42 protein-coding genes and 1 pseudogene (1 of these 43 running past the window's edge) are annotated in these 57,671 nt (G+C 42.9%); 35 read left to right on the top strand and 8 right to left on the bottom strand.

Going from position 1 to position 57,671, the window contains the following annotated elements:
- The 13 genes from LBQ60_20245 to LBQ60_20185 all read left to right on the top strand — a co-directional run.
- Positions 1–1,419, top strand: partial view of a glycoside hydrolase family 3 C-terminal domain-containing protein gene (locus tag LBQ60_20245; GenBank protein ID MDR2040257.1) — the 3' end only. It extends 1,440 nt beyond the left edge of the window; the window shows 1,419 of its 2,859 coding nt (coding positions 1,441–2,859); its start codon lies beyond the left edge, outside the window; its stop codon occupies positions 1,417–1,419.
- Between the two features lie 265 nt (positions 1,420–1,684).
- On the top strand, positions 1,685–3,106 hold the full coding sequence (locus tag LBQ60_20240) for a Gfo/Idh/MocA family oxidoreductase (GenBank protein MDR2040256.1): 1,422 nt from the start codon (positions 1,685–1,687) through the stop codon (positions 3,104–3,106).
- Positions 3,107–3,217: 111 nt separating this feature from the next.
- Positions 3,218–4,069 (top strand): sugar phosphate isomerase/epimerase, encoded by an 852-nt coding sequence (locus LBQ60_20235; GenBank protein ID MDR2040255.1) that lies wholly within the window; start codon positions 3,218–3,220, stop codon positions 4,067–4,069.
- A gap of 10 nt (positions 4,070–4,079) precedes the next feature.
- Positions 4,080–6,911: a poly(beta-D-mannuronate) C5 epimerase gene (locus tag LBQ60_20230; protein MDR2040254.1), complete on the top strand. Its 2,832-nt coding sequence runs from the start codon at positions 4,080–4,082 to the stop codon at positions 6,909–6,911.
- A 679-nt stretch (positions 6,912–7,590) separates the two neighbouring features.
- Positions 7,591–8,805, top strand: a complete 1,215-nt coding sequence (locus LBQ60_20225; protein ID MDR2040253.1) for a hypothetical protein — start codon at positions 7,591–7,593, stop codon at positions 8,803–8,805.
- 422 nt (positions 8,806–9,227) lie between these two features.
- Positions 9,228–10,700, top strand: a complete 1,473-nt coding sequence (locus LBQ60_20220; GenBank protein MDR2040252.1) for a GDSL-type esterase/lipase family protein — start codon at positions 9,228–9,230, stop codon at positions 10,698–10,700.
- Positions 10,701–10,720: 20 nt separating this feature from the next.
- Positions 10,721–14,059 carry a glycoside hydrolase N-terminal domain-containing protein gene (locus LBQ60_20215; protein MDR2040251.1) on the top strand — a complete coding sequence of 1,113 codons (3,339 nt, stop codon included), beginning with the start codon at positions 10,721–10,723 and terminating at the stop codon, positions 14,057–14,059.
- A 5-nt stretch (positions 14,060–14,064) separates the two neighbouring features.
- Positions 14,065–15,489: a beta-glycosidase gene (locus tag LBQ60_20210; protein ID MDR2040250.1), complete on the top strand. Its 1,425-nt coding sequence runs from the start codon at positions 14,065–14,067 to the stop codon at positions 15,487–15,489.
- Between the two features lie 63 nt (positions 15,490–15,552).
- On the top strand, positions 15,553–18,060 hold the full coding sequence (locus LBQ60_20205; protein ID MDR2040249.1) for a glycoside hydrolase family 3 C-terminal domain-containing protein: 2,508 nt from the start codon (positions 15,553–15,555) through the stop codon (positions 18,058–18,060).
- A gap of 144 nt (positions 18,061–18,204) precedes the next feature.
- Positions 18,205–19,455, top strand: coding sequence for a xylosidase (locus tag LBQ60_20200; protein MDR2040248.1), 1,251 nt, complete (start codon positions 18,205–18,207; stop codon positions 19,453–19,455).
- Positions 19,456–19,626: 171 nt separating this feature from the next.
- Positions 19,627–21,351, top strand: coding sequence for a family 43 glycosylhydrolase (locus LBQ60_20195; protein ID MDR2040247.1), 1,725 nt, complete (start codon positions 19,627–19,629; stop codon positions 21,349–21,351).
- Positions 21,352–21,461: 110 nt separating this feature from the next.
- Positions 21,462–23,651: a glycoside hydrolase family 92 protein gene (locus LBQ60_20190; protein MDR2040246.1), complete on the top strand. Its 2,190-nt coding sequence runs from the start codon at positions 21,462–21,464 to the stop codon at positions 23,649–23,651.
- A gap of 583 nt (positions 23,652–24,234) precedes the next feature.
- Complete coding sequence (locus LBQ60_20185; GenBank protein MDR2040245.1) at positions 24,235–27,414, top strand: glycoside hydrolase family 2; 3,180 nt, start codon at positions 24,235–24,237, stop codon at positions 27,412–27,414.
- Positions 27,415–27,572: 158 nt separating this feature from the next.
- Here LBQ60_20185 and LBQ60_20180 read toward each other — a convergent pair whose 3' ends face one another.
- The gene (locus LBQ60_20180; protein ID MDR2040244.1) at positions 27,573–27,920 is read right to left on the bottom strand and encodes a transposase; all 348 of its coding nucleotides are present in this window, start codon (positions 27,918–27,920) and stop codon (positions 27,573–27,575) included.
- Between the two features lie 500 nt (positions 27,921–28,420).
- Here LBQ60_20180 and LBQ60_20175 point away from each other — a divergent pair, with 500 nt between their 5' ends.
- The 10 genes and pseudogenes from LBQ60_20175 to LBQ60_20130 all read left to right on the top strand — a co-directional run bounded on the left by LBQ60_20175 (position 28,421) and on the right by LBQ60_20130 (position 40,852).
- Positions 28,421–28,720, top strand: a complete 300-nt coding sequence (locus LBQ60_20175; GenBank protein ID MDR2040243.1) for a hypothetical protein — start codon at positions 28,421–28,423, stop codon at positions 28,718–28,720.
- A 198-nt stretch (positions 28,721–28,918) separates the two neighbouring features.
- A complete protein-coding gene (locus LBQ60_20170) occupies positions 28,919–29,440 on the top strand; it encodes an OmpH family outer membrane protein (protein MDR2040242.1) in 522 nt (173 codons plus the stop codon).
- Between the two features lie 141 nt (positions 29,441–29,581).
- Positions 29,582–31,339, top strand: a complete 1,758-nt coding sequence (locus LBQ60_20165; GenBank protein MDR2040241.1) for an erythromycin esterase family protein — start codon at positions 29,582–29,584, stop codon at positions 31,337–31,339.
- 107 nt (positions 31,340–31,446) lie between these two features.
- Positions 31,447–33,315, top strand: a complete 1,869-nt coding sequence (locus LBQ60_20160; GenBank protein MDR2040240.1) for a beta-glucuronidase — start codon at positions 31,447–31,449, stop codon at positions 33,313–33,315.
- Between the two features lie 121 nt (positions 33,316–33,436).
- Positions 33,437–35,644: pseudogene (locus tag LBQ60_20155) on the top strand (hypothetical protein).
- Positions 35,645–35,764: 120 nt separating this feature from the next.
- The gene (locus LBQ60_20150; GenBank protein MDR2040239.1) at positions 35,765–36,727 is read left to right on the top strand and encodes a family 43 glycosylhydrolase; all 963 of its coding nucleotides are present in this window, start codon (positions 35,765–35,767) and stop codon (positions 36,725–36,727) included.
- Positions 36,728–36,736: 9 nt separating this feature from the next.
- Positions 36,737–38,251: a glycoside hydrolase family 43 protein gene (locus tag LBQ60_20145; GenBank protein ID MDR2040238.1), complete on the top strand. Its 1,515-nt coding sequence runs from the start codon at positions 36,737–36,739 to the stop codon at positions 38,249–38,251.
- Between the two features lie 121 nt (positions 38,252–38,372).
- Positions 38,373–39,356 (top strand): glycoside hydrolase family 43 protein, encoded by a 984-nt coding sequence (locus tag LBQ60_20140; protein MDR2040237.1) that lies wholly within the window; start codon positions 38,373–38,375, stop codon positions 39,354–39,356.
- Positions 39,357–39,500: 144 nt separating this feature from the next.
- Entirely contained in the window at positions 39,501–40,160 is a 660-nt protein-coding gene (locus tag LBQ60_20135) for a hypothetical protein (GenBank protein ID MDR2040236.1), read from the top strand.
- Positions 40,161–40,180: 20 nt separating this feature from the next.
- Positions 40,181–40,852, top strand: a complete 672-nt coding sequence (locus tag LBQ60_20130) for a hypothetical protein (GenBank protein ID MDR2040235.1) — start codon at positions 40,181–40,183, stop codon at positions 40,850–40,852.
- A 56-nt stretch (positions 40,853–40,908) separates the two neighbouring features.
- Here the strand turns inward: LBQ60_20130 and LBQ60_20125 are convergent, their stop codons facing one another.
- Positions 40,909–41,943, bottom strand: coding sequence for a winged helix-turn-helix domain-containing protein (locus LBQ60_20125; GenBank protein ID MDR2040234.1), 1,035 nt, complete (start codon positions 41,941–41,943; stop codon positions 40,909–40,911).
- A 252-nt stretch (positions 41,944–42,195) separates the two neighbouring features.
- Between LBQ60_20125 and LBQ60_20120 the strand changes: the two genes are divergently transcribed.
- The 8 genes from LBQ60_20120 (at position 42,196) to LBQ60_20085 (ending at position 49,820) form a co-directional block, all read left to right on the top strand.
- Entirely contained in the window at positions 42,196–42,597 is a 402-nt protein-coding gene (locus LBQ60_20120; GenBank protein MDR2040233.1) for a DUF1573 domain-containing protein, read from the top strand.
- 21 nt (positions 42,598–42,618) lie between these two features.
- The gene (locus LBQ60_20115; GenBank protein ID MDR2040232.1) at positions 42,619–43,851 is read left to right on the top strand and encodes a DoxX family protein; all 1,233 of its coding nucleotides are present in this window, start codon (positions 42,619–42,621) and stop codon (positions 43,849–43,851) included.
- Positions 43,852–43,993: 142 nt separating this feature from the next.
- Positions 43,994–45,061 carry a DUF1573 domain-containing protein gene (locus LBQ60_20110; GenBank protein MDR2040231.1) on the top strand — a complete coding sequence of 356 codons (1,068 nt, stop codon included), beginning with the start codon at positions 43,994–43,996 and terminating at the stop codon, positions 45,059–45,061.
- A gap of 643 nt (positions 45,062–45,704) precedes the next feature.
- Complete coding sequence (locus LBQ60_20105; protein MDR2040230.1) at positions 45,705–46,508, top strand: class I SAM-dependent methyltransferase; 804 nt, start codon at positions 45,705–45,707, stop codon at positions 46,506–46,508.
- 56 nt (positions 46,509–46,564) lie between these two features.
- Positions 46,565–46,990 (top strand): hypothetical protein, encoded by a 426-nt coding sequence (locus LBQ60_20100; protein MDR2040229.1) that lies wholly within the window; start codon positions 46,565–46,567, stop codon positions 46,988–46,990.
- Positions 46,991–46,998: 8 nt separating this feature from the next.
- Positions 46,999–47,469, top strand: a complete 471-nt coding sequence (locus tag LBQ60_20095) for a DinB family protein (protein MDR2040228.1) — start codon at positions 46,999–47,001, stop codon at positions 47,467–47,469.
- 256 nt (positions 47,470–47,725) lie between these two features.
- Positions 47,726–48,520 carry a helix-turn-helix domain-containing protein gene (locus tag LBQ60_20090; GenBank protein ID MDR2040227.1) on the top strand — a complete coding sequence of 265 codons (795 nt, stop codon included), beginning with the start codon at positions 47,726–47,728 and terminating at the stop codon, positions 48,518–48,520.
- An 85-nt stretch (positions 48,521–48,605) separates the two neighbouring features.
- The gene (locus tag LBQ60_20085) at positions 48,606–49,820 is read left to right on the top strand and encodes a M28 family peptidase (GenBank protein MDR2040226.1); all 1,215 of its coding nucleotides are present in this window, start codon (positions 48,606–48,608) and stop codon (positions 49,818–49,820) included.
- A gap of 155 nt (positions 49,821–49,975) precedes the next feature.
- Here the strand turns inward: LBQ60_20085 and LBQ60_20080 are convergent, their stop codons facing one another.
- Positions 49,976–50,692 (bottom strand): alpha/beta hydrolase, encoded by a 717-nt coding sequence (locus tag LBQ60_20080; GenBank protein MDR2040225.1) that lies wholly within the window; start codon positions 50,690–50,692, stop codon positions 49,976–49,978.
- 162 nt (positions 50,693–50,854) lie between these two features.
- Between LBQ60_20080 and LBQ60_20075 the strand changes: the two genes are divergently transcribed.
- On the top strand, positions 50,855–51,739 hold the full coding sequence (locus LBQ60_20075) for a dihydrofolate reductase (GenBank protein ID MDR2040224.1): 885 nt from the start codon (positions 50,855–50,857) through the stop codon (positions 51,737–51,739).
- On the opposite strand, the gene LBQ60_20070 is transcribed toward LBQ60_20075, so the two are convergent.
- The gene (locus LBQ60_20070) at positions 51,722–52,510 is read right to left on the bottom strand and encodes a DUF108 domain-containing protein (GenBank protein MDR2040223.1); all 789 of its coding nucleotides are present in this window, start codon (positions 52,508–52,510) and stop codon (positions 51,722–51,724) included. The genes LBQ60_20075 and LBQ60_20070 overlap by 18 nt on opposite strands.
- Before the next feature lie 317 nt (positions 52,511–52,827).
- Here LBQ60_20070 and LBQ60_20065 point away from each other — a divergent pair, with 317 nt between their 5' ends.
- From LBQ60_20065 to LBQ60_20055, 3 genes are all read left to right on the top strand, one after another.
- Positions 52,828–53,049 carry a hypothetical protein gene (locus LBQ60_20065; GenBank protein ID MDR2040222.1) on the top strand — a complete coding sequence of 74 codons (222 nt, stop codon included), beginning with the start codon at positions 52,828–52,830 and terminating at the stop codon, positions 53,047–53,049.
- Positions 53,050–53,189: 140 nt separating this feature from the next.
- Complete coding sequence (locus LBQ60_20060; GenBank protein ID MDR2040221.1) at positions 53,190–53,828, top strand: GyrI-like domain-containing protein; 639 nt, start codon at positions 53,190–53,192, stop codon at positions 53,826–53,828.
- A 264-nt stretch (positions 53,829–54,092) separates the two neighbouring features.
- On the top strand, positions 54,093–54,923 hold the full coding sequence (locus LBQ60_20055; protein MDR2040220.1) for a methyltransferase domain-containing protein: 831 nt from the start codon (positions 54,093–54,095) through the stop codon (positions 54,921–54,923).
- Between the two features lie 255 nt (positions 54,924–55,178).
- On the opposite strand, the gene LBQ60_20050 is transcribed toward LBQ60_20055, so the two are convergent.
- The 4 genes from LBQ60_20050 to LBQ60_20035 form a co-directional block, all read right to left on the bottom strand.
- Positions 55,179–55,589: a hypothetical protein gene (locus LBQ60_20050; protein MDR2040219.1), complete on the bottom strand. Its 411-nt coding sequence runs from the start codon at positions 55,587–55,589 to the stop codon at positions 55,179–55,181.
- A 294-nt stretch (positions 55,590–55,883) separates the two neighbouring features.
- Entirely contained in the window at positions 55,884–56,585 is a 702-nt protein-coding gene (locus LBQ60_20045; protein ID MDR2040218.1) for an LrgB family protein, read from the bottom strand.
- A complete protein-coding gene (locus LBQ60_20040) occupies positions 56,572–56,928 on the bottom strand; it encodes a CidA/LrgA family protein (GenBank protein MDR2040217.1) in 357 nt (118 codons plus the stop codon). Before LBQ60_20040 ends, LBQ60_20045 begins: the two co-directional genes overlap by 14 nt.
- Positions 56,929–57,055: 127 nt before the next feature.
- The coding region (locus LBQ60_20035) for an alpha-L-fucosidase (GenBank protein MDR2040216.1) at positions 57,056–57,671 on the bottom strand (616 nt) is incomplete at its 5' end.

Raw genomic sequence — 57,671 nt, 5'->3', positions numbered from 1 at the left:
GGCTGGCAATCCCCCGAACACAGGGAAGTAGCCCGCAGGGTAGCCCGGGAATCCATTGTTTTGCTGGAAAATAAAGAACAGGTTCTTCCTTTGTCCAGATCTTTGAAAACAATAGCAGTAATAGGCCCGGGTGCGGATGATCTCCAACCGGGAGACTATACGCCAAAACTTCAGGAAGGCCAGTTAAAATCGGTATTGACCGGGATAAAAGGAGCCGTTTCGCCTCAAACGAAAGTGATTTATGAAAAAGGTTGTGAATTTACCGGTGAAGAGAATCTCAACCTTGAAGGAGCAAAGAAAGCTGCTCTTCAATCGGATATAGTTGTAATGGTTTTAGGCGATTGCAGTGCAAGCGAAACAAAAAAGGGAATTGTGCGGACTTCAGGCGAAAACCATGATTATGCGACACTGATACTTCCGGGAAACCAGCAAAAATTACTGGAAACTATCTGTGCAACCGGGAAACCGGTAATATTGATTCTACAGGCCGGACGCCCTTTCAATATTTCTTATGCAGCAGAACATTGCCAAGCGATCCTGGTAAACTGGCTGCCCGGGCAGGAAGGTGGATTTGCGACGGCTGACGTCCTTTTCGGCGACTATAATCCTGCCGGACGCCTGCCCATGACTTTTCCGCGCCATGTAGGACAATTGCCGCATTATTACAATTTCAAAACATCAGGCCGCAGGTACGAATATTCGGATATGGAATTTTATCCGCTTTATCCGTTCGGCTACGGGTTAAGCTATACCCATTTCAATTATTCCGATCTCAAAACCGATATACATTCCGACGGCAGTGTCGCTGTCCGGGTTAAAGTTTCTAATACGGGGAACCGTGAAGGAGATGAAGTGGTACAGCTTTATGTTACCGACATGTATGCCAGCGTAAAAACACGCGTTATGGAACTGAAAGATTTTGAAAGAGTTTCCCTGGCGCCCGGCGAAACAAAAGAAGTGACGTTTAAACTGCTGCCGTATCAGCTTTCGTTATTGAACGACAAGATGGACCGTGTGGTTGAACCGGGTGAATTTAAGATCATGGTTGGCGGGAAAAGTCCTTCGTACAAAGCCGGCGACAGGATAAAAGACAGCGTCGGCTTTTTGAAAACGTCCGATGGCGTTAGCGCGACGATAAATTATACCGCAGTTTTTGCAGCCGATTTTGATATTACCTGTTCGGGAATGGAGGAAAACCTGATCAATAAAACGAAGAGCGTATCCGTTATTGTAAAAAATAAAGGCAATATGACCGATACGGGTAAGGTTTACATGTATGAGGATGGCGTCTGTTCGGAGGAACAGCACCATTTTGAACTTGATCCGGGCGCCGAAAAAACGATTCGTTTTGAATTGGGAGAAAAATCAAAGCATATTATTTTCACCACAAAATATAAAAGCCTGATAGTAAGCAATTAATATCAACACATCCATTGATAGTGATGAGGTGTTTATTGTCAGTAAAAAATGCATCATACATGACAAAAATTGCAAGGGTGTAAGTCGATATAATGATTTTTGGGTCATGTGCTAAGAAAAAATAACAAGAGGTTAATCATTTTAGTAATACTAAGTAATATAAAACAATTAATGTCATATTTTCTGAATGTAATCCACTTGATCAATGTGACTTAAGAAAACAATAAATAGCACTGAGTGCTTAAAAATAAAAATAGAACAAAAAATGACAGCAAAAGAAAACAACTCCCGGAGAACATTCCTTAAGCAAGCGGCGGTGCTTTCGGTCCTACCGTTTATACCAGCATTAGGGAAAGAAACAACGATAAAACTGGCATCACCTAACGAGCGTGTGAATCTTGCCTGTTGTGGTATAGGAAACAGAGGAGCCGAAATCATCCGGGACCTGTACAGGACAGGGTTATGTAACATTGTTGCCTTATGCGATGTAGATATGGGAGCGCCCCATACGGTCAAAATATTAGAAGAATTTCCCAATGCGCGGCGTTTTCAGGATTTCAGGGAAATGTTCGATAAAATGGGGAACGAGATCGACGCTGTTACAGCCGGCGTTCCGGATCATGCGCATTTCCCCATTGCCATTACCGCCATGCACCTCGGCAAACACATATATTCCGAAAAACCTTTGGCCCGTACATTCTATGAAAATGAACTCCTGATCAAAGCCGCTAAAAAATATAAAAAAGTAGCGACACAAATGGGCAACCAGGGACATTCGGATGCCAATTATTTTCAATTTAAAGCATGGGTGGAAGCGGGCATTATTAAAGATGTAACTGCCATTACCGCCCACATGAATGGGGGCCGCCGCTGGCACGGATGGGATGTTAATATGAAAGGCTTTCCGAAAGGGGAACCGGTTCCTTCAACGCTCGATTGGGATAAATGGATCAGCATGGCACAGTATCATGATTACAATCACGATTATATCAACGGACAATGGCGTTGCTGGTTTGATTACGGATTGGGAGCTTTGGGCGATTGGGGGGCACATATCATGGATACGGCACATCAGTTTCTCGATCTGGGATTACCTTACGAAATAAATCCCATAAAACTTGAAGGCCATAATCCTTTCTTTTTTCCGATGGCTTCTACTATTTTATTTAAATTTCCGAAAAGGGGAAAAATGCCGCCTTGCGAAATAACATGGTATGACGGAGTGAAGAACTTACCACCCATCCCCGCAGGATACGGCGTGTCCGGGCTGGATCCCAACATTCCGCCGCCAAGTACCGGTTCGCTGAAAGCCGAACTCAATCCGGGTAAGATCATCTACAGCAAAACACTGACCTTCAAAGGCGGATCGCACGGAAGCACCCTTTCGATCATTCCAGAAGACGTAGCCAAAGAAATGAAGTCGAAACTTCCGGAAGTACCCAAAAGCCCGTCCAATCATTACAAGAACTTCCTGTTAGCCTGTAAGGGAGAGGAAAAAACGCGGTCACCCTTCGAAATATCGGGCCCCTTGAGCCAGGTATTTTCCTTAGGTGTTCTTGCGCAAAAGTTGAATATAAAATTAGAATTCGACAGGAAGAAAAAGAAAATCACCAATAGCAAATTGGCCAACGATCTGCTGGCAGGGCCTCCGCCACGGAAGGGATGGGAACAGTATTACAAAATGTAAACAGGGTAAATAATAAGCACCCAGTGCTATTTATTATTTTCTTAAATCGCATTGATCAAGTTAATTACGTTCAGAAAGTGTAACATTAATTGTTTTATATTACTTAATAAAATGAATACGCGAAGAGATTTTTTGAGAAAGGCGGGAGCAGGATTACTGGCTGCCGGAACAACCCCGGCTTTGTTTGCAGGGGATATGGCTAAAACGGCGGAATCTTCCTCCTCGAAAGAAGATGCGTTCAAATTATCCATTGCAGGATTTAGTTTTGTCCATTTCAAAATAGACGAAGCGCTTGATATGATGAAACGGATGGATGTACATTATTTGTGTATTAAAGATTTTCATCTTCCTTTCAATAGTACTGACGAGCAAATTGCAGATTTTCATGTCAAACTGAAAAGCAAAGGAGTGACGGGCTATGGGGTCGGTCCCATTTATATGAACAACGAAGGAGATGTGGACAAGGGTTTTGCCTATGCCAAAAGAGTGGGAGTAAAAGTGATCGTAGGAGTTCCCAAACATGAAATATTGCCTTACATCGATAAAAAGGTCAAAGAATACGATTTCAATTATGCAATTCATATTCATGGACCGGATATAGAATTATATCCACATGCAAAAGATGTGATGGAGCATGTAAAAGACCTTGATCCGCGTATCGGAATCTGTTTGGACATAGGCCATGACGCCCGTGCAGGATTCGATCCGGTCAAGGATTTAAAATTGTATCATAAAAGGGTATTCGATATCCACATTAAGGATGTTACCGCCGCAAGTAAAAAAGGCGGAACCTGTGAAATGGGCCGCGGCATCATTGATATACCCGCATTTGTCCGCACGTTGCGGAAAGTGAAATACACCGGCGCCTGTAGCCTTGAATTCGAAAAGGATATGAAAGACCCTCTTGCCGGTTTGTCCGAATCAATAGGTTACTTCAGGGGAGTAGCAGATGCAACCAGATAAAACAGGCGTAATGAAAAGAACCAGGTTCAAAAACGGGATCATACCGAAAGGCAAAATGATGGTCATTATTGCCGTATTTTTCGCGGGCATCGTTCATGCACAACAGTCGCCCCAACAAAGTATAAAAACCATTTATCCTACAAAAGATTGGGTAATATCTGACTTTGTAGTGACCGACTTCGGTGCAAAAGCACAGCCGGATTTTGACAACAGGGTAGCTTTTCAGGCGGCTATTGATGCTGCACACAGCAATGGCGGCGGCGTAGTGTATATTCCGGCAGGTAATTATGAGTTCCGTAGTGCACAAACCGGTACGAGAAATGTTAGAGTACGCAAGGGAAGCGAACAATCTCAGAAAGAGTTTAATTACCAATATGTCCTGCGGCTCCCGCCGGGCGTACAGCTCCGCGGAGACTGGGCAGACCCTGAATTAAACAATGGGAAAGTTCTCGGAACCATTCTTGAGGTGCGCGTGGGGAAAAATGCACCCGGTTATAACGCATCTGTTGAAAGCTGGTGGAACGACTCACAGGCCGGTAATGCACTCCGTACTACTTATACCAGCATCGCCGACAGGTTCATAGAAATGAGGGAAGGAACCGGCGTGACGAACCTGTCCGTATGGTACCCAGAACAGGATATCAACGACATTAAGCCATATCCGTGGACATTATTTCAAACAAGCGGCGATTGTGCGACTGTTGAAAACGTAACCTTTGTAAACGCTTACAACGGTTTCTATTCCGCGCCGAGCGAGTTGCATTATGTGTTGAATAGCTACATGACCGCTCTCAATACCGGAATCGAAGTTCATGTGTGTACCGACATCGGACGTATTGAGAATGTCAAAATAGACCCGAAATACTGGGCAAACTCAGGACTACCGGGTTCACCTTCGCTTGCAAAGGTTACGGAATATACGAGAGCGAACGGCACCGGATTCAATATGCACCGCTCTGATTGGGAATATGTGTCTTATTTGTATGTTACCGGTTATAAGACGGGTATGTGGATCGGCAGGGAACCCGGTTATGCTGATACTCCGAACGCGCAGTTATACGAAATTCATATAAAAAACTGCGGAAACGGTCTTTATGTTCAGGACGTTAACCCCTATGGATTGCTGATATCCAATTCTACATTCGGGACAGATAAAGAGGGGAACGCCGTATATTTCTATAACGATTTCAGAACCTCCGTACAATTTAACGGCGTGGATTTCACCGGGCCTGTAGTCAGCGACGGCAGTGACGGAGTGGTGTCCTTTGAAAGTTGTACATTTGACAAATACCGTGAATACGCGCTTAGAATAAACAAAGGTAACGTATTGCTCACGCAATGCGATTTTAAACAACCGGCCAATCATGTGATCCTTGGTATAGATATGAAAACGCTCAAATCGGTAAACTCCGGTTATAACCGCAAATTGGAAGTCAAAAATAATAGCAGGTCCGCCAAAATCGAGATGAATAGTGGCAATGAATACGCATTTGAGCCGATTCCTAAAAATATAAAAACAGATATTAGCAAACACCCGAGGCCGGTGTCAAACAAAGTGATAAAAGCCGACCTGCCGAGAGTTACAGGCTTTAACAATGATAGCCCGGCAAAGGATATATCGGCTGATTTGCAGGCGGCACTTAACGCCGTTAAGACTGCCGGCGGCGGCACGCTGTATCTACCTGCCGGAAGGTATTTGGTGAACAGTCCTGTAAAAGTCCCTTCGGGAGTTGAATTGAGAGGGACATGGGACGTACAGCACCATACAAAAAATGGCGGGACAGCTATATTTACAACTTATACCGGCGGCGCTGCGGGAGAAAAAGGGCCTTCGCTCATACAGCTTGATGCAGGTGCGGGTATCAGGGGAATAACCATTGTGCAAACCAATTTAACAACTGACGGCGCCAGTGTCAGTGATCCCAGAATAACTCCGTTTCTGATCCAGGGGCAAGGTAAAAACGTTTATGTGGTGAACACGACCGTAGCATTGGGTGATAAAGGAATAGACCTTGCCTCATACAATACGGGCGGTCACTATGTCGATTACTTTGCCGGCGTACTCGTAAGAGCAGGAATTTGGGTCGGCGGCGGCGCTGAAGGCGGATTTATCCGGAACATGCAGTTCAATCCGCATTACGGTTCAAGGCTACCGCAAGGCGGCCAGGGATATCCCAGAGCATCCATGACACGTTTTGTACAATCAAATTGTAGCGCGCTCAAATTCGCAGATGTTAAAAACCAAACGATTTTCAACAATTTCGTTTACGGTTCGATATATGGTATTCATTTCCTAAAAGATGCGATAACCGGCAAAAATCCGGGTGAAATGACGGTGATAGGCCACGGTTCGGACGGATGTACGTTTTCTCTATTTGTAGAAGACGCTGACAAGAATACCAAAATAGTTGCCATCAATTCTGAGTTGGTGAATACACAAATTACATCACAGCCTGTCCGCTCGTATATTCTCATGGGCGATAAAGTGAAAACGGATAAAGTTCATCCTGACGCCCAATTGATACTGTACAACAGTGCATTCTGGGGAAGTCCTGTTATTGGAGCCATCATCAATAATGGCACCGTGCGTATCCAGCAGGGAAACTATACGCGTAGCGGCGCTCCCGGTATAGATAACAGGGGCGGGAAAGTGCATGTTTATACGACATTTTTTGCGCAACGAATGACAGGCGAGGCGGCAGGGGACAACGTATATGCAAAATTGCACGAAACGGGTGTTTCAACAGAACTCACCAATAATTATTATGTTTCAGGGCTTAGGAAAAGCAAAGCCGGAACAGGTCGTATTTTTGGTTCTGATATTGTTTTAGGGACGGATTGATATTCTTTGCTTTTTACCATCATAGCGTACTGTCTGAAATAGATGGAAAACCCAATGGCCGTGCATGTTCCATCTGCATAGGTAAATTATAATATTACAATCCCGGTGGAACTTCCGGAAGACGGGTCAGAATGAGTTATTCAAAGAATAATTAAAAATATGATTGCCTAATAAAATGTTTAAAAAATGGGAAATTGAGCTCGGCGAAGTCTCCGGACTTCGTTGCGTTCAGAAAGTTCCTGCTTTTAGCTTCGGCGTGGCGAAACGGCCAGCTGATAAGGGATTTTCAAAAATAAATTACCAAAGTTTCGCCGTCAGGCGATTTATATCAATAGAAAATGGTGTGAGAAAGAATACTCCCCATTAGGAGATTTATGAATGTATCTCCTTAAAAGAGATACGGTTTTCATGTTCGCATCTTTCTATTGATATTCAAGTCTTACGGACTTGCTGGTATATGTAGCCTTAATACTTTATTGTTGAATTTCACTAAATGGGCATAATATCCGATAATCGGATAAAAAATATTTTCACCCTTAACTTTTAATCACATGAACCCCTCATGAGCAATAATAGCTCGCCAAAGTTGATGAATATCAGGCATGAGGGGCCCATATGTCCATTAAAAACAATTTATATACATATGAAAATCAATCGGTTTTTATCAAGTCTTATTTTTTTGAGTTGCATTGCTTATATGTCCAGTCCGGCTTTTGCTGCCGAAAGACTGATGGCAGGAACAGCAAAAATTAATATTACACCGCTTCAGCCGAAATATCCTGTTCATGATTCCCTATATGCGAGGAGCCTGATACTGGAATCCGGTGGGGTACGGATCGCATTTATAGGATTGGATTTGGGCGGATACACCAATGTCCCTTTAGCCGAATCATTGAAAAAGCAGTTCAACCTAAAAGAAGTGTATTTTTCTCCACAACATACCCATTCAGCAGAAGTCGCGCCGAAAGAGCAGCTCGAAAAACAGATTGTTTCCGTAATGGAAAAAGCCTCAAAAAAGATGTTTGAAACGAAAATATCAGGCGGTCATCGTTATTTTCCCCAATTGAGCTTTAACCGGTTAATTCTTCGTGAAGACGGGCGTGCAAGGGAATCATGGCTGGGCGACGATCATTACCGGGCAGTCAATCCCGAGCGTATTCCCCACGGACCAGTTGATCCCGCGATAGGAGTGATCCGGTTAGACGATATGAACGGAAATCCTAAAGCGCTGATCATGAATTATGCATGCCACCCCGATGTGGCATGGAATAACTTTGAAATTTCGGCTGATTATGTAGGTTATGCGACCAGGTATACCGAAGAAGCTTTTAATAATACGGTTAATTGTTTGTTTGTTCAGGGAGGTGGGGGCAATCAGGCGCCGCTGTTCAAAGATGGAGGCAGGAAAGCGCCTGATGATCCCCGCCCTTCCAATTATGATTTGATCGACCGTATGGGAAAACTTCTCTCCATTGAGGCTGTGAAGTTAGCAAAGGAATTATACCCGAATCCGCATGATGTACCGGATATAAAAGTAAAGGCTGATTCTTTATTTTTTACGGGGCGTTATGATAAGAACCTTCATTATAATGTTCACTTCTCGGTAATATCCATTAATGACCGGTTTGTGATCGCAACAGTTCCCGGTGAGCCATTTATTAAATTCCAGATCGACTGGAAAAGAGAGTTCGAACCTTACGGAAAAATACCTTTCCTGTTCGGATATACGTGGAACGGAGGTAAATGGCCGATATACCTTCCCGATATCCGTTCGGCGGCTTATGGCGGTTTTGGCGCCGACCACGGTCCGAACCTGATAGAAATAGGCGCCGGGGAAAAAATCATGATCAGGCAATTGGAAAATTATTACCGTATGATGGGAGTATTTAAATAAAAACGGATATTCGCCGGCCTTGCCAATAAAAAGCATACGGCAGGCGTTCCGGAAAATCACGTGTGAAAATTTATTTCCACAGCAAAAAAAATATTTTCACATTGTAATTTTAACCAGCGTTCTGACCTTAAATAGAAAAGCTGGAAGTGAATGTAGCGTTGGTCGGGTGTAAACAGGTAATTACCGCTCAACGCAAGGGTAAGTTCAACGAAGTTAAAGGATGTAAACCGGTATAATGAATTTTCGTCATGTACTAAGGCTAAAAGAAAAAATGATAATTATTCTTAAAAATTGCTAAATTGTCGTGATTAACACTTCTATTAATCATTTTGTTAAGCGGGTATTCGTTTCTTTGTTAGAAGAAATACCTTTAATCTGGCAAATATCTGGAACATTACATTTTTAATGTCAATCAACTTCAAATGAATACAACTTATAGAACAACAAGCATTAAAGCATTTTTTATCCTGATAACATTATTGTCCGGATGGTGTTTCCAAAACAATTTTGCGCAGGAAAATATCATCCGGGTCACCTGCGTAGGAGCCAGCATTACCCAAGGCGCCCGTATCAAAGATCCTGTGAAAAATTCTTATCCCGGACAATTACAATCATTGCTGGGAGCCGGTTATCAGGTATCCAATTACGGAATAGGCGGATCAACCATGCTTAGGAAAGGGAATCTGCCATACTGGAATACCGATGCTTATAAAAAAGCTTTAAACAGTAATCCCGATATTGTTTTCATAGACCTGGGCGGAAACGATGCCAAAGCCGTTAATCGTCCATATTACAACGATCTGGAACAGGATTGCCGGGATATGATCCGTTCTTTTAAAGAATTACCGTCCCGTCCCCGGGTAATTGTATTGCTCCCCACCGCTTTTTTTGTAACCGACAAAGATGGTATATATGATCCGGTAAGTGTCAACGACGTGGCGCCGCGTCTGGCAAAAGCAGCTTACGAGGAAAACGTGGAAGTGTTGGATATGCATCCTTTATTAATTGATAAACCGGAGTTGATACCCGATAAAATCCATCCTGAGGAAGAAGGTTCTGCTATTATTGCCCGGCGGCTCGCCCTTCAGGTTACTCTCCCTGCGGACGATTCTTTTGATATTTTCGAAGCGTTGGACAAGCAGGGAATAGAATATAAGGTAAGCAATTTCCGCGGTTACCGGTGTGCGGTATTTTCCCGCGAAGGACGTGAGTGTAAAGTGGTAAAGCCCCAAAAAGCTCGAAAAGATCATCCGTGGATATGGCGGATGCGTTTCTGGGCGCATGAACCACAAACCGACATCGCCCTGTTGGAAAGAGGTTATCACCTGGTGTATTGCGATCAGGCGGAACGTCTGGGAAATAAGCAGAACATTAAAGAATGGAACGATTTCTATAAACTACTGCACGAAGGAGGGTTGAGTCAAAAAGTGGTATTGGAAGGAATGAGCCGTGGCGGCGTTTACGCATTCAACTGGGCAGCCGCCAATCCGGATAAAGTAGCGGCAGTTTACGTGGACAATCCGCTTTTGGATATGAAAGCCATGTATTTCGGTCCTGATGGTAAGGAAAAACCCGAAAATGAAATCACGAAAGGAATAGAAAAGAATTACCATATCGACCGGAAAAAGATAAAGAAATTCAAGGAAAGTCCTATAGATAAGATCAATGCCATTGTGAAGGGTAAATACCCGATACTTATCATTTGCGCCGGGCTGGACGAAGCGGCCGTCAATTCACAAAATACCTTTCCTTTTGAAAAAAAGATCAGGAAAAAAGGAGGAGATATTACCGTCATTGTAAAAGAAGGATTCAAGCATCATCCGCACAGCTTTCCCAATCCGCAGATTATTGTTGATTTTATTGAGAAAGCAACAAAAGTCAATATTAAAAAATAAACTATAAAAACCACTAAACAATGAAAATACGTTATCTGTTATCACTGATTCTTTTTACGGGAATCGCTTTTTTTCAACTTCATGCGCAGAACAATCCCTTTGTAAGGGATATTTTTACAGCCGACCCCTCGGCCCATGTCTGGGAAGACGGACGCCTTTATGTTTACCCGTCGCATGATATTGATCCTCCGCGCGGATGCGACCTGATGGACAAATATCACGTCTATTCCACCGACGATATGGTGAATTGGACAGATCACGGCGAAATACTCTCTGCCAGTCAGGTTCCCTGGGGCAGACCCGAAGGCGGCTTTATGTGGGCGCCCGACTGTGCCTATAAAAACGGCACTTATTATTTCTATTTTCCTCATCCCAGCGGAACGGAGTGGAACAAAACATGGAAAGTGGGCATAGCGACAAGCAAGAAACCTGCCGCAGACTTTACCGTACAGGGTTATCTGGAATTGGGTAATGATAATTTCGCTATGATCGACCCTTGCGTATTTACAGATGACGACGGGCAGGCCTACTTCTATTACGGAGGTGGTAGCAGATGCGCCGGAGCCAAACTAAAAGACAATATGACGGAACTTGCCGAACCGTTAAAATTTATGGAAGGGCTGGAAGATTTCCACGAAGCGGCATGGGTATTTAAGCGAAATGGGGTGTATTACCTTGCTTATGCCGATAATGCGCGGGGACATAATCAGATGCGGTATGCCATGAGTGACAATCCGTTAGGTCCCTGGAAATCCCAGGGTGTTTATCTGGATAAGGTTACTTCCGACACAAGCCACGGCTCTGTTGTCGAGTACAACGGACAGTGGTATCAGTTTTACCACAATTGCGACCTTTCGGGACGGGGCAACCTGCGTTCCATCTGTTTTGACAAACTGTATTTCAACCCCGACGGAACCATTCAAAAAGTAGTTCAGACAACGGGATTAGGCGCAAGCGAACGGAAAATACCGATTGACGCCAAATGGACAGACCGCGCCGAATTTTTCGGAAAAGGAGCAAAACCGGAAAACACAAAAAATGTTCTCTGGTACCGCGAATCCGCCAAGGTATGGGAAGAAGCGCTCCCACTGGGTAACGGACATTTAGGCGCAATGGTTTTCGGAGGCGTGGCCGACGAACGTATCCAGCTCAACGAAAACACCTTATGGGACGGTTATCCCCTGGATCCCAACAATCCCGAAGGACGTAAGGCGTTGCCCGAAGTACAGCGGCTGTTGTTCGAAGACAAAAATAACGAAGCCGTTAAACTGGCCGAATCAACGATGATGGGCAATCCAAAAAGAGTAAGATCATACCAGTCATTAGGCGAGTTATGGTTTGACACGCCCGAACTTACCGCTTATGATTACGTGAGGACGCTTGATCTGTCTACCGCCGTTTCCACCGTAAAATATACTTCGGACGGCGTAAATTATACCCGCGAATATTTTGCTTCGGCTCCCGATAATGCAATCATTGTCCGCATCACAGCCGACAAAGCGAACAAGATCAACCTTTCACTGGCTTTGAAAAGAGCACAGGATGCGAAATGTGAAAAAATAGGCAATGACGGTTTGCTGTTGAGCGGCCGGATAAATGTAAAAGATAAGAATGACCAGCCGCGCGGTGTAAGTTTTGCCGCCCAGGTGAAAGCAGTAGCCGATGGCGGAACCACCGAAGTCGTCGAAAATACGGGTCACGAACAATTACTGAAGGTGAAAAATGCAACCACCCTCACGCTGTACATCACCGGAGCAACCAACTATCCGGGTATGGAAAATCTGGCAAAAGGCATCACCACCTTCTCGGAAGACCCCAAAAAGAAATGTGCCGAAACCCTGGCAAAAGTTGTGGGAAAATCATTCAACCAAATCAAATCCGGGCATATTGCCGACCATCAGCAATACTTCAACCGTGTGGATATGGATCTGGGCAGGCTTTCGCCCGACATTGAATCGTTGCCCACAAACGAACGCCTGGATCTGGCGCGCAAAACGGGGCAACCCGACCTGGGCCTGGTGTCGAATTATTTCCAGTTTGGCCGTTATCTGCTGATCGGTTCTTCCCGTCCCGGCGGAATGCCCGCAAACTTGCAAGGCCTCTGGGTGTGGCAGATGAATGCACCCTGGAACGCAGATTTCCATACCAACATCAACTTTCAGATGAATTACTGGCCTTCCGACCTGACCAACCTATCGGAAATGCACACCCCGCTTTTTGATTTAACGGATATGCTGATAAAACCGGGCGAAAAAAGCGCGGAAACAATTTACGGGGCACGCGGATGGGTGGTACACCACCTGACCGACGCATGGGGATTTACCGCTCCTGCCGACGGTCCGCAAGGAATATGGCCTGTAGGAGCAGCATGGCTGGTACAGCATCCGTGGGATCATTACTGTTATACAGGCGATAAGGATTTTCTTGCCAAACGCGCATGGCCTGTAATGAAAGGTGCTGCACGTTTCATTATGGATTTCCTGGTGGAAGCTCCTGCCGGAACAGCTTATGCAGGTAAATTGGTGACCAATCCGTCCTATTCACCCGAAAATGCATTTGTACTTCCCGGTGGCGGACATTCCGTTTTCACCTACGGAGCCACTATGGATCTGGAAATCATTCACAACCTGTTGACAAATTGTATTGATGCCGCCAATATATTGAAGATAGACGCCGATTTCAGGAAAGAATGCGAAGCAACACTGAAACGGATTCCCGCTATCAGGATAAGCGAAACCACGGGACGCATTCTCGAATGGGCCGAAGATTACAAGGAAGTAGACCCGCACCACCGGCACACATCGCATCTGTTCGGCCTGCATCCCGGCAACCAGATTACCGTAGTAGGAACGCCCGAACTGGCCGAAGCAGCCCGCAAAACGCTGACCGCACGCGGAGACGATGGAACCGGTTGGGGCCTGGCGTGGAAGATCAATATGTGGAACCGTTTGCATGATGGCGACCATGCATTTAAGTTATTGTCCGTTCTGTTGGCCAACAAAACTTATCCCAACCTTTTTGATGCTCATCCGCCTTTCCAGATCGACGGTAACTTCGGAGCCACCGCGGCTATTGCCGAAATGATCGTTCAAAGCCACCTGAAAAAGAAAAACGGTAGCTTCGATATTCATCTGTTACCGTCCCTGCCATCGGCGATGGCAAAAACAGGTTCCGTAAAAGGCCTGAAAGCCAGAGGAGGATTTGTTATCGACATGGTCTGGGAAAAAGGTAAGCTGACCGAAGCGAAGATTTATTCCGAACTGGGCGGAGAATTGAATCTCCGTACCGGCGATATGCAGAAAACCTATAAAATGAAGAAAGGGGAAACCATCACAGTGAATGCAAAACTGGCTAAATAAAAGTTATGAGAACAATTTTATTTTCTTTATGTATCGCTTTTGTATGCGTTTCCTGCAAAAAACAGAAAATTATTGACTGGGTGATGTCTACTCCCGATAATTCCTGGGTTCATCAGGAAAGTCAGCATATAAAAACAGAAAAAGGAGGTGCATCCATTAGTGCGGAAGTACATCTGGCAAACCCAGAACAAACCATCGATGGTTTCGGCGCTTGTTTTAACGAATTGGGTTGGACTTCATTAAGTGCGTTGTCTGAAAAAGACAGGGATGATATTCTGAAAGAATTATTCTATCCCGGAAAGGGGACAAATTTTACGATTTGCAGGATGCCTGTCGGAGCAAATGATTTTTCACGGAACTGGTATTCGTACAACGAGACTGAAGGTGATTTTGAAATGAAAAATTTCTCTATTGCTAATGATTTCGAAACTTTAATACCTTTTATCCGGTTGGCGAAAAATTATAACCCTTCGTTAACTATATGGGCGTCTCCGTGGTCTCCGCCTGCATGGATGAAATATAACAAGCATTATGCTTGCAATGTTTCCGGAAACGAGAAATTTCCGAATGGATTGCTTCCTTCCCAGATGGGAAAAGAAGGGACGAACATGTTTATTCAGGATGAAAAATATTTTGAAGCATACGCACTTTATTTCGCGAAATTTATTGAGGCATATAGAAATGAAGGGATTCATATTTCGATGGTAATGCCGCAAAATGAGTTTAATTCCTGTCAGGTATTTCCGAGTTGCACATGGACGGCTTCCGGAATAAATACGTTTGTTGGCGAATATCTTGGCCCTCATATGGCGAAGATTGGAACAGAGGTAATGTTCGGCACCATGGAAAGGCCCAACACGCTATTGGTCGATACGCTATTGCTGGATGAAAAAAGCAGTAAATACATTAAAGGCGTAGGTTTCCAATGGGCAGGAAAAGGCGCTGTCGGTAAAATACATACAGATTATCCTTTGCTGAAAATATACCAGACAGAACAGGAATGTGGAGATGGGAGAAATGATTGGGAATATTGTTGTTATGCATGGGAATTGATGAAACATTATCTTTCGAACGGTACGAATGTATATTGCTATTGGAATATTTCATTAGAAAAAGGAGGAGTAAGCCGATGGGGATGGAGCCAGAATTCATTAATTACCGTGGATGTACAGTCAAAAACCTATAAGTACAATTATGAGTATTACCTGATGAAACATTTCAGTCATTATGTGCTTCCGGGCGCGCAACGTTTATCTGTCACCGGCGAATTTAACGATATGCTGGCATTCAGGAATGTCGATGGCAGTTTGGTTCTGGTTATTCGGAACAAAAACAATAGCGTGGTTTCCCCCAGCATAAAAATCGGTGAAGATATTTATAGCCTGACACTGAAGCCACAATCTTTCCATACATTGGTTATTAGAAAATAAAATGCATAAAAAACAGAATTAAAAATGAAAAGAATTGTTTTCGCTCTTTTGCTTGTCTTCGGAATGTTTCCCGCCGGTGCGCAGGATAACATGCTTTTTAGGAATGAAAAAGCGCCTGTCCACGACCGTATCATGGATTTACTGTCCCGTTTGACAATCGAGGAAAAAATAAGTTTGCTCCGGGCAACTTCTCCCGGAATTGAACGGCTGGATATCCCCAAGTATTATCACGGCAACGAAGCGCTCCACGGCGTTGTACGTCCCGGCCGCTTCACGGTTTTTCCCCAGGCGATAGGCCTTGCCAGCATGTGGAACCCGGATTTGCATCACAAAGTGGCTACGGCCATTTCGGACGAAGCCCGCGCCCGCTGGAATTACCTTGAGTATGGACGGTTGCAAACCGCGCGTTTTACCGATCTGCTCACTTTCTGGTCGCCCACCGTAAATATGTCGAGAGACCCACGCTGGGGACGCACGCCCGAAACCTACGGCGAAGACCCGTATCTGGCCGGCGTGCTGGGAACCGCTTTCGTGCGAGGTTTGCAGGGCAACGACAGCCGTTACCTGAAAATCGTTTCCACACCCAAACATTTTGCCGCAAACAATGAGGAACACAACCGTTTTGTGTGCAATCCGCAAATATCCGAACGGCAGTTGCGTGAATATTACCTGCCGGCTTTCGAGATGTGCGTGAAGGAAGGTAAAGCGGCTTCTATTATGTCGGCTTACAATGCTATCAACGATGTTCCCTGTACCGCCAATCCATGGTTGCTGACCAAAGTGCTTCGCCACGACTGGGGTTTCAACGGCTACGTGGTATCCGATTGCGGCGGGCCGAGCCTGCTGGTTTCGGCAATGAAATATGTGAAGACGAAGGAAGCAGCCGCCACCTTATCCATCAAAGCCGGCCTCGACCTGGAATGCGGCGACGATGTGTATATTACCCCTCTACTCAATGCCTACAAGCAATATATGGTGTCGCAGGCCGAAATCGATACGGCGGCATACCGCGTGTTACGTGCCCGCATGTTGCTTGGTTTTTTCGATAACCCGACATCCAATCCGTACAGTAAAATTCCCGTCAGCGTTATCGGTTCGGAAAAACATAAAGAACTGGCGTTGGAATCCGCCCGCCAGAGTATCGTGTTGTTGAAGAACAGCAAGAATACGCTTCCCGTTAATACGAAGAAGGTGAAATCCATTGCTGTGGTCGGGATCAATGCGGCCAACTCGGAGTTTGGTGATTACAGCGGAACGCCCGCCAACGAACCGGTATCCATCTTACAGGGTATCCGCAACCGCGTGGGCAAGGACGTGAAGATTGTTCATGCGCCTTGGAAATCGGCCAAAGACGGCATGGAGCTGATTCAGGGCGGCAATTTTCCGGAAGGGCTGAAAACCGAGTATTTCGACAATATGGAACTGAAAGGTGACCCGAAAGTACGCACGGAGGAATGGATCAATTTCGAACCGGCCAATCAGGCCCCCGACCCGTTCCTGCCCGAATCACCTTTGTCTGTCCGCTGGACGGGTAAATTGCGGCCGTCCGTTTCCGGGAATTACACGTTCAGTTTCAGCAATGACGACGGTTGCCGGTTGAGCATCGACGGGAAGACATTGATTGACTCTTGGCGCCGCGGCGGACTGACGATGGATACTGCCAATATTTATCTCGAAGCCGGTAAGGATTATAACCTGAAAGCTGAATATTTCGACAACCGCGATTATGCTTTAGCCCGTTTGCAATGGCGCGTTCCGGAAACAGCCAAGAAAGACCGCATCGATCTGTACGGAGCAGCCGGAAAAGCGGCGCGCGAATGCGATATGGTGGTGGCCGTTCTCGGCATCAACAAAACCATTGAAAGGGAAGGCAAAGATCGTTCCGACATCTTCCTGCCCGAAGACCAGCGCGAATTTATCGAAGAATTGTACAAGGTCAATCCGAATATCGTGGTGGTGCTTGTTGCAGGAAGTTCACTTGCCGTTAACTGGATGCAGGATAACATACCCGCCATCGTGAATGCCTGGTATCCGGGCGAGCAGGGAGGAACTGCCGTAGCGGAAGTGTTGTTCGGCGATTACAACCCCGGCGGAAGATTACCCCTGACATATTATAGCTCATTGGACGAACTGCCTCCGTTTGACGATTATGACATCACAAAAGGGCGCACATACCAGTATTTCACCAGCAAGCCGCTGTATCCTTTCGGCTACGGGTTGAGTTATACAACCTTCAATTACGCCAAACCCGAAATAAAAGACCTCGGTGATGAACTGCTCATTTCTTTCAATGTAAAAAACTCGGGAAAACACAACGGCGACGAAGTTTCACAGGTGTACGTAAAATTGCCGGATGTGGGCGTAGTAACGCCCAACAAGGAACTGAAAGGTTTCGTACGGAATACCATCCGCAGAGGAGAGAACAAAAAGGTAGAAATAAAAATCAAAAAGAGCCTGTTGCGTTATTGGGACGAAACGAAAAACGATTTCGTTACGCCCAAAGGAACCTACCGGTTTATGATTGGTTCTTCCTCGGAAGATATCCGGCTAAACAGTGAGTTTGTACTTTAGTAAGTAATATAAAACAATCAATGTCAATTCCTGGGCTCCGGACAGCAAGCGTTTTGCTTTTGTCAGGTATCAATTGAATGAATAATTTTTGACTCCGGTTATTCATGAAAAGACAAATATTCAATAATCAATAAACAATAATCAATGAAACAGTGTATTCCGGTATTTATCCTGTTATCCGTTTTATCGTTATCGGTTAACGCACAAAACAAACATTCAAAAACGACAAAATACCCTTCTTATAAAGGATTGGCAATGGCCGGCTACCAGGGATGGTTCCGTGCGCCAGAAAACGGGGTGATGCATCCCGATCCGGAAAAAATTCACATTGATATGTGGCCGGACGTCAGGGAATACGAAAAAACCTACCCGACCGGCCTGAAACATGCCGATGGTAGCACAGCCCGCTTTTTCAGTTCGACCGATAAGAGCACTGTTGACCTTCATTTCAAATGGATGAAGGAATACGGCGTTGACGGTGTTTTTATGCAGCGATTTTTCGGGGCGGCCCGGCGAGGCGAAGCAAGGAATGTCGTACTGAAAAACGCTATGGAAGCAGCCTCCAAATACGAACGCGCCATTGGCGTGATGTATGACCTTTCCGGGTTGAGAATCGGACAGGATTGTTCGAGCCTGATCGAAGACTGGAAATATTTGGTGGATTCTTTACGGGTAACCAACCAGCGGGGAACACAAACTTACGTATTCTTCAACGGGAAACCGCTCGTAGCCATCTGGGGAATCGGATTTCCTGACCGTCCTTATAATACACGTGACATTGGCATTGAGCGTTTCATCGATTTCCTGCAGAACGATCCTGTATACGGTGGATGCAGCGTCATGCTCGGCGTGCCTACCTGCTGGCGTGAACTGAAGCACGACTGCCTGCCAGATCCTTACCTGCATGACGTGATCCGTAAAGCCGATATCGTTCTCCCCTGGATGGTACAACGGTTTACTCCGCTGCTCCATTACGAAATGAACCGCCTCCGCGACCATATCCTAGCCGACATCAAATGGTGCAAGGAAAACGGCGTAAGCTACGTTCCTTGTGTAACGCCCGGATTCAGCTGGTACAACCTGAGTAAAGGCCCTGGTTTCGAGGAAGCGATGCCTCTCGGTTCTATCCCGCGCCAGGGTGGCCGCTTCTATTGGAATCAGATCACTACGGCCATCAATGCCGGTGCCGAAATGATCTACATAGCCATGTTCGACGAAGTGAATGAAGGAACGGCTATTTTCAAAGTATCGGACAACCCGCCCGTAGGCGAACACTTTAAAATGCTCGGCCTCGACGGCGAACCAACCGACCATTACCTGTTCCTTACCGGCGAAGCATCGAAAATGTTGCGCCGCGAAAAACCGTTGTCTTTTAAAATGCCCGAAAGAAAATAGGATATTTAACTCCAATTGATTCTTTTCAGGAACCTTCTGTATTTTAAGTAATATAAAATAATTAATGTCATATTTGCTGAACGTAATCCATTTGATCAATGCAACTTAAGAAAACAATAAATAGCACTAAGTGCTTAAAGAGGGTTTTTGAAAAGAAAAAATAATCAAACCATGAAATCAATCTGTCATTTTGCCATTATCCTTCTCGTATCGGTTAGTTGTTCGGTTTCCGAAGTGGAGCAGAAAAACGGCCATATCATTGCCAACCCGATGAACCTGAATTATCGTTTTCAGTTTGACGATCCTTCAAGAAGGGAAGCCGCCGATCCTGTTCTGGAATATTTCAAAGGTAAATACTACCTTTTTGCCTCAAAATCGGGAGGTTACTGGAGTTCTCCCAATCTTACGGAATGGACGTATATTCCCTGTAAAACGATTACGACCATAGAACATTACGCTCCAACCATCATGGTGATGGATGACGCAATGTATTTCATGAGTTCTTCAGAACCTAAAATATTCAAAAACGCCAATCCCGATACGGACGATTGGGAAGATATCGACTCGAAATTCCGGTTCCAGATCAAAGGATCCGTTGATCCCGCTTTCTTCAAAGATGATGACGGGCGGGTTTACATGTATTGGGGATGTTCCGATAAAGATCCCATCATAGGGGTCGAAGTCGATCCAAAAGATAAGTTTAAGGCGGTGGGTGAAGCGAAAATATTGATCGAACACCATTCGGACAAATACGGGTGGGAAGCGCCGGGTCATCATAACGAAAAAAACAAGGACGGATATAACGAAGGCCCCTGCATCATCAAGTATAAAGGGAAATATTATTTGCAGTATGCCGCTCCGGGTACGGAGTTCCGCATATATGGCGACGGGATGTACGTTTCCGACAAACCGCTCGGCCCCTACACCTACGAGGAGAACAGTCCGTTTTCGTTCAAACCCGGAGGATTCATCGGTGGAGCGGGGCATGGACATACATTCAAGGATAAATACGGTAATTACTGGCACGTTGCTACCATGTGTATTTCCGTCAGGCATATGTTCGAGAGGCGTTTAGGCTTGTTCCCCGTATATTTTTCGGATGATAGCTGCATGTATGCCCATACGGTTTTTACTGATTATCCTTTCCATGTTCCACAGGAAAAAACAGATTTCGAAAACCATGATTTTTCTGCAGGATGGAACCTTCTTTCCTATAAGAAACCAGTAACCGCATCCTCATCGTTATCTATGCATGAACCGGAAAAAGCGAATGATGAGCAAGTGGAAACATGGTGGGCGTCCCAGAGCGGGAAAAAAGGCGAATGGTGGCAGGTCGACCTGGGCGAAACGATGAACGTCAATGCACTGCAAATCAATTTTTCCGACGAGGGATTCAATATAAAAGCCCCGGATTCTTATTTTGCATACCAGTATCTTGTCGAATATTCTGCCGATGGTAATAAATGGAAGCTTTTGGCGGATAAATCAAAAAACGAAAAAGATATGCCCCATGAATTAATCGTGTTTGATACGGAGCTAAAAGCGCGGTATCTCCGCATCACCAATATGAAGGACATGGACGGGAAATTTTCATTGTCGGGGTTCCGGGTCTTCGGGAAAGGCAACGGTAATCCGCCCGGCATCGTTTCGGATATTGATATTATCAGGCGCGATGACCGGAGAAGAATATCTTTCAACTGGAAAAAACAGGACGACGCCACAGGGTATATTATCCGCTGGGGCGTGAAAAAGGACAAATTGAAAAATACGGCAATGGTTTTCGGAAACCAGTATGAAGGAGGCTTCTTCAACCGTGATTCCCGGTATTATTTTTCCATTGACGCTTTTAATGAAAACGGCGTTACCGAAGGAAAAGAAATTTTTGAAAAACTTTAAAATCACTCTATAAATCAATTCTCATGAAATATCCCGCATTTAGTATCTTTAAAAATAGTATGACGTTATTTACCGGACATATTTTTCTGTTTGTTACCGTCATTACATCGATGGTTCTTGTTTCCTGTTCTTCAGGTGGAACAAACCGGGAAAAATCCCCGGTTGATTATGTCAATCCCTACATGGGGAACATCAGCCACCTGTTGGTTCCTACGTTTCCCACCATCCACATGCCGCACAGCATGCTGCGCGTGTATCCCGAACGGCGCGACTTTACCGGCGATGTATTGGATGGCCTTCCGATCGTGGTTACAAGCCATCGCGGAAGTTCAGCATTCAACCTTTCTCCGTTTTACGGAAGCAAAAAGGAGATGAGACCCGTTATAAGATACAGTTACGATAACGAAAAAATTACCCCGTATTCATACTCGGTATATCTTGACGAAGAGAATATTTCCGTTGATTACGGTCTCTCGCATCAGTCTGCCGTGTACGAAATAAATTTTGACAAAAATGAAGATGTGAAAATAGCCCTGAATTCAAGGCGTGGCGAACTCTCATGGGATGGCGTGGCTTTATCGGGTTTCCAGATAGTGGAGAATAATACCAGAGTTTATGTGTACCTGCTACCCGAACAGGCTCCGCAAAGCGTTTCGGTACTGGATGGAGGAAAACTCACCGATGGCGCTTCGGCAAACGGGCGTAATGCCTGCCTTATAATGAACTATCCCGCAAACACAAAAAAACTGACGTTGCGTTACGGCATTTCGTTCATTGACGCAACCCAGGCGCGTAAAAATATGGAACGCGAGGTCACCGGCAAAAGTCTTGCGGAAATACAAAAAACAGGACGGGACACATGGAACAAAGAACTGGGTAAAATTCAGGTATCCGGAGGCGTGGAAGAAGACCTGGTAGTTTTCTACACTTCACTTTATCGCTGTTACGAACGCCCTGTGTGTATTTCGGAAGATGGCCGCTATTACAGCGCTTTCGATGGAAAGGTACATGAAGATAACGGCCGGCCTTTTTATAACGATGACTGGATCTGGGACTCGTACCGCGCGCATCATCCTTTGCGTACGCTTATCGACAAGGAAAGGGAAGAAGATATCATCAACTCCCTTGTGCTGATGGCCGAACAGATGGAGCATTTCTGGATGCCTACCTTTCCTGAGATCACGGGCGACAGCCGCCGCATGAATTCCAACCATGGCGTGGCATCCGTTCTGGATGCCCACCGTAAGGGATTGAACAGGTTCGACCTGAAACAGGCTTACCTGGCATGTAAGGGGGCCATCATGGAGAAAACACTGGCGCCGTGGTCGGGAAAACCAGCCGGAAAACTCGATGATTTCTATAAGGAACACGGATATATTCCGGCGCTCAGGGAAGGCGAAGAAGAAACCATCCCCGAAGTAAATGGTTTTGAACGCCGTCAACCCGTAGCAGTTACCCTGGGCACCGCCTACGACCAGTGGTGCCTGGCACAGTTAGCCAAAGACCTGGGATTGACCGAAGATTATGAATATTTCATGAAATGTTCATTCAACTACCGTAATCTTTTTCACCCCGAAACGAAATTTTTCCACCCGAAAGATAGCAAAGGAGAGTTCATACAACCGTTTGATTACCGCTATTCCGGCGGTATAGGCGCTCGCGGTTATTACGGCGAGAATAACGGATGGGTTTACCGCTGGGATGTACAACATAATATTCCCGACCTGATCAGCCTGATGGGTGGCGAGAGCGAGTTCACCAAAAACCTGGACATCATGTTCAGGGAACCTTTAGGGATGGGGAAATACTCCTTCTATGCACAAATACCCGACCATACGGGTAATGTAGGCCAGTTTTCAATGGCTAACGAGCCTTCGCTGCATATTCCCTATCTCTATAATTATGCAGGCGAACCATGGAAAACGCAAAAAAGGATACGTACCCTGGTACATCAGTGGTTCAGGAATGACCTGATGGGCTTACCCGGTGATGAGGATGGCGGCGGAATGTCGTCGTTTGTCGTTTTCTCGCAGATGGGATTCTATCCGGTTACCCCGGGTACAACGGAATACAGCATCGGCAGTCCGTTTTTCGATAAGGTTAAGATTGATTTGGGCAACGGAAAATTTTTCGAGATAGAAACAGTGAATAATGCTGCGGATAATAAATACATCCAATCGGCGACATTGAATGGAAAACCCCTGAACAGCGTCTTTATTGATCATAACGACCTTGTACAGGGCGGTAAACTCGTTTTCACCATGGGCGACAAAGCCAACCGCAATTGGGGGATAAAATAATGGTATGGTCCATTGATAGTGCAGATGTGAAAGTCGTTTCCGGATTGTGAAAAGTAAGAGACCTGTTCCTGCGTTCGGCGAAGTCTCCCAACTTCGTTGGGTTAAAAGGAAGGCTCCAGCTTTCCAAACACATATATGCAAGACATAAGCCTTTCTTTAGCTTCGAGGTAGCGAGACGTTACGTCGAACATGGAGGCTTAAGTTGACAACATTGGCAGAACGTTACGCTGAATACGGGACAGTCGCGTAAATGTAAAATTGAACTTCGCCGGCGTAAGATTCGCTTGCGTAAATGTAAGACGCAATTTCGCGAATGTATGTTGAGCAAACAAGATGTAAAATAAGTTCGTTTTAAAATTATCAGGAAATGAATATAGTATACATTCGGCAGATGCTGTTATGCAATCTCCTAGAGGTTGTGCCGTTGCGTATGGTTTATTCTTCTATTACTGATAAGTATTCCCGTAGGGCATACCTTTCAATAGAAATATCGACCTCTCCGTATCACCATAACACCGTAGGTGTTACATCTGTGTCCTGCGGAAGTTTCCTATAAAAATATATTTATTTAAAAATTGATATCATGCGAAAGATTGTTTTTTCTGTTTTCATATTATTCGTTTGTTGTTTTGCCCTTTTTTCGCAGCAAACATACCCCGATAAACTGAATTACCCTTATGTTTTTGCTCCGTCGGAGGGATATATCAGCAAAGTAGAGAAACCGTTCAGGAAGGAGATCTGCCTGAACGGAAGTTGGGATTTCCAGTCTGTACCCTTGCCGGGCGATTACCAGCGCGGTAAAGGTGTAGCTCCCGCGTTGCCGCAACCCGTATCCTCCGGTTGGGATAAGGTCAAGATAAAAATACCTTCTCCCTGGAACATCAATTCGTTTGCCAACAGAAACCTGGAAGGTCCCGACCACCGCAATTACCCGTCGTATCCCGAAGAATGGAATGACGTCAGAATGGCTTGGATGCGGCGTTCCGTGCAAATTCCCGCCGATTGGAACGAATGCAACATTGGCTTGCATTTCGAAGCGGTTGCCGGATTTACCGAGGTATATGTCAACGGGCGGAAAGTGGCAGAAAACTTCGATTTATTTCTCCCGTTCGATGCGGATATAACTCCTTATGTGAAAGCGGGACAGAATGTTGAAATATTGGTAGGCGTGCGCAGCCAGTCTTTGTTTGAGGATAATTCAACGAAAGGACGGCGTATCGTGCCTGCAGGTTCCATGTGGGGATACCATATAGCAGGCATTTGGCAGGATGTTTTTTTGACGGCCGTTCCGTCCGCGTATATATCCAATGTGTTTGTAAAACCTTCTGTTTCGGCATCCAGGCTGGAACTGGATGTCGAAATAACCAATACCGGTTCAAAAGAAGTTAAAACGACGTTAAAAGGCAATATTTACGAATGGATTAACCAATCGGGAACAGATGTAAATTCGGCGCCTGTCCCCGATTGGGAACTTGCAGGTTCTTCCTCGCTATCTCTTGTGGGTCGGAAAATCACTATTCCTGCCAAAAGAGTACAAAAAATAACGGTGTCGATACCTGTGAAAGAAGGCGACTTGAAATATTGGACGCCGGAGCATCCGAATCTGTACGGACTCATGCTTACACTGAATGATAAAAAGGTCACCGATGTGAAATATGAGCGTTTCGGATGGCGCGAATGGACATTTGACGGAACCCGGCAATTGCTCAACGGGAAGCCGTTCGAATTACGCGGCGACTCTTGGCATTTTATGGGTGTGCCGCAAATGACGCGCCGTTACGCATGGGCATGGTTTACCGCATTGAAGGACATCAACGCCAATGCCGTGCGTCCGCATGCCCAGGTATATCCGCGCTTTTATCTCGATATGGCCGATGAAATGGGGATCTGCGTATTGGCGGAAACCGCCATTTGGGCCAGCGACGGAGGTCCCAAAATGGACTCTCCTGTTTTCTGGGAAAACTGCAAGGAGCATATTCGCCGTATGGTGCTCCGCGACCGCAATCATGCAAGTGTTTTCGGATGGAGCGTAAGTAATGAAAACAAGCCCGTTATCCTGCATGTATTCAACAAACCCGAATGGATGGATATGCAAAAGAAAGCCTGGGCCGACTGGCGCGATATTGTGCGGGAAAATGACCCCACCCGTCCATGGATATCCAGCGACGGAGAAGATGATGGCGACGGAATACTTCCCACGACGGTGGGACACTACGGCGATAATAATTCCATGAAACGCTGGGAAGCAATCGGGAAACCATGGGGAATCGGTGAACACAGCATGGCATATTACGGAACGCCGGAACAGGTGTCGAAATACAACGGCGAGCGCGCATACGAATCGCAACTGGGACGCATGGAAGGATTGGCTTATGAATGTTACGACCTGATTGCACGGCAACGTATCATGGGCGCTTCCTATGTGTCGGTGTTCAATATCGCGTGGTACGGACTGCAACCATTACCTTTCGGTAAGCGGGATATAACATCGGAACCGTCTTTAAACGACGGAATACACTTTCTCGGATACAGGGAAGGAATACCGGGTATTCAGCCCGAACGAATGGGACCGTATTGTTCCACTTTCAACCCGGGTTATGACCCCACGTTACCGCTATACCGTACATGGCCGATGTTCGACGCTATTAAGGCGGCCAACGCATCCGGTGGCTCTGCATGGAGCAAATGGACGACAATGCCCGGAACAGCGGTAAGGGAATCCGTCAAGCCGGAAAAGGAATACCAGACGATTCTGTTTTTCGGAAAAAATGACTCCCCGGTAAAACGTATTTTTGAAGAACACGGAGTCGTATTTTCGGAAAAGATACAGTCGGGAAGCGCGTTGATCATAGCCGACGGCAATACGGCCCCGTCAGCAAAGGATTTGGAAATGCTTGGAAAACAAATAAAGCAAGGAGCCGATTTCTGGTTATGGTGTCCCGTCCCGGAAACGGTTGACGCCTATAATAAATTGTTGCCCGCCGTTTTGGAGTTGGATAAACGAAGAGCATCATCGTTTATTCCCGAACCCGTATCATGGATGCGTAACATGGTCAACTCCGATTTCTATTTCTGCGAAATACAGCAGGAAGAAGTTTCCGGTTACGGGCTGAACGGCCCCTTTGCTGATGAAGGGATGGTCTTGCTGAATGCATGTAATACCAATTGGAGGAAATGGAACAAACGTCCCGAAGAATTGAAAACAGCAGCCGTTTTACGCAGCGAAAACGAAATGAAAGGTTCCTCCGCGGCATTTGTAAAGTTCCATGAAGAATGTTCCGCATTTTATGTCAGCACGCTTTCTTCTTTTGCCTCAACAACCAAAGGTTACGGTGTTATGGAAAAACTGTTGGCCGGCGCCGGAATCCCAGCGGAGGGAAAGAAAATGTCCGAAACGCTGATAGATGCCGAAGGGAAATTGGATATCCGTTATCTTCCTTCCACGCAACAAGATAACAGAACCCGGTATACTTTCCGCGTGTGGAGCCCGCGACCGTTGGACGACCTGCTGATAGAACCCGATATGCCGAAATTAGACATATATCTTACCCCAACCGAAGGAAACGAGATCCGGATCAATAACACTCCATTGGAAAAGACAGGCGCCGGATATCAAAATATTCCCCTGAAACAGGGATGGAACCGGATTAGTATAAGCATTCCCAACAATAACAGGAATAATTTATCTATCCGGTTTGCCTGCGAAAATAAACCGGAATTTATAGGACAATTGAAAACGGCGTTCGAAAGTATGGACAAGTAAAATTGGTTATTTTTAAAATGAAGCAACCAACCCGAGTTCGACGAAAACGATATGACTTAAGGAAACAATATGTAGCAATGAATACTTAACCTATCAAGATCCACGATATCTAAGAAGCTGTTTAAATTTTATTCAATAATAATTTTATAACCGCTATCTTATATCTTAACTATTGCTTCAGCAGAACAGGTTTTGAATTCAAAGTCAATTGCTAATCTTCTGGAATTTAACGGCCATGCAAATGTTCGTTCAACAACCCATCTTTTAGGCAAAGGGATGAACTTTTTGGTTTTCTTTCTAAGGATGATATGTAAATCGCATTTTAACAATGACTTAACCCGTTCCTTCAATTCACCCCTGTAACCGCCACCGGCATAAATATCACCCAGGTTCCATTTAGGATAACACCTGGGTAACATCCGCCACTGGCAACTTGTCTTTACCAGATACAGCAAGGCATTAAAAATCAATCCCAAATCATGTTTACGTTTGCGCTTGTCAAGAATTATGCTTACTATTGTGCTCCACTAATTGCCTGTTAAGTCCGTTGGATACGGTTTTCATAATTTATATGGTTGGCAACCATAAAGATATGAAAATCAACCCAATTAAATAACTGATAATCAGTGGCGTTTTTCCATTTAATTCTTTTTTAAACAGCTTCTTAGAACACTACCGATAATCTATATAAATGTCGACCCGGTTATCTTATTGATAGGGAGATCCATAAATTCATTAAGCTATGAAGGAAAAATTAGAAGCAAAAAAACAGAAAGGAAACAGGAACCTGATCATCATGCTGGTCCTGTTGGTCATTGTGCTATTGGTCATGATCCTGGTATAGAAAAGCCATCATGTTGATACATTTCCGGAAGTATCAGGATATATGTATCTTTCCGTAAGGATGGTGTTTTTTTTTACTGATTTCTTGTAAAAAACCTGTCAATACCTTACCTTTGACTCTCCCAGAAAAGGGATAATTTTATCATTTAAAAGGGGTACCATTATGAAAAACCTATTATTGTTGGTTGTTGTTTTGCTTACTTTATCCTCCTGTAAAAAGGTGAAAACATATTGTTTTGATTGTGTGGAAAAACAAAAAGTAAAAATCTCTTATTTTGAAAAAGAGGGCGAGGAAATTCCCGAAGGATTTGAAATATGTGATGAAGCCGGTGAATATGTCTGCTATGAAGTTAGTGGTGAGATCTGTAATGAAACGGAGAACAACATCAAATATTACGAAAACGCGTACACTTACTCTAATGAAGATGGAGAGAGGACCTTTTCCTGTACCAAAAAAGAATAGGGATATACCATACTTTTTATTGTTTCGATAAGCAGCATATTTGTTGATCATTACTTCTTTATTCTGGAAAAACCTGACAAGTAATTATTTGCTTTAAGGGGCAGGTTTTGTTTTTTAACAATGCGTTATTTAACAAAATTTAAATAGTTCTGAACCATTAATTCTTTTTATTTGCAATAAACTTTAAATATTATAAAAATGAAAATTTTACTGAGGTTAGTGTTGGTTATTTCTGTTGTTACTGTAAGTCAAAGTATAATGGCACAGAAGACATTAAAAATGGCACATATCAATATGGAAAAATTGATTCAGTCTATGCCGGAATATGACTCATTAACGGTAACGATACAAAAGGAAGCCAAAGCACTTGAAGCTGAGTTGGAATCACTACAGGTGGAATTCAGACGTAAATTTGAGGATTATACAACGAACAGGGATAAATGGACAGAATTGGTCCGCCAATCAAGAGAAGAAGAACTATCAACCATGAGCCAGAATGTTGAGAAATTCCGGACAACTGCAGAGCAATCCGTTCAACAGGAACAGGCCAGGTTATTGCAACCTATTCTTGAAAAGGCCAATAAAGCAGTTGATGAAGTAGTTAAAGAGCAAGGCATCACTTATGTACTCAATGAAGCGACAATAATTTCAAAATCTGCTGATTCTCATGATATTTTACCTTTGGTCCAAAAGAAATTAGGTATCAAAAGCAGTAATTAACGGTTTGATCCATCTATCAATGACTTGTTGAAAGTATACATTAAAGTCCATTGTTTACATCAACGATCATATACCATCAAGGCCGCTTCTCAAAAATGATATTTATTCGCATTTTTACGAATAAATAAACCTAATCCAGATATGCAATACGTATCCATCATTCTTTTTTTCCTTTTTGTGGGATGTACTAACCATACCCCCTCCTCTTCCGATCAGAAATTCCTGAACCTTGGCTTTGAATTCGGAAATGAACAGGCTGCTCCCTTAAAATGGATGTGTGGTGGAAACGGTTACCGGATCCATCTTGACGAAGAGGAGTACATAGAAGGAAAGAAAAGCCTGAAGATGGAATATACCAACTCTTCGCAAAAAACATTCGGGGTATGCACAGGTCTTTTTCCCATAGAACTGGTAAGGGGAAAAGAGATTACCTTTAAAGGAAAGATAAAAACCGAGAAACTGGAAAACGGATATGCCGGTTTATGGTGCCGTATCGATGGAGAAAACGGGAAGATACTGGGATTTGACAATATGTATGACCGGGGCGTGAGCGGAGATTCTACCTGGAATGAATATACCATTCATATGAAAGTGGATTCCTCCGGGATCAGCATGTATTTTGGTGCGTTACATACCGGGGAAGGAAAGGCTTGGTTCGATGATTTTGAAATCTGGATCGATGGCAAAAAATATATTGATGGAGCACCGAGGCTTACCCCTCCCAACAGGAAAGAAATCGCCTGGTTGAATAAACACATTTATCCGTTACGGACATTCAATCCGGCTGAATCTGATGATTCAGACATGGAAATTATAGGGAAACTAACCGAAAACATAGAGATACTGGGATTAGGTGAATCCACGCACGGTTCAAAGGAGATCTTTATGATGAAACACCGCATCCTTAAATACATGTGTGAAAAGAAAGGATTCAATATTTTTTCGATTGAAGCGAATATGCCCGAATCATACAAATTGAACCAATATATCATAGACGGAGAGGGGGATCCGGTAGAACTGATCAAAGGAATGTACTTCTGGACATGGCGTACCCGGGAAGTGCTGGACATGGTGAATTGGATGAAAGACCACAATCAAATCCGGAAAAATAAACTCTACTTCACCGGCTTTGATATGCAATTTTTTGAAGGAGCCATCCGCGAGTTAGATACATTCTTTCAGTCCGATAAAAAAACATTGGGTATTCTCTCCGAATTATTTGATGTTTTATTCAAGATCAAACACGAATCAAGACAAAATAGAGGTAACGTTTCTTTATCTGAAGATCAAAAAGAAAAAATTGATGGCATGATAACCACCATAAGGGAAGCCATTGAAAAATCAGGCTCCGGTCAGGCGAAAACGGACTGGGCCAGACAGAATGCCAGGATCATTGAACAGTTCCTTGATAAAAACTATCTGTCGAGAGATAAATATATGGCAGAGAACCTGATGTGGATCAAGAAGCAGAATCCCGAAACGGGAATTGTCGCATGGGCACATAACGGCCATGTAAAAAAAACGGGAAAAATGATGGGGGAATACCTGTCCCGTTCTTTAGGAGAACAATATGTTTCCATCGGATTTGCATTTCATGACGGGAATTACACTGCTGTGGGATCGAACGGATTGAATACTTATGAAGCCCAGCCTTCTTATATAGGCACTTATGAATACTTTTTCAATGCAGTAGATGCACCTATCTTCCTTCTGGATCTGAAGAAAGCAAAAGAAGAAGATAACGATGCCAGCAGATGGCTGACAGATGATGAATTGGCATTCAGGAATGTAGGTGCCGTCAATATGTCTCATGAATTTTCAGATACAAAACTGGTCGATGATTTTGATTATATTATTTTTATCAAAAAGTCTACACATTCCGAATTATTAGAAGAATAGTAACCATAATTTTAAACAATGAAATATCCATGAACATTACTGTTCACCCAACGTAATGAACAAAATTGGATATTACATATGACCATTAAAAATTAAATTTTATTCACATGAAAAAAATATTCTTTACAACATTATTGGCGGTGGTATCCATTGCTATGTTTGCACAGGCAAATATGCCCCGTCCCGAATATCCCCGTCCCCAATTCGAACGAAAGGATTGGGCAAACCTGAACGGCGAATGGACATACACTTTCGATTTTGTAGGATCGGGACTTGAAAAAGGCTATCCGTCAGCTTCAAAATTCGACGGAAAAATCATCGTTCCTTTTGCACCGGAAAGTAAATTATCAGGTGTAGGGTATACCGATTTCATCAATCATATATGGTATCAGAGAAATATTTCCATTCCGGCCGGATGGAAAGGTAAAAATATTCAGCTTAACTTCGGTGCGGTATATTTCAATTCCGAAATCTATATCGATGGCAAATTTGCCGCCCGTCATTTCGGGGGGACATCTTCTTTTTCCGTAGATATTACCAAGTTGGTAGAACCCGGTAAAACGCATAATCTGGTCGTATATGCATCCAGTGATGTAAGGTCAACCAAGCAATCGGCCGGAAAGCAATGTCTGCAATATGCTTCTCATGCCTGCAATTACACACGTACTACCGGTATCTGGCAGACCGTATGGATGGAGGCGGTTCATCCGAACGCATTGAGATCGGCACAGATCATCACGGATATCGACCAGAAGCAGGTGGTCATACAGCCGCAGTTTTACAGGGAAAGCAGGAATGATTTCAAAGTAACCCTGAAAGATAACGGAAAGGTGGTCGCCACAAAGACCGTCAAAGCATCCAACAACAATATAGTAGTACTGAATGTCAAAAATGTGAAGACGTGGAGTCCCGAAAGTCCTTTTTTATATGATCTGGTATACCAAACCCTGGATGAGAAAGGGAACATATTGGATGAAGTAAACGCCTATACCGGAATGCGTAAGATCCATATTGAAGGGAATAAAATTTATCTGAACAACCAACCCTATTATCAACGCCTGGTGCTCGACCAGGGTTTTTATCCGGACGGCATATGGACCGCTCCCAGTGATGCTGCTTTGAAAAAAGACATCGAATTATCTATGGAAACCGGATTCAATGGTGCCCGGTTACACCAAAAAGTATTCGAAGAGAGATTCTATTACTGGGCGGATAAATTAGGTTATCTCACATGGGGGGAAGCTTCCAGCTGGGGCATGGATGTCAATGATATCGAAGTCGCCCGTAACTTCATCCTGGAATGGTCTGAAATTGTTTTACGTGACCGCAACCATCCTTCCCTGTTGATTTGGACACCTATGAATGAGCAATTCTGGCCCGACAAGGTACAATACCCACGTTTGTCCGAAGATTTATACAACATTACCAAAAACCTCGATCCGACGCGTCCTGTACATGTGGTCAGTGGAGGAACACATATTAAAACCGATATATGGACCATACACGATTATGAACAAGATCCGGAAAAGCTGAAAAACAAAATCTACAATAACGGAGTATTTGCCAATGGACCGAACTGGACACAAAAAACACCGGCAATGAATATTGGATTCAATGGGCTGCGCGATAATGCAAATTATGCTTTTCCTGTTTATGACGGTACCATTCCCTACTTAATAGACGAATTCGGCGGTATAAAATGGGTGAAGGACCAGGAAAAACAAATGGAGAACTCACAAACACAGTCATGGGGATACGGAAGACCGCCTGCATCCCTGGAAGAATTCTATACCCGCCTGGAGGGACAAGTGGATGTTGTTCTATCACTATCCGAACATGTCTGGGGATATTGTTACACCCAGCTAACCGATGTGGAACAGGAACAGAACGGGATTTATTTTTATGACCGTTCGACAAAATTCGATATGAAACGGGTCAAAGCTATTTTCAGCAAAACCCCGGAACAAAAAAAATAACACTTCCTGGTGCAAAACTGCCTGAAAATTTGTAACTTTCAGGCAGTTTTTTAATCTACCATTTCATGCCTGATAACAAATTCAAAACAAATGATATCTGATGGATAGGAATCCCGATTTCATGAATAAAATATGGATATCCTTATTAATCCTGACCACCGGATTCCTGTATTCCGGATGTGCGGTCAATAAGGGAAGTAAAACAACGGGAAAGGAAAAAACCGTTTTCCAGACTTCACGGGAGTGGCGACCAACCATCGATAACCGGGGAGACGTTGCCATCATTTATGGTGTTGGCGGTAATCCCAGCGACAAATCCAGACGTATTCCCTTTGAAGAACGTGTAAAGTCATGGCAGGAAAAGGGATATATTACCCATTTTATGACAGGGATCGCCTGGGGGGAATACCAGGATTATTTTACAGGCAAGTGGGACGGAAAACGACACCTCGATGAAGGACAGGTACAACAGAATGGTGATACTATATGGCATGGTCATATGGTCCCCTATATTGTGCCTTCGGAAAATTTCCTGTCGTACCTGAAGGAGAACCATATAAAAAGGGTGATTGATGCAGGGATCGACGCGATATATATGGAAGAACCGGAATTCTGGACACGTGCAGGCTACAGCGAAGCATTCAAGCGCGAATGGCAGAAATACTATGGGTTTCCATGGCGGCCTCAACATGAATCCCCTGAAAACACCTGGTTATCGAATAAATTGAAATACGAACTGTATTACCGTGCAGTAGAAGATGTATTTACTTATGCCAAAGAGTATGGTAAAAGTAAAGATATGAATATCCGTTGCTATGTGCCGACCCATTCATTGTTGAACTATTCGCAATGGAGCATTGTAAGCCCTGAAGCAAGCCTGGCTTCACTACCTTGTGTGGACGGATATATTGCACAGGTGTGGACGGGTACTTCAAGAGAACCGAATTATTATCAGGGAATACATAAAGAACGTGTGTTTGAAACGGCTTTCCTCGAATATGGTTGTATGGTATCGATGACTGCTCCTACAGGACGTAAAATGTTCTTTCTTACCGATCCTATAGAAGACTGGCCACGCGATTGGGAAGATTACCGCCGTAATTACCAGGCGACCTTCACGGCACAACTTCTTTATCCCGGTATTGATAATTATGAAATCATGCCATGGCCGGAAAGGATATACGAAGGACTCTACAACGTATCTGCAGGTAGTAAGGAAAAAGCCCGTATTCCCCGCAGCTATTCCACACAAATGCATGTGATGATCAATACGCTTAATGATATGCCTTTATCGGATAACAGAGTGAGCGGATCACATGGAATAAGCGTCCTGATGTGAAATTCCCTCATGTTTCAGCGGCTGCCTATACACAAGGGTTACGATGATCCCCAGTTAAGTAATTTTTATGGACATGTGCTGCCTTTCCTCAAAAGAGGCATACCGGTAAGCATTGCCCATATAGAAAATCTTGGTTATAAAAATACATTGGCTGATACGAAAATACTTCTGATGACTTATTCCAACATGAAACCCTTAGATGGGAAAGCCCATGAGTACCTCGCCGAATGGGTAAAAAAAGGAGGAATACTTGTTTATAACGGAAGTGACAATGATCCATTCCAAAATATTTCGGAATGGTGGAATCAGGATCCGAATAATTATCCGACAGCATCCGCACATCTTTTTGAAAAACTCGGTCTGGGCCTTATTCCTGAGGAAGGTGAATATAAGGCAGGAAAAGGAATGGTTCGTATTATCCGGCATGACCCGAAAGATTTTGTGTTGCAACCGGACTCGGACAGGAAACTATTCGGTGCAGTGTCTGAATTATATAAAAAATCATCTAACGGAAAAGAATTGGAAACCAAAAATAGTTTCCATTTACGCCGCGGTCCGTATGAACTTATTTCTGTCATGGACGAAAGTATTAGCAACGATCCTTTTGTAATCAACGGGCTTTTTATAGATCTCTTTGATCCGGATTTACCTATATTGACACAAAAAACCGTACATCCGGGGAATCATTCCATGCTATACAATTTGGATCATACTCCCGATAAAAAGAAAGTAAGTATATTAGCTACAGGAGCACGGGTAAGTGATGAGGCACATTCTTCAAATGAGTATTCTTTCATCGCAAAAAGCCCTGTTGAAACATCAAATGTGATGCGTATCTTCATACCCCGTAAGCCGAAAGATTGTACCATATCGTATATCAACAATAACATTTCTCACGATGTCGAATGGGAATGGGATGACCCAAGCAGTACGGTTTTAATGAAATTCGAGAATCATCCGGATGGTGTTGCCGTGAAAATTACCTATTAATATTTTGGAAAATATAGATTCAGAAGATATTTTTACATGAATGATTGGAAACAAGATAGAACGATTATTGTCTGGAAAATTATAAAGTATTAAACAGTGAAAAAACAATTTCTCCTATTATTGATTGCAGTTTGTATTTTTCCTTTTTCAGGAAATAGCCAGCAAAAAAAATATTATAACAACCCGGTAGTGGCAACTAGCCTTCCGGATCCGACAATTATCCGTACCCCGGATAATTGGTTTTATTTATATGCGACAGAAGATATTCGCAATACACCTATTTATAAATCGAAAAATCTGGTGGATTGGGAATTTGTAGGAACAGCATTCACCAGGGAAACCCGTCCTAATTTTGAACCCAGGGCCGGATTATGGGCCCCGGACATTAATTACATCAATGGAAAGTATGTATTATATTATTCCATGTCGGTATGGGGTGGAGTAAATACCTGCGGTATAGGCGTCGCCACTTCGGACCGGCCGGAAGGGCCTTTCACGGATCATGGGAAAATCTTCAGAAGCAATGAAATAGGAGTACGTAATTCCATCGATCAGTTTTACATCGAAGAAGACGGCAGGAAATATTTATTCTGGGGTAGTTTTAACGGAATTTACGGAATTGAACTGGCTAATGACGGTTTATCCGTAAAAGAAGGCGCTGAAAAAAAACGAGTGGCTGGTAATGCCTTCGAAGGAGTTTACATTCATCAACGAGGGGATGATTATTTTCTATTTGCTTCCATTGGTAGTTGCTGTGAAGGCGTGAAAAGCACTTACCGTCTGGTATGCGGCCGCTCCGGATCATTATTCGGACCGTATAAGGATAAATCCGGAAAGCCTATGATGGAAAACGGTTATGACATCATTATCAACAAAAACGACAGGTTCGTAGGTAACGGGCATTGCTCCGAAATAGTGCAGGATGATAAAGGTAATGACTGGATTCTTTATCATGGCGTAGATGTGGAGCATCCCAAAGGAAGGATTTTATTATTAGACCAGGTAAAATGGGACAATGACGGATGGCCTTACATTGAGGGAGGTACACCATCTTTATCCGCACCTGCACCTGTTTTTAAATAACATCAACATATGAAGACCTTATTTTTCTTTATTCTTACATTTTGTTCGTTTCAGCTTTTTTCCCAGGAAACGACCTACCGGAATCCGGTAATTCCGGGCGATTATCCCGATCCGACAGTAATCCGTGTGGGAGACACCTATTATGCTGCCGGAACATCATCCGAATGGGCTTTACCATACAGGCTCTATGAGTCAAAAGACCTGATCAACTGGACCTATCTCGGTCCGTTATTGAAAGAGATGCCGGACTGGACCATGGGTAGTTACTGGGCACCGGAACTATTCTATCATAAAGGGACTTACTTTGTCTATTACACGGCACGCCGGAAAACAGACCGTAAATCTTATATCGGTGTAGCAACAACGAAAGATATCAAAAAGGGATTTACAGATCATGGATTGATCATTGAATGGACCAATGAAGCCATTGACGCTTTTGTGATCGAACTTGACGGAAAACTGTATATTACCTGGAAAGCATACGGACTGGATCAGGGACGCGATATTGAGATATTGGGTTCGGAATTATCTCCGGACGGACTGAAACTAAAAGGAGAGGTTTTTTCTTTGATCACTGCAAACCGCGATGACTGGGAAGCCGGAGGTGCAGAAGGACAATGCCTGGTAAAACATGGTGAATATATCTATATGTTTTATGCCGGAAACGGTTGTTGCGGTCCTAACTGCAATTATATGACAGGAGTGGCAAGAGCAAAGTTCGTCAAAGGTCCATGGGAAAAATATTCCGGCAATCCGATCCTTCATAGTAGTGACCAATGGCGTTGTCCCGGACATGGAACACTGGTCACGACCCCGGGTCAACGTTATTTTTTACTGTATCACGCATACAATGCCGCAACTAATATATTTACCGGCCGGCAGGGGTTATTAGATGAAATCCTCTGGGATAAGAAAACAGGATGGCCGTATTTCCGTTATGGCAAAACCCCTTCTTTGCAAGCCGAAGCGCCTTATTCCGGAACCATCCAAAAAGAAATTTCCGGATTTGAAGATCGTTTTTCTTCAAAAGAGCTGGATAAAGAATGGACATGGGATGTTTCACAGAAACCGGTATATGAACTCGCAAACGGGTATTTATCCCTCATAGGAAGGGAAACCCCGACCGGCACATTTTTGGGGGTACGCCCCAGAAAAAGCACTTATTTCCTCTCTGCTGAGACGGAAACTTCTCCTGTACAGACCGGAATATGCCTGTATGGCACCAAAGACAATGCTGTAGGTATATCTTCCAGTGATGGGAAAATAGAATTATGGAAAGTATCGGGCGGACAAAGAACTGTCTTATCTTCGGAAATAAATCAGGCATCATCAGTTATGCTTTTTGTGAATGTCCGTTTCGGGCAATACTGCCAGTTCGGCTATTTCAAAGACGGAAAGCGACAAAACATCGGAGAGCAGATACATGTATCTGATTTACCGCAATGGGACAGGGCACCGATGGCAGGTATCCAGGTAAGAGGCGCAACTAATGGACAATTTAAATCTGTAAGCATAAAATATTAATCATTAAAATCCACTAAGCACGCAGTGTTATTTATTATTTTTTTAAGCCGCATTGATCAAGTGGATTACATTCAGAAAGCACAACATTAATTGTTTTACATTACTTAAAATATCATACACCATGAAGAAGATTCTTTTTATCGCTGTTCTTATTTGTACTGTCTTAGTGGCTTGTGAACAAAAGCCGAAACCCAGAGCCGGTAATCCGGTTTTCCCCGGATGGTATGCTGATCCGGAAGGGATTATTTTTGACGATCAATACTGGATCTATCCCACATATTCCGCCCCATACCACAAACAGGTTTTTATGGACGCATTTTCTTCTCCTGACCTGATTCATTGGACAAAACACAGCCGTATTATAGATACGGTGGCGGTTCCCTGGGTAAAAAGAGCTATGTGGGCGCCCGCTATCCTTAAGAAGGATAATCAGTATTTCCTGTTCTTTGCAGGTAATGATATCCAGAATGACCAGGAATACGGGGGCATTGGAGTTGCCGTTGCAGACCGTCCGGAAGGACCCTACCGCGACCATTTGGGAAAACCGTTGATCGATAAATTCCATAATGGAGCACAGCCGATAGACCAATATGTATTTAAGGATAAAGACGGCAGTTATTACATGTACTACGGCGGATGGCGCCATTGTAATGTAGCCAAGCTGAATAAGGACTTTACAGGATTCGAACCGCTGCCTTCCGGTGAAATATTTAAGGAAGTTACCCCTGAAAATTATGTCGAAGGACCATTTATGTTCATCCGCGACGGGAAATATTATTTTATGTGGTCGGAAGGAGGCTGGACAGGGCCTAATTACGCTGTAGCCTACGCGATTGCTGACAGTCCGTTCGGACCATTCAAGCGAATTGCAAAAATATTACAGCCGGATCCGGAGATAGCAAACGGTTCAGGACATCATTCGGTGATACATGAGCCGAAGTCTGATAAATATTACATCGTCTATCATCGTCGCCCGATAACAGAGACAGATGGGAATTACCGGGAGACCTGTATCGAAGAGATGTTTTTTGATGAAAACGGATTGATTAAGCCGGTAGTAATTACAAGAGAAGGGGTGGAAGAAAATAGACTTACCAAAAAGTAATAAGTAATACCACCAAATTAATGTTACATTTAATAACCGTAATTAAGTTGATCAATGCAATTTAAGAAAACAATAAATAGTACTGAGTGCTTAACAACCGGTTAATTTATATTTTAATAATTGTCGTATTTAATATTAAGATAGATGGACGAACATGCTTTTTATCATGCTGATATGCCTTTATCAGAAGTATTAAAAACAGATTATCGTTTGCACATGACTCTTTCGTTTGTTGGCGTGAAGTTGGGATTTTGTCCTCAGGCAACCATAAAAGAGGTTTGTGCGCTAAATAACGTTGATCATAACTTTTTCCTGTTCCTTGGTAATATATATACTTTTGATAATTATAGCCCTGAACATTATCCCGAGTCCCTTTCTTTTGAAGACTCCCTAAGGTATGTCCTTAAAGTTCACGATTATACACAAAAAGAAATATTTCCCCATACGGAGCAAGGATTCGCGTCTGTACAAAACCAGCTTTCTCCTTCGGACAGGACACAAATGGAGGAAACGCTTAAAAGTTTTTTCAGTATCTTCAATAAGTATCATTCCGACTTTGATCAGGTACTTGAAAATTATAGAAAAACTCATCAGTCTTTGGATGCAACCAATACGCAAGTATTATTGGCGCAAATTGATGAAATCGTTATCCGGATAAAACGCATGATCGAAATCCTACCTGATAAGGAAGAATGTTCCCAATTTAAATACTTTCTCTCTTTTCTCACGATACATATCGCCAAGCACGAAAAATTGATGAAGTATGCCCTCAAGCCCATGTTTACCTATACAGATGTCTTTTAATACTTAAGATCGAACGATAAATGGCACAAAATACCTTTTTTCATCCTGATATGCGGTTATCAGACTTGTTGTATCAAGATTATCGTTTACATATCACACTTTCTCTTTTAGGGGTGAAATTGGGGTTTTGTCCTGACGCCTCAGTAAAAGATGTATGTGCCTTCAATAAAGTGGATCACAATATTCTTCTGTTTATCGCCAATATTTATGCATCCGATGATTATACGCAGGAAGATTATCCAGAATATATGTCTTTCGATGATTCTTTAAGGTATATTTTAAAAATTCATGAATACACCCAACAAGATATTATTCCCCGTATTGAGCAGGATTTTTTTGAAATACTGGACATTTTGACTCCATCAAACCAGCATGATATAAAAAAGATGCTCAAGGATCTTGAGGAAATCTTTAAGAAATATCATTCTAACTTTGACCTGGTGGTTGAAAACTATAAAAATACGCATCAGCCCCTGGACAGGCAGAAAACCGTACGATTAATGAAACCGATTGACAAGGCCGTCTTTTTGGTAGAGTTAATGATCAGAATATTATCTGATAAAAAGTTATTATCTTCAGAAAAACAGGACGAATGCATCCGGCTTAAATATTTTCTTTCCCTTTTTCTGGGACATATTCCCAATCACCTGAAAATTATCCGGTATGGTCTTGCCCCTATGTTTACCTTTTAATAGCTGATTTATTGTAAGAAATCCCGGAAAGTAATTGGTTATCCGAGGCTGGATAATTACGGACTAACCAGCTTATATCCCACCCCTTTTACCGTAACAATTTGAATAGAAGGATCTTTTTTCAGATATTTACGTAGTGTGGTAAGATAAGTATCCAGGCTTCTTGAATATATCATTCCACTACTGCCCCAGTTTTCTTCCAGAAGAGCATTCCGTTCAACCACATTACCCTGCTGTATACATAATGCATACAATATAGCATTTTCCTTCTTATTCAGCTGGATCACTTCGCCAAATCCCTGCAATTCATTTTTCCCCGGGTCGAAATGATATTGTCCGATTTGAAATCCATTTTCCTGAAGAGGTTCAGGAGAGGTGACAGGCGGTTGCATTATATCCGGACCTTCTTCTTTTTGTCTTTTACAAAACAGGAAAACCATACAGGCCAATGTAAAAATAGCCAGGATAATGGTACATATCAATGTTCCGTTCATTCTCCCAAACACAGTAGCCGGGGAAACCTGAAGAATAGCGCGTACCGCTTCTGTATCCGAAATCTCAGAGACAATGGAAAGTTCCGGATTCATTTCCCGTTGTTTCTCGTCCGGAAATAATGATGTCTCCAGAATTGTTCCTGTTCCTGTATCAAACCGTTCTATCACAAACGAAACAGGGATATTCCTGTCATACAACATGCCGGCAAACAAATCGGACAGGCAGTAGATATTCATAGGCACCATCTGTTCCCTTAAATCATGGAAAACACGGCTGATAAAACTTTCGATGGAATGTCCGGAAATATTATGGTATACAATCGTATCCGAATCAAAACATTTCCTGACAATTAATATTTCCTCTTTTCCACAACCCTGAATAGTTAATTCTCCCGGGGTGATAATATCTACAACCGGTACCCGGTAAGTTTGCTCTTTCTGATAGGCAAGGTCAAAAGCATCCTCGATTTCGGATATGATGTGCCGGAGCTCCGCTTTATAAGAATGACAAATCCAGATAGATTGTAATACTAATAAAGAAACGATTCCCAGAAGTAAAAACAGGAAAGAATAAGAATATTTTCTATGAAATTGCATATGCAAATATAAGTCATTCTACGATTTTAAGTTTCCCAAACAAAACAATAGTAAATACATTTTGCTAGCCTACAGATATTTGCAAAAATATTTTGACATAAAGATGACCTTTATTTAACATTACCCTTTATTATCTGTTTAAAATTTGACCATAAAAAGACCATCATTTGAATCGAAAAGCATCAAAAACAAAAGATTGCAGACGAACTTTGCACCATATTCTAAAATCAATAAAAATTAAAAAATAAACCTATGAAAAAAGGAATTCTTTTAATGATTGCCTGCATGACTATGATCGCAGCAGTCAATGCTCAAAAAGCCGACACCACCGTAGTTTTTACAAAACTGGAGCATGATTTCGGCAGTATCGTACAAAGTGACGGAGCACAGAGTTATACATTCGAGTTCACCAACAAAGGAAAAGAACCTGTATCCATCCAGAGAGTGGCCACTTCGTGCGGTTGTACTACTTCAGGATGGAGTAAAGAACCCATCGCTCCGGGTGGAAAAGGACTCATAAAAGCAACTTACAGTCCGACCGGCGCTACCACATTCAATAAGTCACTTACAGTATACTTTTCCGGAGGAAGTCCCGATTTTATAGTTTTGCGGCTACGTGGAAAAGTAACAGCCCAAACTGCGGATAAAAAATAGTTGTTACAATTATTCAAAGGTATGATCAGGAATCTGTTAATCATTGCACGCCTTCTCCTTGGTGCAGTATTTATCTTTTCAGGATTCGTCAAAGGGGTGGACCCCATGGGGTCCACCTATAAATTTATCGATTATTTTACGGCATTCGGCATGCCTGCCCTTTCGCCGCTTGCCTTTCCTCTGGCTGTATTGCTTAATGCGGCCGAGTTTACAATAGGTATAGCACTGGTACTTGGCGCAAGAATGAAAGAAGCTTCCTGGTCGGTATTACTTTTTATGGTTTTCTTCACCATTCTCACTTTTATCCTTGCATTGACAAATCCCGTTTCAGATTGCGGATGTTTCGGTGATGCGCTGAAATTAACCAACTGGGAAACTTTTTATAAGAACATCATATTAATGGCATTGGCTGTTGTTATATTCCTGAACAGGAACAAATATACTCCGGCATACTCCGCTGCGGCCGAATGGATATGGCTGGCAGGAAGTGTCGTATTCATCTTCGGAATCACCGTATACTCATATCGCCACCTGCCTATCCTGGATTTCCGTCCTTACAAAATCGGAACGGATATCAATCAGGGAATGATTATTCCCGAAGGAATGCCCACCGATAAATTCCGCACCATCTTATATTATGAAAAAGAGGGTGTCGTGAAAGAATTTACTGAAGAAAATTATCCCTGGGACGATAGTACATGGGTATGGAAAGATTCGAAAACAGAGTTGATTGAAAAAGGATATGAACCACCCATTCACGACTTCAATATCATAACACCCGAAGGTGTCGACATCACAGATAATATATTGTATCATGAAGGGTATACGATGCTGGTAGTAGCACACCGTTTGGAAAAAGCCAATAAGGCCGCATTGGTCAAAGCCAATGAACTTGCACGTTACTTCCATGAAAAAGGATATGGGTTTTATTGCCTTACATCCTCACTTGTGGACGAGATAGAAACGCTCAGGGAAGATTGGCAGTTAGATTTCGAATTTTGCCATACAGACGATATTACCCTTAAAACCATCATCAGGTCAAATCCGGGATTTGTTTTACTCAAAGAAGGTACCATTATCGATAAGTGGCATTACAATGATATGCCGGAAATAAAATCACTGCCCGACAACCTGATGAGTCATTCCATCCGGAAACTTGTTGATGGAAATGAAACCAACAGGGTATATATACTCTTGTTCGCGTTGGTGCTTTATGCCTTTGCTTTTCACCAGTTCAGGAGATATAAAGAATAACCGGTATGAAACCTTCATAAGTTAAAGCCGTCAAAGAGTATGAACCGAAGCTCAACGACCGCAAGGGAATTAATAAAAAATGAGGGTTTAACTTCGTTGAGCCTTCGGGTTCATATGATCCTAAAGAATAAAAGATACACATATGAAAAATATATTCACGACCCTGCTTGTATTACTTATGGCAGGCCATATAGTTAATGGACAGGCAAAAATCGAGTTTGAAAAAACCACCCATGATTTTGGAAAAATAAATGAAAAGGGGGATAAAGCATCCCATGATTTTATTTTTAAAAATACCGGAACAACACCATTATTGGTGCAAAATGTCAGGACTAATTGCGGATGTACTGCATCTGACTGGACAAAAGAGCCGGTAAACCCAGGCAAATCCGGTTTTGTGCGCATCACCTACGATATCGAAGGACGCCCGGGTAAGATAGATAAGTCCGCTTATGTTATCACCAATGCCAAACCGGCGCAAATAACACTCCGTTTACTCGGCGAAGTCATACCGATAGAACGCAAGCCGCCCGAAACCTTTCGATATCCTGCAGGGCCACTCAAACTCAGCGATATGCATGTAGCATTGAACAAGATGTATGCGTGGGAAACAAAAACAGCAGAAACTTTCGTTTTGAATCCCGGCTCAACACCGGTAAAAATCTCATTTGAACGTCTTCCTGCGTATATTCAGGCAAGTGCAACTCCTTCAACAGTAAAAGGGGGAGAAAAAGCTAAGATCAGTATCACTTACAGTTCTCCTAAAAAGAAGGATTGGGGATTTATCTCGGAACAAATCAGCATGATACTGAATGACGATCCATCCAAAGAATACAAATTGACGGTAACGGCAAACGTAGAAGAAGATTTTTCCCAATGGAAACCCGCTGAAATAATGAATGCCCCTACCCTTTCACTCGATACAAAAATTATTGAGGCAGGAAAAATCGCCAGAAACAGTCAATCGGAACATACGATCAAAATTACCAATCAGGGAAAGAGTAAATTATTCATCAGGAAAATATCATCCAACAGTCCTCAGGTAAAAATCCAAAGTCCATCAGAAATCAATTCCGGAAAATCCGCAGATATCACCGTCACTTACAATGCAACAGATAAAGCCGGTACTGTGAACGATGTGATCACGCTTATCTGCAATGATCCCGGCAATTCTGTTTCCACCATCAGGCTCAGGGCATCCATAGAATAAATCTTATAAAATATCCGGTCATCAAAAGATATCTCAAAAACAGGCAAATGTATAACCGATAAGTACAAAATATAAATAATTCTACATTAAAAAATATATCAAGTATACCGGGTTCGGCCTACGGCAGTCGGCGTTAAGAAAATCCGAAGTGAAGGGTATCAAAAACAAAATCTGTATGAGCGATAGCGAACTTAGCGTTAGATCTCATCGCAGATAGTTATTTTGTTTTACCCGAAACGGAAGATTTTTAGCCAAGACTGGCGTTAGCTTTGATTTTTGCTTCTTTGCATCAAGGCAACGGCGTGAGCCCTCATGAACACCACAAAAAATAATACTATAATGTGAATAAAGAAGAGTGAAATAGTATAAACCAATTTCCGACATATACTTACAAACACACACAACATTATGAACATTTGTTCATAATAAGTAATATTTTGGAAAGATTTATCCATTGGATAACAGGAATCATGATTATTTATATATTAGCAGTCAATAAATACGGTCGATATTGACATTCGACAGAAGTTGTCAGGAAATAATTACCGGAACCCGGATTTTTCCTATTCTATGTGCCATTATTTTAAACTGTATCGTTCAAAGATGTAAAAAATATAAATAGCAAAAAATCGGAACACATCAGATGAAAATCACTCATAAAAGACCTGCACTATTTGAAAAAACGGACAATGATATATGGACCGATCCATACATCCGGCAACAAATGTTGAAAGAACATTTGAATCCGTTATCAGACGCAGCAAGCAGAAGGAAAGAATCGATGATAAAAATTACGGATTTCATATCTGTAAATACAAAACAACAGACACGCTTGCTGGATCTGGGATGTGGTCCGGGGTTATATACTTCTTTCTTCCAGGACAAAGGTTATTTCGTTACAGGAATAGATCTCAATAAGGTTTCTATCGAATATGCCAGAAAACAACATAAAGACATTCAATACATTGAAGGTGATTATATCAAAAATTATCCTGATGGAAAATTCGATGCGGTGATCATGATTTATTGCGATCTGGGCACTCATTCGGATACCCATCGCGACAAATTATTGCGGAATATATATGAATCCCTTGAAGAAGAAGGTGTATTCATATTTGACGTATTCACAGAAGCCCTGACCAATGATCAGGAAGAGGGCAGAAATTGGCATTACCAACCTGACGGAGGTTTCTGGCATGCAAATGAATACCTGCTTTTAAGCGAAACATTTCATTATCCGGAAAGCAGGGCTTTTGCCTATCAATACCATCTGCTGATCAAAGGTGAACAGGAACATTTTATTGTGTGGGACCGGTATTATACGCAAGAAGAAATAACCGGGATTCTGAAAGAAACCGGATTTTCAGAAGTCACTATCCATCATCATATATTAACTGATAACAATTTTACTTCCAATAGTGAGATGTTTGTCGTAGCAAAAAAATAAAATGAAGTTCAGGATACGATATGAATAAAAAACAGAGAGATACATTCCAAGGGAATATGAAACATTTTCTGTCAGAATCTGCTATCTGGAAAACCAGTTCGGAGTTTGTCGCCCCGGATGGGAAAATATCCTTTGCAGAAGGCGAATCTGTGATTAGTATTCATGGAACGGAAATAACCAATGAAAGCTGGGTACAATTGGAAAGCATAAAAAGAAGCAACCATTATAAAATTACCCGGGTTTCTCCATCGGAGTTGATCTTCGAATCTTTCAATCCGGAACTTGGAAAACAGACCGGCATATTCAATATTGACAGGAATACCGTATTTTCTAAATTTAAAATAGAAGAAACTTCACTCAACGGTTTTGAAATCATCCGCAGGGAAGCAGATACCTGTTACACACAGGGAGCGCTCTATGATAACGACTCACTCGTCAACACATGGAGTGCCGTAATGAATAAAGAATCAGACACATTATAATAAAAACCATGAACGTAGATTTTAGTATTTATACAGACGAGATCAGGAAAGTAATCAATGAATGGGAACAAAAGTTGCTTCTTTTACCTGAAAAAGGAATTACGGAAAAAAGGAATCATCAAAACCGGACAATCAAGCAATTACTCGGGCATTTGATCGACTCCGCGTCAAACAACCATCAAAGGATCATCCGCCTGCAATACAATGATCATTTGATTTTTCCCGATTATACGCAGGATAATGACCGTTGGATAGCTATTCAGGATTACCAGCATGCCGATTGGGAAAACCTGGTTCAATTATGGAAGTATTTTAACCTGCATATCATCCACCTGATAGAAACCGTTGACCAATCAAAGCTCAACAATTACTGGACCGACTTTGAAGGTAGAAAAGTAACCCTGGAAGAAATGATCAAAGGCTACTCTTCCCATCTGAATTTGCACATGAGTGATATCAACGATTTAATACTGAAATGAAATAAGCACTCAGTGCTATTTATTATTCTCTTGAATTGCATTGATCGAATTAAATACAGTTATTAAATATAACATTAATTTATTGGTATTACTTAATATCAACGATTTAGAATACCAGTGTATGGCAACATCATAAAATCCGGCCATCCTGTTAAACCAATACTGATTTTGTAAAAGATATCCATAAAATGTCTTATTTTTACAATTCATTGTTCCGGCGAGCGTCTATATTTGCCGGAATAATTGTGTGCAGCGAATGGAAGAATTCAGATTCATACACCCCACTCCTTTATTGGCACCCTACATAAAGTGCTACTGGCTGTTAAAATCAGTCAGCGATTCCGCTACCCTGGCGCGAACAGTACCTACGGGGATGATCAACCTGATATTTCACCGGGGTAACCGTCTGTTATCGGTTCATAAAAACGAACTACACCCACAGGCTTTTCTCAGCGGACATGAGAAAACATTCGCCGATCTGGAGTATACCGGGCAAATCAATATGATATCCGTTGTGTTCCGCCCTGTTGGGGTACGGGCGTTTTTTAACCTGCCGATGAACAAGATCAACGACCTGAGGGTAACGGCAAATGACCTGGGAGATAAGGAACTGTCGGATCTGGAAAAAAACATTGCCAATACGGAAGATGACCAGATGTGTATCCTGCTGATCAATCAGTTTCTTCTGAAAAGATTTTGCAGTATTGCGGAACATAACCTGAAACGGATAGAAACCACCATCCGCCTGATTAATTCCGGACAAACGGATGTCACTTCCCTTGCCGATTCCGCCTGCCTGAGCACGAAACAATTCAAGCGCGTTTTTTCCGAGTATGTCGGTGCCAACCCCAAAGAATTTTCCCGAACTATCCGTTTCCAGAGGGCATTACATATTCTTGAAACACAACCACAGACCAGTCTAACTTCCCTGGCTTACGAATGCGGTTATTATGATCAATCACACCTGATTAAAGAATTCAAGGCTTTGTCCGGTTATACACCAACCGAATTCCTTGCCGTATGCCCACCTCATTCTGATTATTTCAGTTAAGAAACATCTGTTTTTGTCTTTTTTTTACAATTCCAGCTCTTTCGCGAAGAGTACTTTTGCCCCATCATCATTTAAAAATCAAGTTATGGACAAAAAGGCATTAACAGAAAAAATCCAATCACACCTGCAAGTGTTGTGTTCCGATATCGGAGAACGTCGCGTAGGAAGCGAAAAAAACCGCAAAGCTACCTCTTACGCTAAAAAGGTATTGGAAGTATCCGGTTGGCAGACCGAAGCGACTGAACTATCGGTAATAGACTGGAAGACAGAAGGCGCAACGCTGACTTGTGCCGGACAATCATTCGAAGTCTTTTCCTCCCATTATTCGTTAGGCTGTTCTGTAAAAGGTGAAATGGTAGCCGTAAATACCATGGACAAACTGGAAAAGGCCGGGATCAGGGATAAAATCGTATTGCTATACGGAGAAATTGCTTCCCAGCAAATTGCCCCCAAGAACTTTCCCTTCTGGAATCCTGAAGAGCACCAACACCTCATTTCTGTATTGGAGAAGGGTAAACCACTGGCATTGATCTGTGCCACAGAACGAAACGCAGCAACAGCAGGAGGTGTTTACCCGTTCCCATTATTTGAAGATGGTGACTTCGATATTCCCTCGGTTTACATGAAAGATACCGAAGGTGAGAAATTACTCTTCTGTACTGGTCAAACCGTAGAACTGATCTCCAGGGCGGAACGCATTCCCGAAACAGCGTTCAATGTGATCGGTAGAAAAAATGACCAAACCAAAGACCGGATCGTTATCACCGCCCACATAGATACTAAAATCGACACTCCGGGCGCAATCGACAATGGAACGGGAGTGGCAGTAGTGTTGTCATTGGCCGAACTGCTAAAAAATGATCCCGGTAAATACCCTGTCGAACTGGTTATTTTCAACGGAGAAGACTATTATGCCGCACCCGGACAAATTAAGTACATCGAACAGAACGCAGGTCACTTTAACGATATACTATTGAATATCAACATAGACGGAGCTGGTTATAAGGAAGGGGGTTCCTGTTTCTCCCCTTTCGATCTCCCGGAAAATATCCTCGATACCCTGCATGAAGTGATCTGGGATACTCCGGGAATAAAAGAAGGACTTCCATGGTATCAGGGCGACCACAGCCTGTTCCTGCAAAACAATCGTCCTGCTGTTGCGGTGAGTTCCCAATGGTTCATCGAGAATATGGAATGTCAGGAGATAACCCATACTCCGAAAGACAATCTCAGCATTGTCAATGATGAACGCGTTGCAGAATGCGCCTTAGGCATTGCTGCATTGATCCAAAAATTATAATCAGACAATGGGACGGGCTGTCCAAAAGCTATTTTAGAGCGGAACGGCGAAGCCCTCATGCAAGTAATTACAAATTCCGCTCAACGCTATGACAAATACCTGTTGGAGAAAATCTTCAACAGGTATTTCCTGTTTTTTAACATGAAAAATAAATCTCACAAATTTTCATTCAACCATGCCTCAAAAAACGACAACTGTTTGTTTGATGAAAAAAAATGTTCGCCACCCTCCATTATAGTCAGTACTGCTTGATTTTTTTCAGAAAAAACCATTATCTCTTCCTGTGTTGTAAGCGTATCCTTACTCCCATACAATACAGCAATAGCAGAATTCAGGTTACTATCTACCGGATGCTGTCTCACATAAGTATAATAATCCCAATCCAATGTCTTTCCTATCGGCAAAAGTATCTTTTTCTCATCCCTCAATCTCTGTTCGCTGACCTGGAATCCAGCCATCATATTTTGTATGACGTTTTCCATATTGATGATCGGAGAAAGGAGAAAAAATTTCCGGATATCATGTGTTGGAAATGCCAACAAACTGAAATAAGCGCCTATGCTACAAGCAAACAGACTGATGTCGGTACTTATTGATCTTGCATAAGCATCAACTGCCTGAAGATCGGAAATACAGTTTTGCGGGTTACATACATATTCTCTGTTCTTACGTTCGCCGTGTTCCGGCAGATCAAAACTTAAAACGCGATATCCTTTAGGTATTAGGGTCCTGGCCAGTAGTTCTATGATCGTATCTTCCTTATTCGATAGATCCCCATGAACAGCAATCATCATCCTGTCACCGGAATCTCCCCAAAGAATGGCAGGAATGGTTTTATCTGGATCATTACCTATGTTTATATATTCCTTCATGCCACAAAGATACATATGAGCCCGGTTATAAAGAAGGACTTTCCTGTTTCTCCCCTTTCGATCTCCCGGAAAATATCCCTAATTAAAAACACCGGACAGATATAAATTTCTATTTCCCCGAAAACACCCTAACTTTGTACACAAAACAACACCATAAAACCCATGTTCCGGAAACTCGTCGCCATCGAACCCATCAGCCTTATTCCCTCAGCCGAAGCAACCCTTCATACCTTCGCCAGGGAAGTAATTATGTATCCCGACATCCCTGCCAACGACGACGAAGTCGCCGCCCGCATCGGGGACGCTGATGCTGTATTGCTAAGTTATACGTCCCGCATCAATAAGTATGCGCTTGAAAAATGCCCTAACGTACAATACATCGGCATGTGTTGTTCCCTTTACTCACCCGAAAGCGCCAATGTAGACATTTTGTATGCCAATAGCCGCGGAATCACCGTCACCGGTATCCGTGATTATGGCGATGAAGGAGTGGTTGAATATGTTATCAGTGAATTGATACGGTGCCTGCACGGGTTCGGACAAGAGCCCTGGGACGGTATGTCCCGCGAAATAACCGGACTTAAAGCCGGCATCATCGGACTCGGAAAGTCTGGCGGAATGATAGCCGACGCCCTTCATTTCTTCGGTGCCGATATTACCTACTTTTCCCGGAGCGAGAAAGAAGAAGCCCGCGCCAAAGGATATCGCTACCTACCCATAGGTGAAGTGCTTAAACAAAGTGAAGTAGTCGTGTGCTGCCTCAATAAAAATACAATCCTGATACACGAAGAAGAATTCCGTCAACTCGGAAACAAAAAGATACTTTTCAACACAGGATTATCACCTGCATGGGACGAAGCTCCCTTCCTCCAATGGCTCAAAGGTGATAACCTCTGTTTTTGCGACACCATCGGCGCACTCGGCGGTGAGCATCTCCTCTCCGATCCACATGTACGTTGTATGCAGGTTTCTACCGGACGCACCCGTCAGGCATTCGACCGGTTGAGTGAAAAAGTCCTCCAAAACCTTTCAGAATACAACGGGTGACACAATATTGATCAGCGTACTTACGACCGACCATCCCGCAATATCGGAAGTAGCACTGTAAACATCGACCATGGCATGTACCTGGTCGTTTTTTATTTCAACCCGCTGCGTATCACCTACAAAGCCCGGGGTAGACTGCATGGTTACCTGCATATCTTCCGGCCCCACCGATGCCAGCGATGCCGCAACAGAAACATTCAGACCCGTAGGAAAAACACCGATAGCTTCCAGGGCAGTACCCGAAAAGACAATCCGCTTTTCCTTCTCCATCACAGGATCATAAACCGAAGACCTTCGCAATGCATTCACGCCTTTCTCGTTAAAGAAACAAGCTTTTGCATTTCCCATCAGCGTAGCCGTGCGCAACACATCAAACCCGCCCGTAGCACCCGAAGCAATATATATCCGGGTTCCGTTCTTCTTAGCTGTTTCGATAGCCTCCTTATAAAAAACAGTATCCGCCAACGCCCCGATAGACAGGGTGACTATAGACGTACCGTTCATCAGCGCAGGTAGCGTAAGAGATTTCATCGCAGCCGGCGATGCCGCTTCCACTAGGTAATCAGGCCTTAATGCCAACAGTTCCTCCAGTGTTGAGTACGCTTTACAAGGTCTGCCGTGTTGTGTCATTACCGCAGCAAATTCATCGGCTTTCGCCGCTGTACGGGAATATACTCCGACTAAATCATATTCGGGTAACAGATCGTTCAGGACGGCATTGACCACAATCCGGGCAAGACGCCCGCATCCGAAAATTACTAATTTTTTCATAGGGTAAAGGTAGGGAATAATCCGGGATTTAACCTGAAAGACTAATCCCGGATACATACCCGGGAATATACTACCGGGGGTATCTTTATCACTTTTTGTAGAATTCAGACCATAAAAGACATATGGACCATTATCATTTTCATCAGGTAGATTTTAGCAAGAATGGTAAAACCTGTTTATTCAACATGATATATCTTTGTAAGTAATTGTTCAAAATAATATCATACATATATGGAATCATTTTTAACCTTCTTTTTCTTGATAAAAAGAAGCAACTGAGCGAAGTGGTCTCACGAACACCATATAAATTATCTATGGTGAGTAAAAATCAAGGCTTGCTTCCTCAGCGACCAGTCACTGCACGCTACGGGACGCCGGAAGAACTACCTCCGGTGAGATCGCTCCGCTTAGTTCGCCTGACGGCTCAGACAGCTTCCGGATTGCCCCTTCACTTTGCAGGGCTGGTACTCGCTTCCGGAAGCTCAGGCCTCCCTGGTGTAACACCTCTGTATGAGCGGGGGAAACAGAAAATGCGATAATGTGAACTAATTATGAACATCCACTTATTAAGCACTCAGTGCTATTTATTGTTTCCTTATGTCACATTGGTCAAATGGATTACGTTCTGAAAATATGACATTAATTGTTTTAGATTACTTATATAATAAAAACTCGATTTATGGCTTTCGATTACAAAAAGGAATATAAGGAATTCTATCTTCCAAAAAAGAAATCTGAGATGATTGAAATTCCGGCAATGAATTTCATAGCTATCAGGGGAAAAGGAAACCCCAATATGGAAGACGGCGAATATCAGCAAGCTGTAGGACTTCTGTACGGAATTGCTTATACCATCAAAATGAGTGGTAAAAGCGGGTATCGGATCAATGACTTTCTTGAATATGTAGTCCCGCCATTGGAAGGTTTTTGGTGGATAGACGGCCTTACATATATGGATTACAACCGGAAAAATGATTTCCATTGGATTTCCGTTATACGCCTTCCTGATTTCGTTCAGGAAAAAGATCTCGTTTGGGCAAAAGCCGAAGCGGAAAAGAAAAAGAAAAAAGACTTCTCAAAAGTGGAGTTCTTCACCTATCATGAAGGTTTATGTGTACAGTGCATGCATACAGGATCCTACGATGACGAGCCGGCCACCATCCAGGCAATGGAAGAATATGCCGAAAAGAACGGTTACCTGATCGATATTACCGACAACCGATATCACCACGAAATTTATATCACCGATCCGCGGAAATCTGCTCCTGAGAAATTAAAGACCGTTGTCCGGCATCCTGTCAGGAAAAAGGACCTGTAGTCCGAATAAATTCCGGGTACATCATGCCGTTAGTTAAAATAATCCTTATCTTTGTACCACTAAAAACGTTGGATGTTTAAATTTAAGAAGGAGTCCGTGAAGTAAATAACCGTAGACATTCTGTCACGGTTATCCCTTAGCAAGCTCAGGCAGATCCTTGCCGGAGTTATTTCCATATTTATATAGTATCAATACATTTGTAGCAATTGGCAATTAACTGTAATTTTATTCCGTTGCTACCTATCATTATAAAATTTAAACATCATGAATAACGATAATAAATCCAATAACCTCACGCCCAATCAAACGAGTGAACATACTTCGTCCTCGCCTAACCGGTCAATTCACGAATTCGACTTTAATTTAATCTGCGAGTATTTTTCAAGTGTAGAACGCCAGGGACCGGGAAGTCCTGAGACAACCATCAAAGCGCTTAGTTTCATTGAAGGTCTTACGGACCAATCCCTTATTGCCGACCTTGGATGCGGTACAGGTGGACAAACAATGACTCTGGCACAACATGCCCCGGGCCAGATCACCGGTGTGGACCTGTTTCCCGATTTTATCCGCCTGTTCAACAGTAATGCGGAACGCCTCCATCTGCAAAACAGAATGAAAGGGATAGTCGGCTCGATGGATGAACCTCCATTCAAAAAAGATGAATTAGACCTGATCTGGTCGGAAGGAGCTATCTATAACATTGGTTTTGAGCACGGAATAAACCTGTGGCGACAATTTCTGAAACCAGGCGGTTATATCGCTGTTTCGGAAGTATCCTGGTTTACAGATGAACGTCCTGCCGAAATCAATGAATTCTGGACAGATGCCTATCCTGAAATAAATACCATTCCAAATAAACTGGCCCAGCTGCAAAAAGCCGGATACGTTCCCGTAGCCTGCTTTATCCTGCCGGAAAACTGCTGGATTGAACACTTCTACCAACCACAGATCACAGCACAGGAAAAATTCCTCGAAAAGCATGCCGGCAACAAAACAGCCGAAGAGCTGGTCGCTAATCAATGCCATGAGATGCAGTTATATCATAAGTATAAGGAGTTTTATGGTTACACGTTCTATATCGGAAAGAAAATATAGACAATCCAAACGGGAAGGTGATCGTAACATGATCGTCTTCCCGTTTTCAAAATATTTAAACGATGAAAATCTATTATAGTATGGTGAAAATGTAGAATTGTTCTAACAAAAACAAAATTACAGATATTAAAACCAAATACACAGGAGAACAAGCCTCATACATATATTTGTTGTAGGATCGTTGCCGAAGATGAGTCATATACCTGTGAACCTACATTTATTCATGTCTTTTTCCGGTTATTCCCGGATGTCTGTTTAATCAGGATAACAAGACATGCCCAACGCGACCAATACCGACACGATCAAAAATATACACCAATGACATAACCGGACAAAATAGAATATTTTAGCTTTTGATATGAATAAAGTCAGTATCCAAAATATACTATACCCCAAAAATAATAATGAAATAAAAAGCGCCAGGTAAAAATTGTAGTCTATCACGTTGATTCCCATCAAAAAGATGAATATTGCGGATAACAACAGGTCGATCGTTACCATCTGGAAACCTGAGCGTCCGGTCAACCATATCCGGAACAAACGTTCTTCCGCCCTATTATGCTTCCGGGGATTCAACATGATATATTGTTTATTGCCCGGTATGGTATGTACCAATAACGATATAATTAAAACAACACTGGCTGAAATAAAGTAATAATTCATCATTTATACATTATTATCGGTTAGAGTAATTTTCAGTAAACCTGGTATCCATCCTTTGAATAAGACACTTCATAAGGGTAGACTTTAGAAATATTTTTGTTGTTCCTGATAATAAGAAGATCCTTGTGTATGGAATCTGTTATTTTTGTTTGGAACAGATATATGTTTTGATATTAAATATTTGAATCCTATAATATATTGCAATCCTGCTTATTAGTACATTGTAATGCAAATATACAAAATTTTTATCGGGGTTTATAATTACTTCATATGTAAATAACATATCAAACAATCCATTTAAGCTGGTAAAAAGCCCAATAATTCAAGGATCGTTGGAGTAAGAAGCGCTGTTAATATACCATTCAGGATAAGCCCTAATCCGGCATATGCTCCGTATTTACTACTGATTTCCATTGCTGTAGATGTCCCCAAAGCATGTGCTGCAGTACCCATAGATAACCCCTGTGAGATAGGTTGGTTAATTTTTAATAACTTCATCAGTTTAAATCCGATCATACCACCAAATATTCCTACGCATACGACAACAGCCGCAGTAAGCGGTGGAATACCACCTATTGCGCTGGATACCTCCATGGCAATAGGCGTAGTTACCGACTTTGGGGCCAAAGACAATACGACTTCCCGGCTTGCTCCTAATAAATGAGCAATAAGTACTACCGATACGATTCCGACAATACACCCGGCTAATTGGGAAAGAAGAATAGGTACGAGTTGTTTCTTTATTTGCCGAAGCTGAAGATATAAAGGAACTCCAAGTGCCACGATGGCAGGTTTCAGCCAGAATTCTATCAGATCCCCTCCTTCACTATATGTTTCGTAACTGATTCCCGTTAGTTTAAGAAACGCTATCAATACGGCTATTGTAAGCAAAATCGGATTCAACAATATATATCCGGTTTTCTTCTGTATCAGTTTTGCAATGAAGAAAACACCGAATGTCACAAATATTAAAAAGTATTTATTTTCAAGATATTCCATTTCTTTTCTTCTTTTTCCGGGCCACCTGATGCACCCATCCGGTTACGAGTAATACAAGTATGGTACTTACCAGAATAGCTATGGTAATGGGAAGTATCTCTGCCGCTATTAAATCAAAATACAGCATCACCGCAATACCCGGCGGTATAAAGAAAAAACTCAGATTAGCCGCCAAAAAATCAGCCACGCCCTGGACCCATTGCAACTTTATCCAACCTAACTCTAGAAAAAGGGTGAGGAGTAACATCCCGATAATACTGGAAGGTAGTTTGATTCCAGTGAAATAGACGATTAATTCACCCAATGCTAAACAGCCAAATAATATGGCGCATTGACGTATCATTAAAATAGTATTTTAAAAAACCATGTAAAAGTATAAAAATAACTTACATAAGTTCAATCAAAATACATGTCAATCCCCTACCCGGTTACAGGCATCCTGTATTGGAGCATGAAAATATCAACCATTCCTAAGTGATGGCCTGCTGATAATTCCCTTTATCTCCCTTATCCACTTCCTTCAGTTTTATTTTAATCACGAAAGGATCTTTTAGTTTCTGAACCGTTTTATCCGGTAAAAGAATATCATAATAATAAGAACCGAACTTATCCCTTCCTCCGTCAGTAATCACTGCTTTCTGCTTTGACACAAGGAATCCGGCTTCCTCAATTACAAAGATCATATCCTTTTGCTTGCTTTTCGGCACCTTTACCTTTATTTTATTGTTCATCGGCTTATTGAACACCGTAAGGTAAATATTGTCACCTTTTTGAGTACTGTAACCCCAATCCTGTTTCTCCAGGGCAGAATGATGTACACCATATACGGCCTCCCCGTTCAGCGCCATCCAGTCTCCTACCCCTTTTGCAATACTTGTTTCCTCAGAGCGGATGTTACCTTGTCCGTCAGGACCGAAATTAATCACAAAATTCCCGTCAAGAGAGTTGGCTTTTACCGTCATCTCAATCAAGTCATACGGAGTTTTTACGTAAGTTAAAGACCAGTCACGATGATAACCCCACTGGTTTTCCGGAATAGTCATCACACAGTCCCAATCGTTTCCGTTGACTTCTTCCAGCGTATTC

This window comes from Bacteroidales bacterium, assembly GCA_031275285.1.
Taxonomy (GTDB): Bacteria; Bacteroidota; Bacteroidia; order Bacteroidales; family UBA4181; genus JAIRLS01.
The sequence above is the reverse complement of the archived record's forward strand: the minus strand, read 5'-3'. Positions and strand labels throughout refer to the sequence as shown.

What these genes read in the sequence shown, in the direction of transcription:
- LBQ60_20090 (MDR2040227.1), top strand. Translation starts at nt 47,726, where the DNA reads ATGGAAGAATTCAGATTCATACACCCCACTCCTTTATTGGCACCCTAC.
- LBQ60_20205 (MDR2040249.1), top strand. Translation starts at nt 15,553, where the DNA reads ATGTTTCCCGCCGGTGCGCAGGATAACATGCTTTTTAGGAATGAAAAA.
- LBQ60_20110 (MDR2040231.1), top strand. Translation starts at nt 43,994, where the DNA reads ATGAAAAATATATTCACGACCCTGCTTGTATTACTTATGGCAGGCCAT.
- LBQ60_20055 (MDR2040220.1), top strand. Translation starts at nt 54,093, where the DNA reads ATGAATAACGATAATAAATCCAATAACCTCACGCCCAATCAAACGAGT.
- LBQ60_20190 (MDR2040246.1), top strand. Translation starts at nt 21,462, where the DNA reads ATGGTTCTTGTTTCCTGTTCTTCAGGTGGAACAAACCGGGAAAAATCC.
- LBQ60_20200 (MDR2040248.1), top strand. Translation starts at nt 18,205, where the DNA reads ATGAAACAGTGTATTCCGGTATTTATCCTGTTATCCGTTTTATCGTTA.
- LBQ60_20070 (MDR2040223.1), bottom strand. Translation starts at nt 52,510, where the DNA reads ATGAAAAAATTAGTAATTTTCGGATGCGGGCGTCTTGCCCGGATTGTG.
- LBQ60_20185 (MDR2040245.1), top strand. Translation starts at nt 24,235, where the DNA reads ATGCGAAAGATTGTTTTTTCTGTTTTCATATTATTCGTTTGTTGTTTT.
- LBQ60_20230 (MDR2040254.1), top strand. Translation starts at nt 4,080, where the DNA reads ATGAAAAGAACCAGGTTCAAAAACGGGATCATACCGAAAGGCAAAATG.
- LBQ60_20075 (MDR2040224.1), top strand. Translation starts at nt 50,855, where the DNA reads ATGTTCCGGAAACTCGTCGCCATCGAACCCATCAGCCTTATTCCCTCA.
- LBQ60_20080 (MDR2040225.1), bottom strand. Translation starts at nt 50,692, where the DNA reads ATGAAGGAATATATAAACATAGGTAATGATCCAGATAAAACCATTCCT.
- LBQ60_20170 (MDR2040242.1), top strand. Translation starts at nt 28,919, where the DNA reads ATGAAAATTTTACTGAGGTTAGTGTTGGTTATTTCTGTTGTTACTGTA.
- LBQ60_20175 (MDR2040243.1), top strand. Translation starts at nt 28,421, where the DNA reads ATGAAAAACCTATTATTGTTGGTTGTTGTTTTGCTTACTTTATCCTCC.
- LBQ60_20160 (MDR2040240.1), top strand. Translation starts at nt 31,447, where the DNA reads ATGAAAAAAATATTCTTTACAACATTATTGGCGGTGGTATCCATTGCT.
- LBQ60_20045 (MDR2040218.1), bottom strand. Translation starts at nt 56,585, where the DNA reads ATGGAATATCTTGAAAATAAATACTTTTTAATATTTGTGACATTCGGT.
- LBQ60_20235 (MDR2040255.1), top strand. Translation starts at nt 3,218, where the DNA reads ATGAATACGCGAAGAGATTTTTTGAGAAAGGCGGGAGCAGGATTACTG.
- LBQ60_20135 (MDR2040236.1), top strand. Translation starts at nt 39,501, where the DNA reads ATGGACGAACATGCTTTTTATCATGCTGATATGCCTTTATCAGAAGTA.
- LBQ60_20115 (MDR2040232.1), top strand. Translation starts at nt 42,619, where the DNA reads ATGATCAGGAATCTGTTAATCATTGCACGCCTTCTCCTTGGTGCAGTA.
- LBQ60_20085 (MDR2040226.1), top strand. Translation starts at nt 48,606, where the DNA reads ATGGACAAAAAGGCATTAACAGAAAAAATCCAATCACACCTGCAAGTG.
- LBQ60_20125 (MDR2040234.1), bottom strand. Translation starts at nt 41,943, where the DNA reads ATGCAATTTCATAGAAAATATTCTTATTCTTTCCTGTTTTTACTTCTG.
- LBQ60_20145 (MDR2040238.1), top strand. Translation starts at nt 36,737, where the DNA reads ATGAAGACCTTATTTTTCTTTATTCTTACATTTTGTTCGTTTCAGCTT.
- LBQ60_20060 (MDR2040221.1), top strand. Translation starts at nt 53,190, where the DNA reads ATGGCTTTCGATTACAAAAAGGAATATAAGGAATTCTATCTTCCAAAA.
- LBQ60_20195 (MDR2040247.1), top strand. Translation starts at nt 19,627, where the DNA reads ATGAAATCAATCTGTCATTTTGCCATTATCCTTCTCGTATCGGTTAGT.
- LBQ60_20165 (MDR2040241.1), top strand. Translation starts at nt 29,582, where the DNA reads ATGCAATACGTATCCATCATTCTTTTTTTCCTTTTTGTGGGATGTACT.
- LBQ60_20040 (MDR2040217.1), bottom strand. Translation starts at nt 56,928, where the DNA reads ATGATACGTCAATGCGCCATATTATTTGGCTGTTTAGCATTGGGTGAA.
- LBQ60_20215 (MDR2040251.1), top strand. Translation starts at nt 10,721, where the DNA reads ATGAAAATACGTTATCTGTTATCACTGATTCTTTTTACGGGAATCGCT.
- LBQ60_20105 (MDR2040230.1), top strand. Translation starts at nt 45,705, where the DNA reads ATGAAAATCACTCATAAAAGACCTGCACTATTTGAAAAAACGGACAAT.
- LBQ60_20120 (MDR2040233.1), top strand. Translation starts at nt 42,196, where the DNA reads ATGAAAAAAGGAATTCTTTTAATGATTGCCTGCATGACTATGATCGCA.
- LBQ60_20240 (MDR2040256.1), top strand. Translation starts at nt 1,685, where the DNA reads ATGACAGCAAAAGAAAACAACTCCCGGAGAACATTCCTTAAGCAAGCG.
- LBQ60_20095 (MDR2040228.1), top strand. Translation starts at nt 46,999, where the DNA reads ATGAACGTAGATTTTAGTATTTATACAGACGAGATCAGGAAAGTAATC.
- LBQ60_20050 (MDR2040219.1), bottom strand. Translation starts at nt 55,589, where the DNA reads ATGATGAATTATTACTTTATTTCAGCCAGTGTTGTTTTAATTATATCG.
- LBQ60_20220 (MDR2040252.1), top strand. Translation starts at nt 9,228, where the DNA reads ATGAATACAACTTATAGAACAACAAGCATTAAAGCATTTTTTATCCTG.
- LBQ60_20210 (MDR2040250.1), top strand. Translation starts at nt 14,065, where the DNA reads ATGAGAACAATTTTATTTTCTTTATGTATCGCTTTTGTATGCGTTTCC.
- LBQ60_20140 (MDR2040237.1), top strand. Translation starts at nt 38,373, where the DNA reads ATGAAGAAGATTCTTTTTATCGCTGTTCTTATTTGTACTGTCTTAGTG.
- LBQ60_20130 (MDR2040235.1), top strand. Translation starts at nt 40,181, where the DNA reads ATGGCACAAAATACCTTTTTTCATCCTGATATGCGGTTATCAGACTTG.
- LBQ60_20100 (MDR2040229.1), top strand. Translation starts at nt 46,565, where the DNA reads ATGAAACATTTTCTGTCAGAATCTGCTATCTGGAAAACCAGTTCGGAG.